The sequence below is a fragment of the Halomonas cerina genome (genome assembly GCF_014192215.1).
GTDB lineage: Bacteria > Pseudomonadota > Gammaproteobacteria > Pseudomonadales > Halomonadaceae > Halomonas > Halomonas cerina.
The window spans coordinates 1-44276 of sequence record NZ_JACHXP010000025.1; the positions used below are offsets into that span (position 1 = coordinate 1).

The window sequence follows — 44276 nt, forward strand, 5'->3', positions numbered from 1 at the left end:
TCTTCGCTTGGGCAGTGACTTCCGTTGATAGTCAGTGCGTTGCAGAAACGGCGACTGATCAACTGCGCATAATCCCGAGCTGGGCATAATTGCGGTTATGCGCAGCTGCGCATAACCGCAAGAACTGGCTGTTCAGCCACACACCGAGCGGTGCGCAGGCCAGCGCGGCAATCTACAGCCTGATCGAGACGGCCAAGGCCAATGGCCTCTCACCCTACGACTACCTGCAGTTCGTGTTCGAGACCCTGCCGATGCTCGGTGAGGATGACGATCTCGGCACGCTGATGCCCTGGCGCTGGAAAGACACCCTACCGGCCTGACCGAGGCCGGTATAGATGGGGTTGGTGGAGCGCTTACGTATCATGGATACTCAGGATCACGCTTAACCCACCCGCCACTCCATTCTGCCCAGCTTGCAAGGAATGCCGATACATGGCCGACACTCCCATCGTTCTCGTCGACGGTTCCTCCTACCTCTACCGGGCCTTTCATGCCCTGCCGCCGCTGTCCACCTCGGATGGCCAGCCCACCGGGGCCATCAAGGGCGTGCTCAACATGCTCAAGCGCCTGATCAAGGACTATCCGGAGAGCCCCATGGCGGTGGTTTTTGACGCGCCCGGCAAGACGTTCCGCGACGAGCTCTTCGAGGAGTACAAGGCCCACCGGCCACCGATGCCCGATGACCTGCGCACCCAGGTCGAGCCGCTCCACGCGTGCGTGAAGGCGCTGGGCCTGCCGCTGTTGTGCATCGAGGGGGTGGAGGCCGACGATGTCATCGGCACCCTGGCGCGCCGGGCCACCGAGGCCGGCCGCGATGCGGTGATCTCCACCGGCGACAAGGACATGGCCCAGCTGGTCAACGAGCACATCACGCTGGTCAACACCATGAAGGACGAGACCCTGGACGTCGCGGGGGTGAAGGAGAAGTTCGGCCTCCCGCCGGAGCGGATCGTCGACTTCCTGGCGTTGATGGGCGACAAGGTGGACAACATTCCCGGCGTGCCGGGGGTCGGTGAGAAGACCGCCCTGGGCCTGTTGCAGGGCATGGACGGCGGCCTGGAGGCCGTCTATGCGGACCTGGAGAAGGTCAAGACCCTGGGTTTTCGCGGCGCCAAGACCCTGCCCAAGAAGCTCGAGGCCCACCGGGACGAGGCCTTCCTGTCCCAGGCGCTGGCCACCATCAAGACCGACTGCGAGCTGCCGGTGGGCCTCGATGACCTGGACATCGCCCATCCCGACCGCGAGGCGCTGCTCGAGCTCTACCGCCGCCTGGAGTTCAAGGCCTGGTTGTCGGAGCTGCTAGAGGGCAGCGACGAGGGCGTCGATGATGTCGCCGGCGGCACACCGGCCAAGGCTGCCGAGGAAGGCGACGGCGGCGAACGCGGCAGTGCCGGGCGCCAGGATAGCGTGATCCTCGCGCAGGCCGAGCTGGACGCCTGGCTGGCCCGCCTCAAGGACGCCGAGGCCTTCTGCTTTGACTTGGAGACCACTAGCCTCAACTACATGGAGGCCGAGGTCGTCGGCGTGGGGCTAGCCTTGACGCCGGGCGAGGCCGCCTATATTCCGCTGGCTCACGATTACCTCGATGCCCCCGAGCAGCTCGACCGCGCGACGGTGCTCGAGACCCTCACCCCCCTATGGACCGATACGGGCAAGACCAAGATCGGCCAGAACCTCAAGTATGACCTCTCGGTACTGGCCGGCCAGGGCATCGAGGTACTCGGGCCGCTTCAGGACACCATGCTCGAGTCCTACGTGCTCGACTCCACCGCCACCCGCCACGACATGGACTCCCTGGCACTCAAGTACCTGGGGGAGAAGACCATCTCCTTCGAGGAGGTCGCCGGCAAGGGCGCCAGGCAGCTCACCTTCAACCAGGTTGCCTTGGAGCAGGCCGCGCCCTATGCCTGCGAGGACGTGGACATCACTTTGCGCCTGCACCACGAATTGCGGCCCCGGGTAGACGCCGAGGGGCGCCTCGCCGAGATCCTCGAGACGCTCGAGCTGCCGCTGGTCCCGGTGCTCTCGCGCATGGAGCGCCATGGCGTGGCGCTGGACGCCGAGCGCCTGCACGTCCAGAGCCAGGAGCTGGAGGCGCGCATCCACGACTTGGAGGCGAAGGCCCATGAGCTCGCCGGACGCGCGTTCAACCTCGGTTCGCCCAAGCAGCTCGGCCAGATCCTGTTCGAGGAGCAGAAGATCCCGGTGATCAAGAAGACCCCCAAGGGGGCGCCCTCCACGGCCGAGGCGGTGCTGGAGGAGCTGGCGCTGGACTACCCGCTGCCCAAGGTGATCATCGAACACCGCGGCCTGGCCAAGCTCAAGTCCACCTACACTGACAAGCTGCCGCGCCTGGTCAACCCGGCCACCGGCCGGCTGCATACCAGCTACCACCAGGCGGTTACCGCCACCGGGCGACTGTCGTCATCGGATCCCAACCTGCAGAATATCCCCATTCGCACCGAAGAGGGGCGCAAGATCCGCCAGGCGTTCGTGGCCCGGCGGGGCTACCGGCTCGTCGCCGCCGACTACTCGCAGATCGAACTGCGCATCATGGCGCACCTTTCCGGCGACAAGGGGCTGCTCGAGGCCTTCGCCGAGGGGCGCGATATTCACGCCGCTACCGCCGCCGAGGTGTTCGGCGTGGCGCCTGATCGGGTCACGCCTGACCAGCGGCGCAGCGCCAAGGCGATCAACTTCGGGCTGATCTACGGTATGAGCGCCTGGGGCCTCTCGCGCCAGCTGCACCTCGAGCGCGGTCAGGCGCAGACCTACATCGACCGCTACTTCGACCGCTACCCCGGTGTGGCCCGCTATATGGAGCGCATCCGTGCCCAGGCCGCCGAGGACGGCTATGTGGAGACCGTCTTCGGTCGGCGCTTATACCTGCCGGAAATCCGTTCTCAGAACCGTGCCCGGCGCCAGGGCGCCGAGCGTACCGCCATCAATGCGCCCATGCAGGGCACGGCGGCAGACATCATCAAGCGCGCGATGATCGACGTCGATGCCTGGCTGCGGGACGAAAACTTCGATGCCGTGATGGTGATGCAGGTCCACGACGAGCTGGTCTTCGAGGTCAAGAAGGCCCAGGTCGAGGCCTTCATCGAGGAGGTGAAAAGCCGCATGCAGGCCGCCGCCGCGCTGGACGTGGCGCTGATCGTCGAGGCCGAGAGCGGGACCAACTGGGACGAGGCCCACTGAGGCTTTCTTGCCCCATTGTACGGTCGAATGAAAAACGCCACCGCGGCTGCGGTGGCGTTGTCGGCTTGAGCTTATTGGCTGAAGGCTTACCGCCAGCCGACGCGATCGAAGATGCGTACCGCCTCGGGGTTGTTCTCGCCCAGTTCGCTGACGTTGAGCTCATCTTTCTTGAAGTCGCCCCAGGACTCCAGCACCTCGTCCTTGGCCACGCCTTCGACGACCGGGAACTCGTAGTTGCCGGCCGCGAAGAGTTCCTGCGCCTGGTCAGAGGCGAGGAACTCGAGGAAGCGGATGGCATTCTCCTCGTTGGGCGCCCCCTCGACCACGCCGGCACCGCCCACGTTGACGTGGGTGCCGCGGCCGTCCTGGTTGGGGAAGAGGATCTCGACGCTTTCCGCGACCTCGCGATCCGCCGCGTCGTCGGACTTCAGCAAGCGCACGTAGTAGTAGTGGTTGGCCACGGCAATGTCACACTCGCCGCTGGCCACGCCTCGGATCTGGTCGGTATCGCCGCCTTCGGGGTCGCGCGCCATGTTGTCGACCACGCCCTGGGCCCAGGCTTCGGCCTCTTCCTCGCCGTGGTGGGCGATCAGCGAGGCAAGCAGCGACTGGTTGTAGATGTTGTTCGAGGAGCGGATGCACACCTGACCCTCGAAGGCCGGGTCGGCCAGGTCCTCGTAGCTGGAGAGCTGGCTGGGGTCAATGGTCTCGGGGTTGTAGAAGATAGCGCGGGCGCGCTGGCTGAAACCGAACCACTTGCCTTCCGGATGGCGCATCGATTCGGGCAGGCGCTCGGCCAGCATCTCAGACTCGATGCCCTGGAAGATGCCTTCCTGCTCGGCGCGCCACAGTCGACCGGCATCCACGGTGATCATCACGTCCGCCGGGCTCGCCACGCCCTCGCGCTGGATGCGTTCAATCAGCTGGTCGGAGTCGCCCTCCAGGACGTTGACCTCGATGCCGGTCTCCTCGGTGAAGGCCTGGTAGAGGGCTTCATCGGAGTCGTAGTGGCGAGCGGAGTAAAGGTTGACCTCATCGGCGGCGACGCCGCTGGCCAGTGCCGAGCCGGCCATGGCGACAGCGAGCGGAAGGGCAAGACGCGCATGCTTGATCATTGTGTACCTCGTAGTCGACCCCGGATGAATGATAATACGTTGCATTATTGACAGTTCCATTGAAGCCTCGATTGTCTCGTTCGTCAAGCATTTGCCGATGTGCGCCCGCCTGGCCTTCCAGCGTCATGCAACGATTGCAACCCCGGCCGATCAAGAAAGTGACGGAATGCGAGTCGCTTGCAAACGCATTCAGCGAGCATTTCGGTTATGATGGACATGTCATTCACTCACCTCGACCCACCGGCGTGACCCTATGACTCGCAAACTGAAGCAACCGGAGGCATCACTGGCCCGACCCGCGGCGGTCCTGTCGATGCAGGGCGTACACCATGCGTTCGGCAAGCATGACGTGGTGCAGGGCGTCGATCTGGACGTGGCCCCCGGGGAGGTCGTCTGCTTGCTCGGGCCCTCCGGCTGCGGCAAGACGACCCTGCTGCGTATCGCTGCCGGGCTAGAGGTGCTCCAGCAGGGTCGCGTGGCCCTCAACGGCGGCGATATCGCCGTGCCGCACGGGCGCCATGTGCCGCCGGAGAAGCGCAACGTGGGGTTGGCGTTCCAGGATTCGGCACTCTTTCCTCACCTCACGGTGCTCGAGAACGTCACCTTCGGCCTCAAGGGTGAACCGCCCCGTGAGCGGCGCCGCCGGGCGGTGGCGCTGCTCGAGCAGTTGGGCATGGCGGGCTATGTCGACGTCTACCCGCACATGCTCTCCGGTGGCCAGCAACAGCGCGTGGCGCTGGCGCGTGCGCTGGCCCCCGCCCCGCAGTTGATGCTGCTCGACGAGCCCTTCTCGAGCCTCGATGCGCGGCTGCGCGACCGCATCCGCGACGATACCCTGCACGTGCTCAAGAAGGTGGGGGCGGCGACACTGCTGGTCACCCACGACCCGGAGGAGGCCATGTTCATGGCCGACCGCATCGCCCTGATGCGCGACGGGCGCATCGTGCAGACGGGGACCCCGCGCGAGCTCTATTGCACGCCCTGCGACCCCTTCGTGGTGTCCTTCTTCGGGGAGGTAAACGAGTTGACCGGCGAGGTGCGCAACGGCCGGGTGCAGACCCCGGTGGGGACGGTAGGCGCCGGCTGGCTGGCCGAGGGCAGCCAAGCCCTGGTGATGATCCGCCCCGAGGCGCTGCGCGTCGTCGAGCGCGAGGCGCCGGCTGCGGTGCACCGCTACAGCCATGTGATCATGGCCAAGCTGCTCGGCCGCAGCAGCCTGTTGCACATCTGCGCCCACGGCGAGGATGGCCGCGAAGCTCACCTGCACGCCCGCATGCCGGGCGTCTTTCTGCCCGCCGACGGGCAGCCGGTGGATATCCACCTCGACCTGTCACAGGTGTTCGTCTTTCCCTCCGGCGTCGCCGGTGCCGGGGCGGGAGCGGCGCATGGCGATGCTGAGCAGGATCACCGGGATTATGCCCACAGCCACGATGGCCAGTGAGGCCGTCGAGGCCTCGGCGAGACGCTCGTCCGAGGCTAGGTTGTGGGCACGCACCGCCAGGGTATCGAAGTCGAAGGGGCGAAGGATCACCGTGGCCGGCAGTTCCTTCATCACGTCCACGAACACCAGGATGCTGGCGGCGATCAGGCTGCCGCGCATGATGGGGGTGTGAACGCGTTTGAGCGTGCCGGCGGCGCTCTGCCCCAGGGTGCGCGCCGCGGCGTCCATGCTCGGCGTTACCTTGCCCAGACTCGCCTCCACGGCATTGAAGGACACCGCCAAAAAGCGCACCACGTACGCGTAGATGAGGATAAACGCCGAGCCGCTGAAGATCAGCCCGATCACTTCCCCCTGATGCGCCAGCAGCCAGCTGTTGATGGCGTTGTCCAGCCAGGCGAAGGGAATCAGGATGCCCACCGCCACCACCGAGCCAGGCACGGCATAGCCCATGGCAGCGATGCGCGTGGCCAGGCGAGTCAAGGGCGAATTGTTGAGCCGCACCCCGTAGCTGAGCACCACTGCCAGCACTACGGCGATCAGCGCGGCGATGGCGGCCAGCAGCAGGCTATTGCGTGCATAGCCGAGAAAGCGGGTGCCGAACAGGCTGTCGCCCTGCTCGATGGCCAGCTGAGTGAGGATGCCGCTGGGGATCAAAAAACCGATCAGCACCGGCAGCGCACAGGCCAGGACGGCGCCGGCGGCATGCCAGCCGCCTAGCCGGTACTCGGGAAGCTGCTGGTAGCGGTTAGTGGTGTGGTGGTAGCGGCGTTTGCCGCGCGAGGCGCGCTCGAGCAGCACCAAGGCGATGACGAAGGCCAGCAGGCAGGCGGCGAGCTGGGCGGCGGCCACCTGTTCACCCATGCCGAACCAGGTCCGGTAGATGCCGGTGGTGAAGGTGTCGACGCCGAAGAACTGTACGGCGCCGAACTCGTTCAAGGTTTCCATCAGCACCAGTGAGACGCCGCCGACAATGGCCGGGCGCGCCAGCGGGAGCGCGACGCTTCCAAACAGCCGCCAGGGTCCGCGGCCCAGGGTACGGCCCACGTCCAGCACGCATACCGATTGCTCGAGAAAGGCCGCCCGCGCCAGCAGGTAGACATAGGGGTAGAGCACTAGGGTGATCAGGGTGGCCGCCCCCCCCAAGGAGCGGATATTGGGGAAGTAGTAGTCGCCGTGGCTCCAGCCGAACAACTCGCGCAGCCAGCTCTGGAAGGGACCGGCGAACTGCAGGAAGTCGGTGTAAGCGTAGGCGATTACGTAGGTGGGCACCGCCAGCGGCAGCAGCAGGCCCCACTCGAACAGCCGCCGCCCCGGGAAGCGACACATCACCACCAGCCAGGCGGTGCCGGTGCCGATGACGAAGGTGCCGAACCCGACGCTCACCACCAGAAACAGGGTGTTGACAAGATAGCGCGGCAGCACGGTACTGCCCAGGTGCCCCCAGATCCCCTCGGTGGGCATGACGATATGGGCCAGCACGATGATGACCGGGAGTGCCACGATCAGGGCGATGCCGAGGGTCAGTGCACTCCAGACATTGAACGGCGGCGACAGTCGGCGCGACGAAACGGGGGCCCGTGAGCGGGCAGGACTGGCCAACGGGAACTCCTTGCAATGCAGGCGGGAGAAGGATAGATGCGAGACATTCGCGGCTGAGGCAGTGTATCAGCTGGTCCGGAGCGCTGCAGCCATTGTGCGTGCCCCGGGACGACGGCGCCCCCTGTCGCACGGCGGCGGCAGGGGGCGAAAAAAGCGGCAAGGGTGGCAAGCGCCGGGATCAGCGGCCCAGCAGTACCGCCGGCAGGCCGGTAACCAGCGCGGGGAAGACCGCCATCAGCACACAGGCCAGTACGATCAGGGCACAGAAGGGGATCACCGCGCGATAGAGGTCGACGATCTCGACCCCTTTGGGCGACACGCCCTTCAGGTAGAAGAGCGCATAGCCGAACGGCGGGGTGAGGAAGGAGGTCTGCAGCACCACGGCGACCATCACCACGAACCACAGTACATCCACGCCCATGCTCTCGACGATCGGCAGCATGATCGGGAAGCTCAACAGCACGATGCCGGTCCAGTCCAGGAACATGCCCAGGATGAACACCAGAAAGAGCATCAGGATCAGCGCCCCGGTGGTCCCGCCCGGCATGGCCATCACCACCTCATGGATCACCTGCATGCCCCCGCCCCGGGAGAAGACCCCGGTGAAGGCGGTGGCCCCCACCAGTACCAGCATCACCATGGTGGTGGTCTTGCTGGCCTCGATCAGGGTGCGGTAGCAGGTCGAGGCCTTGCGATCGCCGAAGATCAAAAACAGCACGAAGGCGATCGTCACGCCAATGGCCGAGGCCTCGGTGGCGGTGGCGATGCCCGTGAACAGGGCGCCCAGCACGCCGAGGATCAATGACATGGGCGGCAGCACGTACTTGGCCAGCATGATCAGCAACTCGCGGGTACTGGTCTCGGCCTGCTCCTCCGCCGGCACCAGGGGGCCATAGGAGGGCTTGACGTGGCAGATGATCAAGACATAGAGGGCGTACATCACGCCAAGCAGCAGGCCGGGGACCAGGGCGCCGGCGAACAGCGCGCCCACCGAGACCGGCGAGTAGCTGGCCATCAGGATCAGCATGATACTCGGCGGGATCAGGATGCCCAGGCAACCGCTGGCCATGATCACCCCGGTGCTGAGTTGCTTGTTGTAGCCGTACTTGAGCATCGGCACCAGGGCGATCATGCCCATCACCGCGATGGAGGCGCCGACGATGCCGGTGGTGGCGGCGAGCAGTACCGAGACGATGACCACGGTGAGTGCCAGGCCACCGCGCAGGTTGGCGAGCAGCAGGCGCATCGCCTCGAACATCTTCTCGGTGACCCCCGAGTCATTGAGGAAGCGCGCCATCAGGATGAACAGCGGGATGGCCACCAGGACATAGTTGTCCATGGCATTGCCGTAGATGTTGTTGATCAGGGTGCCGAGGATCTTGGCGCCCGGACCGAGCCAGGCCCCCAGCACGGCGATGCCGCCCAGCACGAAGGCCAGCGGATGGCCCATGAACAGGCCAACCAGCAGACCGCCGAACATGAACAGGGTGAGCATTTCGGGGCTCATGGGGTCTTCTCCTCGCGCAGTTGCTGGATGGCACGGATGACGATGGCGATGGCCTGCAGCAGGATCAGCATGGCGGCGATGACGATCACCGCCTTCACCGGATAGACGGGAATCGCCACCATGCCATAGGTGGTCTCGCTGCGGCTGAAGGAGCGCATGAAGAAGTCCCAGCCCAGGGTGAGCAGCATCCAGATGAAGGGCACGAAAAAGATCAGGTAGCCGATGATCTCGAGGGCGGCCTGCTTGCGGCGCGACAACAGCCGCTTGAGGACGTCGACCTCCACGTGGGCATGGTGGCGCAGCCCGTAGGCGGCCATCAGCATGAAGTGGACGCCGAACAGCATCTTGGTGACATCGAAGGCCCAGTCACTGGGGCGCCCGATGAAGAAGCGCATGGCGATGTCGTAGATCACGATCAGGGTGATCACGGCGATCAGCGGAGCGATCAGGCGACCGAATCCCTCGTTGAGGGTATCGATGGCCTTGGCAATGGCGTTCATGAGCGAGGATCTCGTGAATCAGTGGGAACACGACCGTCGGCCGGCCAGCGCGGGGCGCTGGCCGGCCAGTGGACCTTCCGATAGAGAAAAGGCCCTGGCGATTGCCTTACATGCAGGCCTCGATTTCCTCCAGGGGCGGGAGGTCATCGATGACGCGGCTCATGTTGTAAGGCACCGAGATATCACGCCAGTGGGCGTAGTGCTGAAGGTAGCTGATCATGGAGTGGTAGATCTTGGCGTGCATCGGGTCCTCGCAGGCCCCCTGCACGATCACCTCGTTGGTGATGTCCTGGATCTCGGCCAGGTCGTCCTCGGAGAGCTGGTGGATCTCGGTGCCATCCTCCTTGAACTTCACCGTCCCCTCGGTGGACTGGCGTTCGGACCAGGCCAGCGACCAGGCCATGGTAGCCTCGGCGGCGATCTTGAGCGTCTCCTGGGTCTCCTCAGAGAGGGCGTCCCAGGCGTCCTGGTTGATCATCACGCCGAACACGCTGGCGGACTGGTGCCAGCCCGGTACGGACCAGTAGTCGGCCACTTCGCTGAAGCCCGCCTTGTAATCCACGCCCGGCGTGGAGAACTCGGCCGCGTCGACCACGCCGCGCTCGATGGCCTGGTAGATCTCGCCGCCGGCCAGGGTGACCTGGGAGCCGCCGAGCTGTTCGAGCACGCGACCCTGGTCACGACCGGAGAGGCGCAGGCGCTTGCCTTCCAGGTCGGCGATGCTCTCGATAGGGGTGTTGCCGCGGAAACCGGACTCGTTGTTGGTGATACCGTAGGGCAGGTAGACCATGTTGTATTGGCCGTAGACCTCCTGGTAGAGCTCCCAGCCACCCCACTGCATGATCCAGTTCAGATAGTCGACCCCGTTGAACAGGCTGGTGGTGGTGGCCAACGGCGAGAAGGCCGGGCTGTAGCCGGCCCAGTAGCCGGGCCAGTCGCCGGCGGCCTCGATGCTGCCGGTCTGGGTGGCATCGAAGACCTCGGTGCCGGGCATCAGGGTGCCGCCGGCGCGGAACTCGATCGTAAGCTCGTCGCCGACCAGGTGGTTGACCAGTTCGACCCAGTGGCGGTCGATCTGGATCAGGTCCAGGTTGTCCGGCCAGGTGGTGGTCATGGTCCACTGCTCCTGGGCCTGGGCGGTGGAGCTCACGGCCGCAAAGGCGATGCCCGCCGCCAGACCGGTGAGGCTGAAGTGCGCGATCTTGTGCATGATGTGCTGCTCCCTGTGGGTTGTTCCGCTAGTCGAGACGCGCCGAGCCGGGACCCTGCCTGTCCGACGCCCTCCCGGCGACCGGTAGCCATGCCCAGGCAGAGGGCCCGGCGGGCAGGCTGCCAAATCAAGCTAGCATGAGCCGACACGAATGATCGACAATCGCGCCGAGGCCGCTGACCGACCGGTCGAGCCCGCTTTCCATGCCGGTTGTTATCCTGAAACTCCTTGGTTATCAGTCGTATAAAACGAGGGTATGACCATCATGTTGCACTGCCGAAGACCATGGGCGCGTTGAATACCCTGGCCAGTCCCTACCAAAGTTCAAGCCGAGACGGAGCCGGCCATGCCCGCTGATGCCCTCTCCTTGCTGCTGGCCCACCGCCGTGACCTCGCCGCCCGCCGCTGGCGGGGGCTGGTGTGGATCCATGCCGCGGCCGGGGTGGGCATCGAGCGGGCGCTGGGCCTGTGGCACGCCGTGGGCTGGTGGGCCCCGCTGTGGATCGGCCCCGAGGCGCCGGCGGGGCTCGACCCAGCCCGGCAGTTGCCCCCCTCCCGGGCCCGCACCCGGCTGGGGGGCGAGCACGACCTGGTGGTCATCGACGCCAGCACCGAGGCGGCCGGCTTCGACCCGGATGCCTTCGGGGCGCTCTCCGGCACCTTGTGCGCCGGTGGCCTGCTGGTGCTGATCACCCCCGACGACTGGGGCGTGCGGCCCGACGCCGACTATGCGCGACTGGCCGAGCATCCCTGGCGGCCAAATCAGTTGACCACCCGCTACCTGGCCCGCCTGGCCCGGCGGCTGGCGGCTGAACCGGCGGTGATCCGCTGGCAGGGCGAGACACCCGAGGTGCCCTCCCTGGCGCCAGGCGTCGAGGGCGAGCCGTCCGCCTCGAGCGGAGGCGAGGACCCGGACTATCTGACCGCCGACCAGGCCGAGGCGGTGGCACGGCTGACCCGGTTGCGCCGTCGACGGCCCCTGGTCCTCACCGCCGATCGCGGGCGGGGCAAGACGGCGGCCCTGGGCATCGCCTGCGCGCGCCTGCTTGCCCGGGGCGCAGCGGCAGGGGAGGCCTCGGTGATCCTGGTCACCGCACCGCGGCCCTCGGCGGTGACGGGACTGTTCGAGCGCCTGGCGGCCCTCTGCCCTGATGGTGAGCAACAGGGCCACCGCTTTCGGGTGGGGGCGGGCAGCGTGCAGTTCCTGGCTCCCGACGAGCTGGCGGCCCGTGTCGCCCGCGATGAGGTCGGTGGACCGGGCAGCTGGCTGTTGGTCGACGAGGCCGCGGCCATCCCGGCGGCCCTGCTGGGGCAGTGGCTCGCTGCCTTCCCGCGGATCGCCTTCGCCACCACGGTGCATGGCTACGAGGGCTCGGGGCGTGGCTTCGCCCTGCGCTTTCGCGAGCGCCTGGATCGGCTTACCCCGGCCTGGCGGGCCCTGCACCTGACCGAGCCGATCCGCTGGGCCGCGGGGGATCCCCTGGAGGCGATTACCACACGGCTGCTGATGCTGGATGCCGAGCCGCCACCGGCCTCGGGTGATGTCCCCGGCCGCCGGGTCGCCGACCGGGAGGCGCTGGCCCGCGACGAGCCGCGCCTGAGAGCGCTGTTCGGCCTGCTGGTCCAGGCCCATTATCGCACTACCCCCGCCGACCTGCGGCGGCTGCTCGATGGCCCCGGGACGCGCATCGTGAGCCTCGAGGCCTCGGCTGGCCCCCAAGCGGTGGTGGTCACCGGTGATGAGGGGGGCTTTGGCAGCGAGTTGGCCGAGCGGGTGGCCCGGGGCGAGCGTCGCCCGCGGGGGCACCTGCTGGCCCAGTCGCTGGCCGCCCATGCCGGCGAGCGAACGGCGCTGATGGCGCGCCTGCGTCGGGTGTCGCGTATCGCCGTGCACCCCGGTCGACGCCGCGAGGGGCTGGGGCGGCACCTGCTGGCCGCGGAGCGTGAGGCGGCCTGGGACGACGGCATCGACCTGCTGGGCGCAAGCTTTGGTGCCGAGCCCGTGCTGATCGCCTTCTGGCAGGCCAACGGCTTTCGTGCCGTGCGGCTGGGGCTGACCCGCGAGACCGCCACCGGCGAGCATGCACTGATGGTCGTGGCACCCGTGAGCCCAGCCGGCGAGGTGCTAGCCGAGCGTCTGGCTCGGCGCTTCCATCGCCAGCTGCCGGGCCTTCTGGCCTTCGAGCTGCGCGAACTGGCGCCGGACGTGGCCCTGGTCCTGCTGGCCGAGGCAGGGGCCGAGCCGAGTGCAGCCGACGACGCCCGGGACCTCGAGGACGTGGCCCATGGCCACCGTGACCCCGCCTTGGCCCGGCCCGCCCTGCAGGGCCTGCTCCGGCGGGCCGCGGTGGCCGGCCAGCGCGATGCCGACCTGGCGCTACTGGTCGCCTGGGCCTTCCAGGGGCGCGACACGGCCTGGCTGGCCCGCCAGCTCGGGGTGAGCGGGGGGCGGGAGGTGATGGCGTGGCTGCGGGAAGCGGTGGCGCACCATCTCGACGGGGTGAGCCTTTCCAAGACGGGAGACGGCCGGTAGAGTCAACGGGTCCACGGCAAGAAGACGCCCATGAACGCCCATCTCGAGCAGCTCTCGCCGGCGCCGCTGTGGCGCCACTTCCGCACCCTGTGCGATACGCCACGACCCTCCGGCCACGAGGCGGCCCTGGTGACCACCCTGCAGCGCTGGGCCGACGGCCTGGGCCTGGCCCATGACCGCGACGCCTTCGGCAACCTGCGCATCCGCAAGGCCGCCTCTCCGGGCCACGAGCAGGCCCCCGGGGTGATCCTGCAGGGTCACCTGGACATGGTGGCCCAGGCCAATGCCGATCATCCCCACGACTTCACCCGCGACCCCATCGAGACCTATGTGGAGGCCGGCTGGCTGCACGCCCGCCACACCACCCTGGGGGCCGACAACGGCCTGGGCGTGGCCGCGGCCCTGGCGATCCTTGAAGACGAGACCCTGGTGCATGGCCCCTTGGAGGCCCTGTTCACCCTGGAAGAAGAGTCCTCCATGGGGGGCGCCCTGAATCTGGCCGAGGATTGGCTCGAGGGGCGTCTGCTGCTCAACCTGGACTCCGAGGATCGCGGTCAGGTCTACATCGGCTGCGCCGGCGGTGCCGATGTCATCGTCGATGCCCGGCTGCACACCGAGCCGCTGGCCGAGGGTGAGCGGGCCGTGTGCCTTGCGCTTACCGGGCTGACCGGGGGGCATTCCGGCATCGACATTCACAAGGGGCGGGGCAACGCCAACCGCCTGCTGGTGCGGGTGCTGCGCCGGCTCGAGGCCTTCGGCGCCCGGCTGGCCGACTACCGAGGCGGCACGCTGCGCAATGCCCTGCCCCGGGAGGCCTTCGCCATCCTGGCGCTGCCGGCCGAGGAACTCGAGCCGGTCCGCACCCGGCTGGCAGCCCTGGAAGGGGAGCTGCGTGCCGAGCTGGCCGGCGTCGACGAGGGCGTGACCCTGAGCCTCGCGCCCTGCGAGACGCCGCCTGAGACGGTACTGACGCTGCATGCCAGCCAGCTGCTGGTGGCCGCCCTGCATGCGGCGCCCTGTGGCGTCGAGCGGATGAGCGTCGAGATCCCCGGCGTGGTGGAGACCTCCAATAACCTGGGCGTGGTCAGCCTGGCGGACGGACGCTTGCATCTCTGCGCCCTGGTGCGCTCACTGCGTGACAGCGCCACGGCCGGTCTCGCCGACCGCTTCCGGGCGCTGTTCGAGCTGATCGGCGCGCGTACCCGGGTCGAGAATGCCTACCCGGGCTGGACGCCGGATCCGGAGAGTCCGCTACTGGCCCGCTTCTGCCGGCTGCATCGCCAGCGTCTGGGGGCCGATCCCGAGGTCAAGGTGATCCACGCCGGCCTGGAGTGCGGCATCCTCGGTGGCAAGTACCCACACCTGGAGATGATCTCCTTCGGCCCGCAGATCCGCGGGGCCCACTCGCCTGACGAGCGGGTGGAGCTCGCCTCGGTGGAGGAGTTCTGGGGCCTGCTGCGGGCGCTGGTCGAGGACCTGGCGGTCTCGCCGGATCACTGATCCATTCAGGAGAGCCCACCAGGCCCCGGGCTGAGCCTAGTCGATGCGTATCCGGAAGCTCGGCCCGTGCCGCGACGGGGCCCGGTAGCGCCGCTGGTCGAAGCGGTGGTTCGGCAAGTGCAGCGGTCGGCGAGGCGCGATGCCCTTCGGCGTCAGATGCCGGCCGGAGCGAAAGCCTCCCCGGTGGTGGCGGTTGTCGCGCAGGAAGGGCCTGCTGTAATGGCGCGGATGGCCTCGATTGTCGTCGCGCAGGAAGGGCCTGCTGTAATGGCGCGGATGGCCTCGATTGTCGCGCAGGAAGGGCCTGCTGTAATGGCGCGGATGGCCTCGATTGTCGCGCAGGAGGGGCCTGCTGTAATGGCGCAGGCGGCGGTTATCCCGCAGGAAGGGCCGGTAGTGACGCTGGCGTGGGTCGGCGCTATAGCGCAGGTGGTCGGCGCCGGAGAGCTGGGCGTGGTAGCCGCCATGGCGCGAGTGATCGGCCAGGGCCGGGGTGGCGATGATCAGGGCGATGGCCAGGCCCAGCAGCGGTGCCATCAAGAGACGCAGGCGCATAAGGTGTCCTCCTGGAATGGTGACCGGATTCCCCCTTGGCGTTCCCTGTGTTTCAGTATACGTCGCCGTCGATCACTCGATAGCGGTGTTTGCTAATATGTGCCGGCTTCCACGCTGTCTCCCCATTTGCCCGCCCAACGGAGCGCTTCGGGTCGCGGGACCATGACAAGGCGCCGCCCCTGGTTGCCAGGGGCAGTGCTCGACGCTCGGTCGTCATGGATCACCCCAGGTAGGCGTCCAGCATCCAGACGGTCTTCTCCTGCTCGCGAATGTAGTCTCCGGCCTGGGCCGCGGTACCCTCGTCATCGGCATCGGAGGCCAACGAGAGCAGCTCCCGCTGCAGCTCGATCAGCGTCTGGTAGCCCTGGAGCACGCCGCGCACGCAGGCCTGGCCCTCGTGCACATGCTTGTCTTCCTGGATGCGCGCGAGCTTCACGTAGTCGCTGTAGGCGTGCACCGGCGTGTGACCCAGGGTAAGGATCCGCTCGGCGACCTCGTCGACCTTCACCAGCAGGTCGGTATAGAACTCCTCGAACTTCTCGTGGAGCTGGAAGAACTGCGGTCCCTTCACGTTCCAGTGGTAGCCGCGCACGTTCATGTAGAAGATCTGGTAGTTGGCGAGCAACTCGTTGAGCTTCTCCGCCAGCTGGCTGGCGCTGGACTCGTAGAGTCCGATCGCGTTGGTGTCGCTCATGCAGTGCCTCCTTTCTCGTTTGCTCACGGTTACGCTAAGTGCTTGGATTCACAGTGTAGGTCGGTGGGGAGCACCGGGTAAGCAGATTCTTTCCATGGCCGTCATAGCCACTGGCCATGATATGCAGGCGGGAGCGGCCGACTGCAAGGGGAGAGAGCCGGTTACCGGCAGACGTTTCCCCCACGCTGGCTTCGCGCCTAGACTGAAAGCAACGCTTCTGGAGATCGCCATGCGTGCCTGGATCCTGGTCATCGTCCTGATGTGGCTCGCCGGCTGCCAGGCTACCCCTTCGACCCTGCCGCAGGCCGAGCCGCTTCCCGCCGAGGCATGTCACTGGCCAGCCCCCGAGGCGGCGCGCAACGTGACACTCGACGCCGTGGCCTCGGCACTGGAGGAGGAAGGTTTCCTGATCCGCCATACCGACACCGGCCTGGGACTGGTCAGTGCCGAGCGTAGCCAACGCACCTTCTATCACTATCACGGGATCGATCCCTGGCCACGCCTAGGCGGTTTCGTGTTGGGGGGGCGCGGCCATGTGGCCTCCGGCGTGATGCTGGGCATCGGAACCGGCATCGGTCCGGTGACCGACGAGGCCACCCGGGTCGAGCGGGTGTCGGTGATGGTGGGCGAGCAAACGCTGCAGGTGACCCGCGACCTGCGTCTGTTCGGCTGGCGCGGTGACCTGGTGGAGTCGCGTACCGCCAGCGACGCCGATTTCTGCCAGCGTCTGCACACCGCCATCCGCCTGCAGCTGGCCGGGGAGGTGGCCCGATGAGACACGTGATGGTGGTGGCGGTCCTGCTGGCGGGGTTGGCCGGCTGTGCCACGTCGCCGCCGCCCCCGGTGCCTCGCACCCTCGACCTGCCGACCCCGCCGGCGCTCACCCTGCGCGAGGCCGCCGGCCTGTTGATGGATCGCGGCTACGTGATCCGTCATGGGGATCTCGAGCTGGGCCGTCTGGAGGCGGTGCTGGCCCGCTCGCCGGGCTACCGGGTCCGGCTGGAGGTCATGCCGGACACCGGCCAGACGCGGCTTTCCGCAACCGCCAGCCGAGGCGGCCGGCCGTTGCCGCCGCGAATCCTCGACCCGCTGCTGACGGACCTGCAGTCACGCCTGGGACTTCTCCCCTGAGCGAAGGTCCAGCGCCTCAACCTGCGCCAGCAGGCGGGCGCGCCTGTCGGCCAGGGTATCCAGGTCATAGGCCTCGGGCGTGCCATGGCCCCAGACCGGCCCCGGCCAGGCGGCATCGCCGCGGCGCCTCACGACCACATGGACATGCAGCTGGGCCACCATGTTGCCCAGGCAGGCGATGTTGAGCTTGTCGCCCCCCAGGAAGGCCTTGCAAGCCTGGCCGACCCGGCTGGCCTCGCGCCACAGCTGCTGCTGCTCGGTCTCGTCGAGCTCGAACACCTCGCTGACGCCAGGCCGACGCGGGATCAGCAGCAGCCAGGGAAAGCGGGCGTCGTTCATGAGGCGCAGCTGGCAGAGTGGCAGTTCGGTGACGGGGTAGCTGTCTTCCACCAGGCGGGCATCCGGTTCGAAGTCGGACATGGGGGCTCCTTGGGGTCTGGCCAGGCCATCAGGCTGCCATCATGGCACAAAAGCCGCGTAACAGCTGGTTCCTTCCTCCCACCCCTGCCGCTATGCTGGGCGCCTGCCTTGCTTACCACGGCTACCATGACGAAGGGATTCGCCCATGACACTGCTCGAGGCGCTGGCGCTGTTGCTGGTCGGCAGCCTGGCGGGGTTCATCAACGTGCTCTCGGCAGGGGGGTCGATGTTGACCCTGCCGCTGCTGATGTTTCTGGGCCTGCCGCCTCAGGTCGCCAATGGTACCAACCGCGTTTCCATCGCCCTGCAGAGCGTCTCGGCGGTGGCCAGTTTCCTGCGGGCCGGCGCACGGCACGTGGGACTGAGTCTGCGCCTCTCGGTACCGGCGGTGTTCGGCTCCTTGCTCGGGGTCTGGCTGGCACTGCGCACCGGCGACGCCCTGTTCGAGGCGATCCTGATCGTGGTGATGGCGGGAGCGGCCCTGCTGATGCTGCTGCCGCAGCCACGGCTGGAGACCCGCCCGCTGACACCGGAGCGCCTCACCCCGGCGGTCTATCTGGCGATGTTCGCCATCGGCATCTACGGTGGCTTCCTGCAGGTGGGGGTGGGCATCCTCTTCATGGTAGTGCTTTACCGCATGCTGAGGATCGACCTGGCCCAGGTGAACGCCTTCAAGGTGCTGATCGTACTGGTGTATACCCTGCCGGCGCTGACGATGTTCCTCTATCACGACCAAGTGCGCTGGGCCTACGGCCTGGTGCTGGCCACGGGCAGCATGTCCGGCGCCTGGCTGGCGGTACAGGTCAACATGAGCCCGCGCGGAGCCTTCGTGGTGAAGTGGCTGACCGTCGGGGTGATCGTCGTCATCATCCTGCGGCTGCTGCTGGCGTGAGGCCGGGGGGTGTCGGTACCGTCTGCAAGACGGCTGCAGCCCGGGCAGCGTGCTAGATTGAGAGGGGCATAGCCCGCCCACTGCACAAGGAGAATCTCATGAAGCGCATGCTCTCGCTGATCCTGGTCGCCCTCTTTGCTGCGTCGCTGCTGGGCGGCTGCAACACCATCCGCGGTGCCGGACAGGACATCGAGGAAGGCGGTGAGGCCATCCAGGAAAGCAGCTACTGATCAAAAGCTGCGACTGAGCCCCGGGGCGGACCGCGGCTGAACCGCTCTCACGGCTCCTCGCCGGCTGACAAGGCGGCGCCGTGCTCGTCCTGGGTACGGCGCTCCTCCTCCTCGGCCTGCTTGCGCAGCTTCTTGCGCAGGGCCGCCTTCTCGTGACGCAGCTTCTGGGCTCGTGTCGCGAGCGGCAGGGGCGGGACGCGGGCCGGCTTGCCATCGCCGTCCACCGCGACCATGGACAGGTAGCAGCTGTTGGTATGTCGGATCACCTTGTCCCGGATGTTCTCGGCCACCACCTTGATGCCGATCTCCATGGAGGAACGGCCCACATGGTTGACGCTGGCCAGGAAGGTGACCAGCTCGCCAACATGGATCGGCTGCTTGAACAGCACCTGGTCCACCGACAGGGTGACCACGTAGTGGCCTGAGTAACGGCTGGCACAGGCATAGGCCACCTCATCGAGCTTCTTGAGAATGGCCCCACCGTGCACCTTGCCGCTGAAGTTGGCCATGTCCGGGGTCATCAGCACGGTCATCGTCAGTTCGTGCTGGCCGGGCAGTGAGTGTTCGTCCATCGCGGTGTCCTCCTGAGGTGTCCTGACAGCATAACGCCTGGCTCCCGCAAGGGAAGCCAGGCATATGCCGGAGTGCGGGGCTCGCTCGGGGGTCAGAACCAGGTCAGGCCGACCGCGATGATCGCCCCGGTGATGAACAGCTGGATCAGGCAGAAGCCCATGATGTCCTTGGCCTTGAGCCCGGCGATGCCGAGTACCGGCAGGGCCCAGAAGGGCTGCAGCAGGTTGGTCCAGGCGTCCCCCCAGGCCACGGCCATGGCCACCCGAGGGATGTCCACGCCCAGGGCCTGGGCCGCCGGCAGCATCACCGGGGCCTGCACCGCCCACTGGCCGCCGCCGGAGGGCACGAACATGTTGACGATCCCGGCACTGAGGAAAGACCAGAAGGGCAGGGTGGTCGCAGTGGCGAAGGAGATCAGCGCCTCGGACAGGCTCTCGGCCAGTCCCGACTGCACCATGATCGCCATGATACCGGCGTAGAAGGGGAACTGGATGACGATGCCGGCCCCGCCCTTGATGGCCTCCTGCAGGCTGTTGAGCAGGCTCTGGGGCGTGCGGTGCAGCACGATGGCCAGGAACAGGAACAGGAAGTTGACCACGTTAAGATTGAGGCCGCCGCCGCGCAGCACGAAGTGGTCGAGCAGGAACAGCAAGCCGGGGATGCCGACCAGCCAGGCCAGGGTCATGCTGTTCTCGAGGCGCTCCGCCGGACGGGTGATGCGCGGCCGTCGTGTCTCCACCTCACCCAGCAGCTTGGGGTCGACGTAGACGCTGTCCTTCTCGTCCGGCAGCATCATCCGGTTGACCAGCGGCACGGCGATGAACAGGCAGAGCACGATGGCCAGGTTGAACAGCGAGAAGATGGTCTCGCCGGTGCCGATCACGCCGATCTGCTCGACGGCGAAGTGGCCTTCGGTAGCGATGACCAGCGGCACCGAGCCGGCTAGCCCACCGTGCCAGACGATGAAGCCCGAGTAGGCACTGGCGACCAGCAGGCGATAGTCCACCCGGATCTGGCGGGCCAGTTCCTTGGCGAACAGCGCGCCCACCACCAGGCCGAAGCCCCAGTTGATCCAGCTGGCGACCAGTGACACCAGGGTGACCAGCACAATGGCCGCGCCGGCATTCTTCGCCAGGCCCGCCAGCCGCTGCAGCAGGCGGCTGACGGGAGGGGAACTGGCCAGCATGAAACCGGTGACCAGCACCAGCAGCATCTGCATCGAGAAGGTCAGCAGGTTCCAGAAGCCATCGCCCCAGAAGCGCAGCACCGCCAGCGGCGTCTGGCGCTCCACGGCGATGGCGGCGGCCGCGGCGATGAGGGTCAGCAGCAGCACGAAGATGTAGGGATCGGGCAGGTACTTCTCGACCAGCTTGACCGCGGGTCTGGACAGGGCCTTGAGCATGAGGGGATCGCTTCCTTTCGATGATAAAGGATCGTTGGAAAAAATAGCGCATCCTCAGAACGTTGCGCTTACGGGCAGGTCAACGCTGCCGAGCCGAAAGAATGTTGTCAAAGTCGACCTTGGTCGAGGTCGGCAGGGCGGGGACTATCGCACCAGCGGGTGCATCGGTAGTGACGGTAATAGGCGACCAGCACGCCCGAGCGCACCGCGGTGAAGACGAGGAAGGCCAGCCACAGGCCATGGTTGGCGAAGCCGGGCGGGCCCAACGTCTGGGTGAGCCACCAGGCCGGCAGGTAGGCGGCGAGGCCAAGATAGATGCTGTTACGCATCTCGCGGGTCGCCGTGGCGCCGATGAAAATGCCATCGAGGAGGTAGCTCCAGACGGCGACCAGCGGCATCGCGACCATCCAGGGCAGGTAGGCCCCGGCCGTCTCCCGTACCGCCGGCAGCCCGGTCAGTAGGGCGATCAGCAAGTCGCCGCCAATGGCGAAGGCCAGGGCGGCCAGGAGCGCCGTGATCAGCGAGAAATGTGCCGTCGCACGCACGGTGGCGGCGAACTCGTCCCAGCGCCGGCGGCCCACCGAGCGTCCAACGAGGGCCTCGGCGGCGTGGGCGAAGCCGTCCAGCAGGTAGCTGACCAGCATGATGAACTGCAGCAGCACCGCATTGGCCGCGAGCACGGTATCGCCTTGGGCGGCGCCCCGCGAGGTGAAGAAGGCCATGGCGAAGAGCAGGCCCAGGGTGCGCACGAAGAGATGGGCGTTGACCCGCAGGAGCTCGCCATAGGCGGCCAGGCGCAGCAGCCGTTCGCGCAGGAAGCGTCCCTCCAGCAGCTTGAGTTGGCGCGACACCAGCCAGAGGCCGAAGGTTAGCGCCGTATAGTCGGCGAGCACCGTGGCCCAGGCCACGCCGTCGCTGGTCATGCCCAGGCCTACCACGAACAGCAGGTCCAGGGCGATGTTGACGCCATTGGTCAGTACCAGGATGGCCAGCGTCACCCGTGAGTTCTGCTGGCCCAGGAACCAGCCAAGGATGGCATAGTTGGCCAGCACCGCCGGGGCCGAGAGCAGGCGGATGCGGGCGTACTCCGCGGCCAGCGCCGTGGCCGCCTCGCTGCCGTCGAGCAGCCACAGCCCCAGCGTCACCAGTGGTCCACCGGCGAGGATCAGCCCCAGGCCGATCGCCAGGGCGAGCAACAACGATTGGCCGAACAGGTTGCGCACCTCACCGTCCGCCTCGCGGCCCACGGCCTGTGAGGTCAGGCCGGTGGTACCCATGCGCAGAAAGCCGAAGCCCCAGTAGAGGAAGCTGAACAGCGTTGCCCCCAGGGTGACGCCGGCGAGATAGCGCGAGTCGGGCAGATGGCCAACTACGGCGGTATCCACCAGCCCCAGCAGTGGCACGGTGATGTTGGAGAGGATGATCGGCCAGGCCAGGGAGAAGACACGCTGGCGAGTAGCGGTCGGGGAGGATGGTGTCACGGGAAATCCGTCGGCGGTCAAACCGCGCAGGGTGGCGTGTCCCGGTTCGTAACGCAACCGCCCCACCGGGGAGCGCAGGGCTATCGCAGATAGCGTCCATCGCTCGGGTCTGGTCTGGCGATAAGCCTATGAGGAGGCGCTGTAAACCCATCCCTGGGCGCTACCGACGCCATCCCTGGCGTGGACCTCCTCTTCGGCTTGCCCCCAGCGCCCCTCGCTTTGCGTAACGGCGATAGCCCCACTGGGTGGCGGGGCGGCGGCAGGCGCGGTCGGCGGCCTTCTAAAAATGGTAGCCCAGGCTGGCGGAGACGAGATGGGTCTCGAGCGCCTCACCGCTCTCGCCGATGTCGTAGCGCTCATACGCGGCACGCATCATGAGGCGGTTGATCCGGTATGTCGCGCCGATGCCATAGAAAGGGGCGGTATCGCCGCCCAGGGCTTCGCCCTGGACGATGGTGTTGCCATTGACGCGGTCGGTGCCGGCCATCTTCACCTGTCCGGCAAGCATGCCCAGCCTGGCGTGCAGGCTGATACCGTAATGGAAAGGCATGACTCCCACCAGAGCAAGGCCGAGGCCGTCCGCGTCGACAGCGAGCTCGGCTGTCGTCAGATGGCCAGCGCGTGGTGCGGTCGAGCCATTGGCCGCAAGGTCACCGAAGTCGAGGTAGTTGGCCTCCATGGCCACGAAGGGTGTGAACTGATAGCCGGCAAAAAGCCGATAGCCGGTATCGCCGTCACCGATGTTGGCACCCAGGGCATCCCGCCGTTCCAGCGGATCGTTCTCCAGCACGGCCTGACCGGCGCCGATCTCCAGGTAAGGCCCGGCATGGGGGACATGCTCGTCACTCTGGACCAAGGCAGAGGCCGCGGCCAGGCTGGGGACGAGGATGGCGGTGGCGATCAGGCGGTGCATCTGGCGCTCCTTGTCACGGCGAGCCCGGGGGACATCAGGAACCGGCCGGCGTCCAAAGCAAAAAACGGTGAATATTTGTAATGTAGGTGATCCTGGCCGCTTGTCGAGTGCCAGCCATGGCAGGGAGCAGGCGTGACCCGTCGGGTGGTGTTCGGTACGCAACGCAACAGCCCCGCCGTATGGCGGGGCTGTGATGCCGGCGGGCAGGGCAGGCCGCCGAGGTCAAGGGCGAGCCTGGCTAGAAGCGGTAGCCTAGGCTGGCGGAGGCGACGTCGATCTCGAAGTCCTCGCCGCTGTCGCTGAGTTCGTAGCGCTCGTACTCGGCCCGCAGAATGACCTGGTTGATCTGGTACTCGGCACCAAGGCCATAGTAGGGATCGGTGCCGTCTCCTCCCGATTCTCCATCGTAGATGACGTCACCGTTATAGCGTGCAGTTCCGGAGACCTCCCCATCCCAAGCGAACATGCCCACCTTGGCATGCAGGCTGAAGCCATTCTGTATCGGCAGCTTGCCGACCAAAGCAATGCCAAACCCTTCAAAGCTTAAATCTATGTCGGCTGTTGCGGTGTTTACTCCGTCTGTCACTGTTGCATTAGCTTTGAACTCTCCAAAATCCAGATAGCTAGCCTCTAGGGCAAAGTTCGGATTGAACTGGTAGCCGGCAAACAGCTTGTAGGCTGTATCACTGTCGTCGGTATCGAGGCCCCAGCTATCCAGTTGGTCAAAGGTGTCGCTATCTAAGGTGGCTTCCCCAATCCCGGCACCCAGATAGAGTCCCTCATCGGGGTTGTACGGCTGGTACTGATAGTTCTGGGCGACGGCGGGGGTGGCGACAAGGCCGGCGAGGACGGCGGTGGCGATCAGACGTTGCATCATGCGCTCCTTTGCATGGTATAGGACTTGCCGACAGGGCGGCGTCGCAAGGCAGCGACCCTGTCGTAACATCCTGTTAACGGATGCCGTGCTGGATAGTACTTGCTAATTCCAGTTAACGCCATGGCTCATACAGCAGGTATGAGCCGAGTCAAGAAGCAGGAAGGTCAGGACCTCGGCCGAGCGGCCTTACGGCGCTGCCGGGGAGGCAGCGTCAGCCGGTACGCCGGCGAGATGGGAAAGTGTGGGGAAAGCCAACCATCGACGCCCCGCTCGATGAGCGGGGCGTCAGGCATGATGCTGGATGATAGGCGCTCAGGCGGCGGTAATGGTCTGGTACTTCGCCATCAGCTCGTCATGGTCTTCCTTGCGGTCCGGGTCTAGCGGGATGCAGTCGACCGGACAGACCTGCTGGCACTGGGGCTCGTCGTAGTGGCCGACGCACTCGGTGCACAGGTTGGGGTCGATGACGTAGATCTCCTCCCCCGGTGAGATGGCGCCGTTGGGGCATTCGGGTTCGCAGACGTCGCAGTTGATGCACTCGTCGGTGATCATCAGGGCCATGGGGTACCTCACGGAAGTCGCGGCCGGTCACGCCGGCCCTTGCCCTTGGTGCAGTCGACCTCGGGCGCGAGATGCCCGAGTGCCGTGGTCAGGTATTGTAATGGCTCTTCAGCGTCTCGGCGACCTTCGGGTGCACATGCTTCGAAACATCGCCGCCGAGCTTGGCGATCTCGCGCACCAAGGTGGAGGAGATGTAGGAGTTCTCGACCTCGGGGGTCAAGAAGACGGTCTCCAGCTCCGGCATCTGGGCGCGATTCATGTTGGCCAGTTGCAACTCGTACTCGAAGTCCGACACCGCGCGCAGGCCGCGCAGCAGTACGCGTGCCTTCTGCTGCTTCATGAACTCGGTCATCAGTCCCGAAAAGCCGACCACCTCGACGTTGCCCAGGTCGGCCACGACCTCTCGGGCCAGGGCGATGCGGGTGTCGAGATCAAGCGCCGGTCCCTTGCCCGGGCTCCCGGCGATGGCCACCACCACCGTGTCGAAGAGGCGTGCCGCGCGCTCGATTAGATCGTAGTGGCCATTGGTGATGGGGTCGAAGGTCCCGGCGTAGACGGCGATGGTCATGAGTCGTCTCCTTCCTCGATGCGTCCGAAGGGGTTGTCCACGGCCAGCGACACCGGGCGGGCATAGCCCGGGATGCGGATAGTCGCCTCGCTGACCTCCAACTCCGGTCCTTCCAGCACGCCCTCGCCGAAGCGATAGCGGGCCTGGAAGTGGCCCCGGTCGGCGGCCTGGCGGTATTCGGCGGCCACCTCACGGGTCACCTCGCGACGCACCTGCCAGGCCGCCACGGCGGCCGGGCCGTGGCGGGCCACCAATAGCCGTTCGGTGACGGCGGGGGAGAGCACCACGCCGGTGGCGTTGTTGCCGCCGAAGCCTTTGGCATTGATGAAGGCCGCATCGGCTGTGAAGGCGCGTGGCGTGCGGGAGAACACCAGCCGTTCGGCATGCACGTCATCGGCCACGGCGTCGAGGGTCGGGATGCCCGGCAGCAGGTCGTGGGCGAAGCTGCCCAGCGCGCTGGTCAACTGGTCGCCGGCGGCGCTGCCCTGAGAGTGGCCGACGAAGGTCTTGACCGCCACCACCGGCCAGGCCTCGATGCCATGAGCCCGGGCCACCAGGTCGAAGACGTGGGATTCGGTGACGCGGTTCTTCGGCGTACTGGTGCCGTGAGCATGCAGGAAGGTGCGTTTTCTGAGCGCCGTCTCGCCGAGCAGGTCGCGTACCAGGGCGGCGGCCTTGCCCAGGGTGATGTAGTTGCCGATGCCCGGGGCCGAGATCGAGCGCTTCCAGCCGTCGGCGTTGACGAAGACATCCGGGACGCTGCCCAGCACCTCGGCTCCGGTCTCCAGCACCAGGCGGTCGTCCATCAGCATCACAAACTGGCTGGCCTCGCCCATGGTGAAGCCGCAGTTCTTGGCGAAGGGGCGACAGGCGCGCTGGTAGTCGCTGTCGGTGAGCAGCTCCAGGGCGTCCAGGGCCTTGAGGCTGTCGTCGTCGGCCAGGGCCCCCATGGTGCGAAAGCCCTCGATGATCTCCGGGGTGATGGGGGCGTCGGCGGTGCCGACCATGGCGACCCGACAGCGCCCGGCGCGGATGTCGTCCACCCCCAGGCGCAGGTTGTAGAGGAAGCTGGCGCAGGCGCCCAGCGCCGCCCCGGTGCTGCCCACGCTGCCCAGTACATAGGCATTGAGGAAGTCGGCGGGCATCTGGCCATAGCCCAGCGGCATCTGCTTGGAAGTGGCGCGCTTGCCGGAAACGAAGCTCTTGAGCAGCCCGCCCCAGCCCTCGTCATCGAGCTGGCCGATGGAGTTGCCGGCGTAGACCGCCACCTCGCCAGGGTCCAGGCGGTCGCGCAGCTCGTCCCAGAGCAGGCCGCTGTCTCCCAGGCAGTCGCTGGCGGCGAAGATCGTCATGGAAAGTCCGCGGGGGTGGTGCACGCTACGATACAGCCGGCTGGGCTCGAAGCCACTCGGCAGCTGAGCGGCGGCGCGTACCTGGGCCGGGCGGGTCTCGGGCAGCATCACGTCCATCTCGCCGGCCGGCACCGTCACCTCCAGGGTATGGCGGTCGCGCTCGCGGACCTGCCAGGTCGGCGGCAGGCTGTCGGGCAACTGGCGTCGCCGAATATGGAAGGTCAGCGGGGCGTCCAGCGCCAGGCTCGCCCGGCGGTTGGCGGGCAGGCCCTCGGCATTGAAGCGCGGATCCTCGATGCGCCGGATCAGGGTATGGTCGAGCACCTGCTGGCGGGTCTGCGCCACGAGGGTGGGGGCATCGAGGCGGTTACCATCACCGTCATGCCAGGCATCGTCTGCCTGACCATGGGCCAGGCGCATCATCGCCGCCAGGCCGAGCAGGGTCCGGGCCTGGTCGTCATCGGACAGGGCGTCGAGCACGGTGCGTCGGAACGCCTGATGGCCCGAGGTTCGGCCGGCAGCGTTCACGCCTCCCATACCCACGATCACCGGTAAATGTGACAAGCCGGGTTCCTCGTTGTGCGGTTGATGTCTGGGCTCAAGGTCTGTCGGTATCAGGCCATGGATCATAGCACCCGCCCTGTGGCGTCGTCATGCGGGCGGCGGCAGGCAACAGGGCTATCGCAGTTAGCATTGTCGCCGGGGCTGCTCTGTCGGCAAGCCTGCGAGGAGGCGCTATGAATACCTCCTTGTACGCTACCGACGCCATCCCTGGCGTAGGACCTCCTCTTCGGCTTGCCCCCCAGCGCCCTCGCTTTACGTAACGGCGATAGCCCTGCGGCAGGCAATGTCCTGCGCCGGCCCCGTGGCGACTGCTAGAATGGGGCGGTTGCCTTGCCACCGAGTCACCCCATGACCCCGCGTTCGCGCGCCATCACCTCCCGCCAGACCGGCCCCCATGAGGATCTCTCGCGTCGCGTGACGCGGGCCTTGGCGCACCCGCTGCGCAAGCCGATAGCAGTGCATACCCGGGAGGCCTTCGACCAGGCTCGGCTCTGGCGGGCGGAGCAGGGCGAGCGGCCGTTGGTCCTGGATGCCGGCTGCGGGGTGGGGCTTTCGACCCGGCGGCTGGCCGTGCGCTTCCCCGAGGCCGTCGTGATCGGCATCGACCGCAGCGCCGACCGGTTGTCCCGGGATCATGGGCCATTGCCCGACAACGCCCTGCTGGTACGCGCCGACCTGGTGGACTTCTGGCGGCTGGCGCTGGCCGAGGGTTGGCGGCCGGCCCGCCACTTCCTGCTCTATCCCAATCCCTACCCCAAACCCGCCCACCTGAAGATGCGCTGGCAGGGCCATCCGGTACTGCCGACGATCCTGGCCCTGGGCGGGTGCCTGGAGCTGCGCTCCAACTGGCGCCTCTACGTCGAGGAGTTTGCCCTGGCGGTGGCACAGGCCACCGGCGTCGCGGCGACGGTGGAGGCCTTTGAGCCCGGCGCCGCCTTCCTTACCCCCTTCGAGCGCAAGTACCACGAGAGCGGCCAGCCGCTGTGGCGGCTGGTGGTCGAGCTACCGTATCGTCCCGCGCTGGTGCCCGGCACCTGAGCCGGTTCAGCCCCGCCGGTCGCGAAAGCGCTCGCCCAGGCTGCGGCGCAGCCAGCGGGCGATCGGCCCCTGGGCGCCATCCCGCCGGGATACCGTCTCTACCTCGATGACCGGCAGGATGCCCAGGGCCGCGCCGGACAGGGCCACCAGATGGTCGCGGAACGGGGGATAGTCGGCGATATGCTGAGGCACCAGCGCCCAGCCCAGGCCGCGGGTGGCCAACTCGGCCATGGAGTAGAAGCTGTTGAGCCGCCAGAACCGGGCGCCGAGTGGCGTCGCCGGGTCATCCTTGGTCCGTGAGGCGATCAGCAGCTGGCGATGCGCGGCCAGGTCGCCGGGAGACGGGGCCTGCTGCCTGGCCAGGGGGTGATGGCGACTCACCACCAGAACCTGGCGCAGCTGCGCGACCGTCACGCCCTCGAGCGGGGCGTCGTCGAGATGGTGGCCAAGCAGCACGCCGAGGTCCGCGGTGCGCTCCGCCACCCAGCGGGCCACTTCTCCTTGGGCGCCATACAACAGGGTGAGCTGCAGAGCCGGGTAGTGGTGGGCCAGGGCTTCCAGGGTCGCATCCACCTGGGGCATTTCTACCAGCGCCTCGTGAATGGCCAGCACCAGCCGTGCCTCTTCGCCCTCGGCGATGGCCCGGGCGCGAGCATCCAGCCGCTGGCATTGCCGAAGTACCGCCTGTGCCTCGTGAAGCAGGGCCTCGCCGGCCTCGGTGAGGCGCGGCAGCCGACCGCGGCGGTCGAAGAGCGTACAGCCGATGTCGACCTCCAGGTGGGCGATGGCGGTGCTGACCGCCGACTGGGCACGTCCCAGATGGCGCGCCGCCGCCGAGAAGGAACCCTGCTCGGCGGTCGCGACCAGAATCTCCAGCTGCTCCAGGGTCCAGCGCATGGGGGGCTCTCCGATCTATCGGGTTTTTAGATGGATTCTAACTCGCTTCCATCGGCACCATGGCTAGAATGAGCCCCATCGTCGAGGCCCTGGCCTGACGGTTCGAGGCTGAGGAGGTGCACGATGCGATCCTGGAAGGAGCGGCTGGCCCATACCCTGTTGTTCGAGGCGGGTGGGGTGATGATGGTGACGCCGCTGGCCAGTGGGCTCAGCGGTCACGACAGTGGTCGGATCGGCCCGCTGGCGGTCTTCATGGCCAGCTTCGCCATGCTCTGGAACCTGGTCTGGAATCGACTGTTCGACCACTGGGTGCCGACCCGGCGGCGGCGCCTCGACCAGCGAATGGCCCAGGCGCTGGGCTTCGAGCTGGGCATCCTGGTCGCGACCTTGCCGGTGGTGGCCTGGTGGCTCGGCATCGGCCTAGGGGAGGCGTTCTGGCTGGATCTCGGCTTCATGGCCTTCTTCCTGGTGTACGCCCTGGTCTTCAATACCGCCTTCGATCACTTCATGCAGCGGCGGCTGCAGCGCCGCAAGGAGCCGGCATGACCTATGTGTACCTGGCGCTGGCGATCGTCGCCGAGGTGATCGCCACCAGCGCCCTCAAGGCCTCCGACAGCTTCACCCGGCTATGGCCCAGCGTCACCGTGGTGGTGGGCTATGGTCTGGCCTTTTACCTGCTCGCCCTGGTGCTGCGCAGCCTGCCGGTGGGCATCGCCTACGCCTTCTGGGCGGGGCTGGGGATCGTGCTGGTGACCCTGGTCGGGTTGCTGGTCTATGGCGAACGCCCGGACCTGCCGGCCCTGCTGGGGCTGGCGATGATCATCGGCGGCGTCGTGGTGATCCAGGTTTTCTCCTCGGTATCGGCCCATTAAGCTGTTGCCCTTTCTGACCGGAGGAAGCGCCCCCATGTCGCGACGCCTGATGCCCCTGCTGCTGATTGCCCTGCTGCCCCTGGGGGCCCACGCCGAAGGCTTCGCCCGGCTCGCCGAGCTGGCCGAACGGGGATTCTTGGTCGGTGCCGAGGCGCGGCTGCTCGACGAGGGCGGCGAGGTGCTGGGCGTCATCGAGCCGCACCGCCCGCTCTCGCCGGCCTCGGTGACCAAACTGTATACCGCGGCGGCGGCGCTGGAGCGCTGGGGGCCGCAGCATCGCTTCACCACGCGGTTGGTAACGGCGGGCCGGCTCGATGGCCAGGGCGTGCTGCACGGTGACCTGGTGCTCGAGGGCGGCGGCGACCCAGGGCTGGTCGACGAGGACCTGTGGCGCCTGGTCCAGCAGCTGCGTCAGCACGGGGTGCGCCGGGTCGAGGGGCGGCTGATCATCAGCCAATGGCGCTTCGGGCCGGTGACCTGTACCACCACTGACCGTTGCCAGGCTCGCGCGCGCGCCGGCAACGCCTACAGCGCGCTGCTGTCGTCGGCTGGGGTCAACCATGGCAGCTGGTGCGTGAAGGTGCTGCCCGGGCCGCGGGCGAGCAGCTCGGCCCGGGCGGTGAGCTGCCATGGCGAGACACCGCTGATTCCCCTCGAGAACGGTATCAATACCCTGCTGGCGGGCGAGCCCACACGGATCAGCGCCCAGCGGGTCACCGAAGGGGGCGGGGACCGGCTGGTACTGGACGGTGACATCGCGCTCAACAGTGCCCCGCGGGAGTTCTATCGCGCCAGCTCCGACCCGGCTCGCCAGACGGCAACCCTGCTGCAATCGTTGCTCGAGCAGGCGAACATCGCCATCGTCGGGGACCAGGCCAGCAGCGGCGAGGCACCGCCGGCACGGGCCAGGACGCTGGCGGCGGTGGAGAGCCAGCCGCTGCAGGAACTGTTGCTGCGCATGCTCAACTACTCGAACAACTTCATGGCCGACGTGCTGGCCCTGAACCTGGTCGAGGCGCCCCAGGCCACCCTGCCCCAGGCCGGTGAGGCCCTCGAGCGCTATACCCTGACGGTGCCCGGGCATGGCCCGGTGACGCTGCACAGCGGCAGCGGCCTGACCACCGGCAATCGCACCTCGGCCACCGGCATCACCGCGCTGCTCGAGGCCATGTATCGCCGTCCGGCGCTGTTCCCGAGTTTCGTGGCCGGCCTGCAGGCACCGGCCAACGGCCCGATGCGTTTCATTCGCCGGGGCGGGTCCACCTTCCATCAGCAGGTGATGCTCAAGACCGGCACCCTCAACGAGCCGGTGGCGGTGCGTGCGGTGGGGGGCTACTTCCGGACCCGCTCCGGTCGCTGGGGCGTATTCGGCGTACTGGTCAACGGTACCGACCGCACGCCCTGGCTGGGCTGGCCCCAAGTGCTCGATCCCCTGGCCGATGACCTCGAGCGCATGATCGACGCGCACTGACCCGGGAGACCTACCCCAATGAAGCCTGGATACACCGGCTGGCGCCACCTGCTGCACTCCACACGTTACTCGCTCAAGGGCCTGCGCGCCGCTTTCCGCCACGAGACGGCCTTCCGCCAGGAGCTGGGCCTGTGCCTGTTCCTTGTGCCGCTGGCCGTGTGGCTCGGCGAGGAGCCGGTGGAGTGGATCCTGCTGGTCGGCAGCTGCCTGCTGGTGCTGGTGGTCGAACTGCTCAACAGCGCCATCGAGACCACGGTGGATCGCATCGGTCCCGACCATAACGAGCTCTCCGGGCGGGCCAAGGACATCGGCTCGGCGGCGGTGATGCTCTCGCTGGTCACCGCCGGCCTGACCTGGGGGCTGCTGGCCGGGGCGCGGCTTCTCGGATGAATCCCTCGCATTGCCGGCTGACGGGTGCCGGGGTCGCGTTCGCTTGGGTATGCTGAGGGTATTCGTCAACCGGATGCGAGATGCCCATGGCCCTGCCCGATGACTTCCTGCCGCTGGACACGATCCCCGAACCGCTGGTGGCCCCGCTCGAACACGCCTGGGGTCGCCTCACCGATGCGCTCGACCAGGCCCATCACCTGGCCGACATGACCGGCAACGAGTCTCCCCTGGAGGACTGGTGGGCCCTGTCGGCCTCGCGTCGTGCCCAGCTGGCCCGGGTGCTGGCCATCTCCGGCTTCGCCGCCGAGACCCTGGTGCGCCATCCCGACTGGCTGCTCCATCTGGATGCCAGCGGCGAGCTGGACGAGGCCCTCGCGCCGGAGGCGCTGCGCGACGGGCTCGACGAGCGCCTGGAGGCCGCCGAGGATGAGACCGACCTGCAGGCCGCGATCCGGCGCTTCCGTCAGGCGCGTATGCTGGGCATCGTGTGGCGTGATCTCACCCGACCCGCCGGGACCGACATGTGGGCCACCGCCGCCGCGGTGTCACGCCTGGCCGAGACCTGCCTGGAGGGGGCCCTGACCTGGCTCGAGACCCACCTCGCGCCCCGCTGGGGGCACCCCGCCCCCTGCCGCGACGGCCGCGAGCAGCGCCTGGTGGTGCTGGGCATGGGCAAGCTCGGTGCCGGCGAGCTCAACCTTTCCTCCGACATCGACCTGATCTTCGCCTTCCCTGAGAAGGGCGAGACCCAGGGGGGACGCAAGTCCCTCGATCACCAGGAGTACTTTACCAAGCTGGGGCAGCGGTTGATCACCGCCTTGGACGCGGTGACCGCCGACGGTTTCGCCTTCCGGGTCGACATGCGCCTGCGCCCGCTGGGTGACGGTGGTCCCCTGGTGGGCAACTTCGCCTCGCTGTCGAGCTACTACCAAGACCAGGGCCGCGAGTGGGAGCGCTACGCCATGCTCAAGGCGCGGCCCGTCGCCGGCGATCTGGAAGCCGGCGCCGAGCTGCTGGCCAGCCTGCGCCCCTTCGTCTACCGTAAGTACCTCGACTTCGGGGCCATCGAGTCGCTGCGCGAACTCAAGGCGATGATCAACCGCGAGGTGCGCCGCCGCGGCATGCAGGGCAACATCAAGCTCGGGCCCGGCGGCATCCGCGAGGTGGAGTTCGTGGTCCAGGCCTTCCAGCTGATTCGCGGCGGCCGCGATACCGAACTGCAAGTCACCTCTCTGAAGGTGGCTCTCGAGCGGCTGCCCGAGCTCGGCCTGCTACCCGCCGAGGTGGTCGACGAGCTCTTGCCCGACTACGTATTCCTACGCGACCTCGAGCACGTGCTGCAGGCCCTGGAAGATCACCAGACCCAGACGCTGCCCGTGGATGCCACCGACCGCGAACGGGTGGCCCTGGCCCTGGACATGGAAGACTGGCCGGCGGTCATCGCGCGGCTCGATGAGGTGCGTGCCCGGGTGCAGCGCCACTTCGACGCGGTGATCGCCGAACCCGAGGAAGACGTCGAGGAAGCCTCGACCGGGGACGGGGATGGCCCAGGACTGGAGGACTGGCGCGAACTCTGGCGGGGGGAACCGGACGACACGGAAATACGTGAGCGACTCGAGGCCGCCGGCTTCGAGGAGCCCGGCACGGCGGCACGTCGCCTCAAGGCGCTGCGCCACTCCCGCCAGGTCCAGGCCATGCAGCGCATCGGCTTCGAGCGCCTCGAGACCCTGATGCCGCTGCTGCTGGACGCCGTGGTGGAGAGCGCGGCGCCGGACACCGCCCTGGAGCGGGTGCTGCCGTTGATCGAGGCGGTGCTGCGGCGCACGGCCTACCTGGCGCTGCTGCGCGAGAACCCGGAGGCCCTGGAGCACCTAATGCGGCTGTGCAGCGCCAGTCCCTGGATCGCCGAGCAGCTGGCGCGTCATCCCATTCTGCTCGATGAGCTGCTCACCCCCGAGACCCTCTATACCCCGGCGGACAAGACGCGGCTGGCCGATGAGCTGCGCCAGACCCTGGGGCGGCTTCCCGAGGACGACGAGGAGGCGCAGCTCGAGGCGCTGCGGGTGTTCAAGCACGCCCAGGTGCTGCACGTGGCGGCCTCGGACATCGTCGGCACCCGCCACCTGATGAAGGTCAGCGACTACCTTACCTATATCGCCGAGGTGATCCTCGAGGCGGTGCTGGGCATGGCCTGGAAGCACCTGACCCGCAAGCATGGCTTTCCCGAGCGCCGTGAAGGCGGGCGTGCCGGGGCGGAGCCGGCGTTCCTGGTGGTCGGCTACGGCAAGCTCGGCGGCATCGAGCTGGGTTACGGCTCCGACCTGGACCTGGTGTTTTTGCATGACGGGGCGACCCAGGGCAGTACCGACGGCGACCGGCCCATCGACAACCCGGTGTTCTTCACCCGCCTGGGCCAGCGCATCATTCATCTGCTCACCGCCGTCACCCCGGCGGGCCACCTCTACGAGGTGGACATGCGCCTGCGTCCCTCCGGCAACGCCGGCCTGTTGGTCTCGACCCTGGAAGCCTTCGCCGACTACCAGCGCCACCAAGCCTGGACCTGGGAGCACCAGGCGCTGGTACGGGCCCGAGTGGTCGCCGGCCACCCGCGGCTGGCCGAGCGCTTCGACGCCCTGCGCGGCGAGATCCTGGGCCGCGAGCGGGACCCGGTGGCGCTGCGCGAGGAGGTGGTGGCGATGCGCCGCAAGATGCGTGACCACCTGGGGGGCAAGAGCGGGGAGGACGAGTTCGACCTCAAGCACGACCCCGGCGGCATGGTGGACATCGAGTTTTTGTGCCAGTACGCGGTGCTCGCCATGAGTCACGAGACCCCAGAGTTACTCGCCTACAGCGACAACATGCGTCTGCTCGAGACCCTGGAAGCCACCGGGCGCCTGCCCGCCGAGCAGTGTCAGCGCCTGCGCGAGGCCTACCTGGCGCTACGCAGCGCGGCCCATCGCTCGGCACTGACCGGCGACCCTGCCCGTGGTCGCCATGACGACTTCGAAGAGCATCGCCAGACGGTCATCGACGCCTGGCAGCGCCTGCTCGAGCCGCAGAACGAGTGAGCCCGGGCGGGTCTGATACCCGCCCCTTGCCCCCGACAGCCCGCGCCCCGCCGGTCATCGACCGGTGGGGCGCGGTGCGTTGTGGCGTGCCATTGGGCGACAAAATAACCAGATTGGCCATTTCTCCCTCGTGGTCGCGTTGCGCCAAATCAAGCCACGGCCATAAGCTCCCCAGACCCTGACAGCCCCCCATGGCGAGTCAGTGAAAGCAACGACAACAAAGCAGGTGACACCATGTTCTACAGAACAGCGCTAGCGACCAGTGTGATGATGCTCTCGGCGGGCCTTGCCCAGGCACAAGAGACCTACCGGATCGGCATCACCCAGAACAATGTCGGCGTCGACAGCTACCAGACCACCTATGAAAGTGCCTTCGAGAATGCCGCCGAGGAGCTCGATAACGTCGATGTCGTCGTACTCGATGCCGGCGGCGATGTGGCCCGCCAGATCGGTCAGATTCGCAACCTGATCCAGCAGAATGTCGATGCCATCATCATCTGGCCGACCAATGGCCAGGCGGTGATCCCGGCCATCCGTCAGGCCCACCGGGCGGATATCCCCGTCGTGGTCACCAACTCCAAGATCGCCGAGGCCGGTCTCGAGTATATCGCCGCCTTCTCGGGCCCCGACAATGTCCAGCAGGGAGCCTCCTCTGCCGAAATGATGTGTGAGGCCCTGGATGGAGAGGGCCAGATCGTCCAGATCGCCGGGCAACCCGGCTACACCACCGCCATGGAGCGCTCTAAGGGATTCGAGGACCAACTGGCCGAAGCCTGCCCGGGTGTCGAGATCCTCGAGACCCAGCCGGGTGACTGGAACCGCGAAAAGGCCCAGCGAGTCATGGAGAACTTCCTCACCAAATATGATGACATCGACGGCGTCTATGCCGGTGACGACAACATGGGCGTCGGCGCCTTGAACGCGGCCAAGAGTGCCGGTCGGGCAGACGATATCGTCTTCATCGGGGCCACCAACTTCGCCGTGGGCTACGAGGCTATCGAGCGCGGCGAGTACTACGGCTCCATCTACCAGTCTCCGGTCGATGACGCCGAGGCGGCCCTCCAGACCGCCCTCGATGTCCTGGCGGGCGAAGAGGTGCCGAAGATGAACTTCTTCGAGACCCCCAAGATCACGGCCGACAATATCTCCGAGTTCGACAAGCCGGTGTTCTGAAGAGGCGCGCCGAGGACGCATGACGTCTCGGTACGCCATGCGTTTCCTCGACCCACTACAGACGATCCGTTGGCCATGATGGATGGCCGAGCAGTGACCTGTCCTTTCTCCGAGCTCGAGACAGTGCCGGAAAGGTTGGCTCACTGTGACGGACAACCGGTGACCTTCGGAACAAGGTTGTGCCCTAGAGGTAAGTGACATGGCTTCTGCAGAACAGACCAAGCACGGCTTCATGCTCAGCAAGCAACACAGGGCCAGTCTTCTGAGCTTCCTTTCGGCTCAGGGGATCCTGGTGTTCTTCCTGATCTGCATGTTTGCATTTTCGCTGTTTTCCGAACAGTTCCTTTCCCAATCGAACATCATGACGGTAGTCCGGCAGGCATCGATCATCGGTATCATCGCGGTCGGTGTCACGGTGGTGATCATCGGCGGCAACCTCGATCTCTCGGTGGGGTCGATGCTGTCGTTCGCTACCGTCCTGGTAGTGGACCTGCATGACAAGATCGGCCCGACTGGTGCCATCCTGGCGATGTTCGCCCTGACCCTGTTGCTCGGGGCCGTGAACGGCTTCCTGGTGGGGTTCATGCGACTTAATTCGCTCATCGTCACCCTGGCGATGCTCTCGGCGATCCAGGGCCTGGTACTGATCTACAGCGGCGGCCAGAACGTCGACATCGCCAATCAGAGTGAGACATGGTTCGGCGTGTTCGGTCGGGGCTACGTGCTGGGCATCGCGGTGCCGGTGCTGCTCTTCGCCCTGCTGGCCATCGTCGTCCAGGTGGTCATGTCCTTCACCAGTTACGGCCGGCGTATCTTCGCCATCGGTGGCAATCCCGCGGCGGCCGTCTATTCCGGCATTCGGAAGAACTGGTGTGTGTTCAGCACCTACCTGATTTCGGCCTTCTGTGTGGGCTGTGCCGCCCTGGTGCTCGGGTCTCGCGTCATGGGCTCCCAGAACAACGTGGGACAGGGCTACGAGCTGCTCGTGCTGGCCGGGATCATCCTCGGTGGCACCAGCCTGCTGGGCGGCGCCGGCAGTATCTGGAAGACGGTCATCGGGGTGCTGATCCTCGGCTTCATCCAGAACGGCCTGCTGCTGCTGGGCTACCCCTACTACACCCAGTGGCTCGTGACCTGGGTCATCATCATCATCGCGGTATGGCTGGACCTTGCCAACAAGCGCAAGCGTCTGCTGACCAGCCACTCCTGACAGGGTGAACACCATGATCGATATGAAGCGTTTCATGAGCGGTGGCATGGGCATCCAGCCGATATGGCTCTTTGTCATTGCCATCACCATCTTCTTCAGCGTCATGTCCGACTACTTCCTGTCGGTGGGCAACCTGACCAACATCCTCCTCCAGGCCTCCACCATCGGGCTGCTTGCACTCGGCATGACCTACGTGATGATCAACGGCAACATCGACCTCTCCGTGGGGGCGGTCCTGGGGCTGGCGGCGTCCCTCTCGGTGGGCCTGCAGGACTACGGCCTGGCCGTGGCGGTGCTGGCCGCCATCGCCACGGGCGTGGCGCTGGGGGCCCTCAATGGCCTGCTCGTCTGGAAGACAGGCGTCAACGCCTTCATCGTCACCTTGGGGGCGATGATCGGGGTGCGAGGCTTGATCTTCATCTACACCGAGGAGCAGTCCTTCTATGCCACCAACTTTGCCTTCTCGGACTTCGGTGCCAGCACCATCGGCCCCTTTCCAGTGCTGGCCATCATCTTCCTGCTTTGCACCCTGGTAATGCACCTGGTGCTCAAGAAGACCGGCCATGGCCGCAACACCTTCGCCGTGGGGGGCAATCCTGAGGCGGCCCTGGATGCCGGCATCCGCATCGGCCGCAACATGATGATCAACTTCATGATCGTCGGCTTCTTCGCGGCCCTGGCCGGTGTCCTGCTGGCCACCCAGATGGGCGCGGCGACACCCAACCTCGGCCGGGACTACGAGCTCTGGACCATCACCGCCGTCGTGCTCGGCGGCACCAAGCTCACCGGGGGTTACGGCAGCATCACCGGCACCCTGGGGGGTGTACTGGCCATCGGGATCCTGCGCAACGGCATGAACATGATGCAGGTGCCGGCCTTCTACGTGCTGGTCATCCTCGGGGTGATCCTGGTCACCGTGCTGATCATCGACCAGCAGATCAGCCTCAAGTCTTCCAAGGGGGTGCAGGTATGAACACGGCAGCAAGGACACAGACCCCAGGGGCACCCGGTCAGGGGGAGACTCCCCTCCTGTCCCTGGTCGACATCACCAAGACATTCCCGGGTGTGGTCGCGCTCAACAAGGTCAGCCTCGATGTCCGGGCAGGCGAGGTCCATGCCCTGCTCGGCGAAAACGGGGCAGGCAAGTCCACGTTGATGAAGGTGCTGGCCGGCAAGCACAAGCCCAACGGCGGCCAGATCCTGCTCGAGGGGGAAGAGAAGGTCTTCGAGACTCCCAAGCAGGCCAAGGAGAGCGGCATCGTGCTGATCCACCAGGAGCAGTCGCTGGTACCGGAGATGTCGGTGGCCGAGAACATCTACCTGGGCAGCCTGCCCAAGAAGTGGGGCAACCGCGTCGACTGGAAGACCCTCCATCGGGACAGTACCGAGATCCTCGACCGTCTGAAGTGCTCCTTCAGTTCGAAGGACATGGTGAGCGATCTGTCGATCGCCAAGAAGCAGATGGTCGAGATCGCCCGGGCGCTCGTCTTCACCCCCAAGATCGTGGTCTTCGATGAGCCCACGGCGTCGCTCACCGACCACGAAAAGCCGGTGCTCTACGATATCATCAATACCCTGCGCGAGCAGGGCGTGGGTATCGTCTATATCTCCCACCGGATGGACGAGATCTTCCACCTCTCCCAGCGGATCTCGGTGCTTCGGGACGGCGAGTATAACGGCACGGTGAATACCGCCGACACCAACGAGGACGAGGTCACAAAACTGATGATCGGCCGCAGCCTCGAGCTCGACCATGCCAGCAAGCCGAAGGATTTCGGCGAGAACATGCTCGAGCTGCGCAACCTCACGGTCAATGGGGTCTTCGAGGATGTCAGCTTCAATGTCCGCAAGGGCGAGATCGTCGGCATGTACGGCCTGGTCGGGGCCGGGCGCTCGGAGGTCGCCGAGACCATCTTCGGCCTGCGCAAGATTTCGAGCGGAGAGATGCTGCTCGACGGCAAGGTCGAGCATATCCATTCGAGTCATGATGCCGTGGTCGAGGGGATCGCCCTGGTCCCGGAGGATCGCAAGGACCAGGGTCTGATCCTGGGGATGAACTGTCGCGACAACATGACCCTGGCGGGCCTGGACACCGTCTCCTCGTATGGGTTCATGAAGACCGGGGCCGAGAAGCGCGTCTACGACAAGTATCAGCAGGCGATGAAGATCAAGACGCCCAGCTGGCGACAGAAGGTCGGCAACCTCAGCGGCGGCAACCAGCAGAAGATCGTCATCGGCAAGTGGCTACACACCCACCCCAAGCTGCTGATCCTCGATGAGCCGACCCGCGGCATCGATGTGGGCTCCAAGGCGGAGATCCATGCCCTGATCAAGGAGCTGGCCAGGACCGGGTATGCGGTACTCGTGATCTCCTCGGAGATGCCCGAAGTGCTGGGCGTCAGCAATCGCATCGTTGCTATGTACGACGGCAAGGTGACCGCCGAGTTCGACGGCGATGAAGTCTCCGAGGATGTGCTGGTGCAGGCCATCACCGGGCAATACGTGACAGGTGCCGGTGCATCGGCCGAACAGCCAGTCGCGTGATGCCCACCATGGGGCCCACCCAACCAACGAGGACAACATCATGATGCCATTCACCTACAATGGTCTGCCATCGCGGGTCATCTTCGGCCAGGGTACCCTGGCCCAAGTGGCCGAGGAGGTCCAGGCGCTGGGCTGTTCGCGGGTCCTGGTACTCTCCACCCCTCAGCAGGAGGAGCAGGCCCGCCAGGTGCTCGACCAGCTCGGCGAGCTGGGGGCCGACGTCTTTGCCGGGGCCAGGATGCATACCCCGGTGGAGACCACCGAGGAAGCGATGCGCGTACTGGCGTCGCTGGGCGCCGATGGCGTCGTGGCCATCGGCGGCGGCTCCACCATCGGGCTCGGCAAGGCCATCGCGCTGCGCGCCGACCTCCCCCAACTGGTCATCCCCACCACCTATGCCGGTTCCGAGATGACACCGATCCTCGGCGAGACCCGGGAGGGCCTCAAGACCACCCAGCGCACCCTCAAGGTACTGCCCGAGACGGTCATCTATGACGTGGACCTGACGCTCGGGCTGCCCGTCGGCATGTCGGGCACCAGTGGCCTCAATGCCATCGCCCATGCCGTCGAAGCCCTCTATGCCCAGGATCGCAACCCCATCGTTTCGCTGATGGCGGAGGAGGGCATCGCGGCCCTCGCCCGTAGCCTGCCGACGATCGCCGCTACGCCCACCGATGCCACCGCCCGCTCCGATGCCCTCTATGGTGCCTGGCTGTGCGGCGCCTGCCTCGGCTCCGTGGGGATGTCGCTGCATCACAAGCTCTGCCACACCCTGGGCGGCTCCTTCGACCTGCCCCATGCCGAGACCCACACCATCGTGCTGCCCCATGCCGTGGCCTACAACGCCGAGGCCGCGCCGGAGGCGATGGCGCGCATCGTCCGGGCGCTGGGCACGGCCGATGCCGCCGGGGGGCTTTATGACCTGGCGCGCGCCGTGGGGGCGCCCCTCGCCCTGCGGGATATCGGCCTGAATGAGGACGACATCGATCGGGCCACCGAGATCGCCACCGCCAATCCCTACTGGAACCCCCGCGAAATCGAGGCCGATGGCATCCATCGCCTGCTGAGCGATGCCTATGCCGGCCGTCGTCCGACGTCTCTGGAGGCTACCGACGCATGAAGACCTTGCTGACCAATGCCACCGTCCTGACCCTGGACCCGGCCATCGGCGACCTGACCTCAGGCCAGGTGCTGGTGGAAGACGACCGCATCCTGACCGTGGGTCATGATCTCTCCGCCGAGGGCGCCGAGGTCATCGACTGTGGTGGCGGCATCCTGATCCCGGGGCTGATCAATGCTCACATGCATACCTGGCAGACGGCCCTGCGCGGGGTCGCCGCCAACTGGACGCTGCTGGAGTACTTCGGCCATGTGCATCGCGGCCTGGCCGCCCTGTTCACCCCCGACGACATCCATATCGCGACCCGCCTGGGCGCGCTGAATCAGCTCAACTGCGGCACCACCACCCTGGGAGACTGGTGCCATAACAACCCCACCCCGGCGCATACCGATGCCGCCGTAAAGGGGCTGCAGGAAGCGGGCATCCGGGCGCTGTTCTTCCATGGCTCCCCCAAGCCGGACCCCAAGCCCGGCCAGCCCCACTTCAGCGAGATCCCGCATCCCCGCGGCGAGGTCGAGCGCCTGCTCGCCGGACCGCTGGGGGACCCCAACGGGCGCGTGACCCTGGGCCTCGCCATCCTGGGCCCGCACTACTCGACCCTCGAGGTCTCCCTGCACGACTTCGAACTCGCCAAGGAGTTCGGCCTGGTGGCTTCCATGCACCAGGGCGGTGGCGAGGCCGTGAGCCCCGGTGGTTGGGACGTCATCGAGGAGCGGGGACTGCTGGGGCCGGACATCAATATCGTGCATGGCCAGAGCCTGGATGATGGCCAACTGGCCCGCTTCTGTGCCCAAGGCGTGACCTTCTCCATCGCCCCCGAGAACGAGATGACCCAAGGGCACGGTTTCCCGATCACCGGTCATGTCCGCCGCCATGGCGGCGTTGTGTCGCTGGGGGTAGACCTCGAATCGGTGATCTCGGGTGACATGTTCTCGGTGGCGCGCATGGCCCTGGGCATGCAGCGCTCACTCGACAACGACGCCTCGCGTCGCGAGCAGGGCAGCATCCCCGCTACCTCCACCATCCGCACCCGCGAGGCGCTGGAGTGGATCACCCTCGACGGCGCCCGCGCCCTCGGGCTCGAGGACCGCATCGGCAGCCTTTCGCCCGGCAAGCAGGCCGACATCGTGCTGCTGGACAGTAGCCTGCTGAACATGCAGCCGGTCAGTGACCCGGTGTCGAGCGTCGTCATGCAGGCGAGTCTCGCCAATGTCGACAGCGTCATGGTGGCGGGAGAGTTTCACAAGCGACACGGCCGGTTGCTGGCCGATGTGGAGGATGGCCTGCGTGAGCTCGAGGCCTCCGGGCATCGCATCTACGCCGAACTACAGAAGCGCGAACACCACGAGGAGACAACCCAATGACAACCACACACAAAGTGGCCTGGGTGGGCCTGGGCAAGCTTGGCCTGCCCATGGCGGCCCGCATCGCCCAGGCGGGGCATGCGGTGCAGGGGTTCGACCTCAGCGCCGAACGCATGGCCCTGGCCGAGCAGGCCGGGATCGTCACCCATCGCGAACTGGCCGCCGCCGTCGACGGCTGCTCCCTAGTGCTGGTCTCGATCCCTGATGACCGGGCCCTGCTGGCGCTGTGCCTGGGGGCGGGGGAGCTGGTCGCGCACATGGCGCCTGGTACCACGCTGATCGAGACCAGCACTGTGAGCATCGAGGCCTCCGAGCAGGTGGCCCGGGCCGCCGAGGCGCGAGGCATCGCCTACCTGCGCTGCCCGGTGTCGGGCAACCCGGTCGCCGCCGAGGCCGGCACCCTGTCGGCCATGGTCTCCGGTCCGCAGGAGGCCCTGGACGCGGCCGTTCCGGTTATGCAGAGCTTCACCAAGGCCCAGTACTGGCTGGGCGGCGAGGAGCAGGCGCGCTACGCCAAGCTCGCCATCAACCTGATGATCGCGGTCAGCGCCGGGATGCTGGGCGAGGCCCTGGCCATGGCCCGCAAGGGCAACATCGGCTGGGACGCGATGCTCGAGCTGGTCGCCGACAGCGCGGTGGGCTCGCCGATGGTCCAGTACAAGGTGCCGCCGCTGCGCGAGCGGGACTTCACCTCGACCTTCTCCGCCGCCCAGATGGCCAAGGACCTCGACCTGATCCTCGGCTGCGCCCATGGTGCTGGCGTGCCGGTGCCGCTGGCCGCCCAGATGCGCGAGGCCTACGCCTCCCTGATCGGCACCGGATACGGCGAGGACGACTACATCGCCACGGTCCATCACACCGAGCGCCTCGCGGGGCTGCCGGCCATCGACCGCACCGCCGACGCAAGGGGATAATGCCATGCGTAACCTGAATGCCGACAACATCACCGACGCCGTGATCAATGAGTTCTCCGGCTGTCAGGACGAGCGATTGAAAACGATCCTGAACAGCCTGGTGACCCACCTGCATGCCTTCCTGCGCGAGGTGAAGCCCTCCGAGGAGGAGTGGACCCAGGCCATCGACTTCCTGACGCGTACCGGGCAGATGTGCGACGACAAGCGCCAGGAGTTCATCCTGCTCTCCGATACCCTGGGCGTGACCATGCTGGTCGACGCTCTCAATCACCAGACCTCGGACCCGATGGTCTCGGAAAGCACCGTGCTGGGGCCTTTCTATGTCGCCGACCCGCCCCAGGTCGCCCAGGGTGAGGCGATCGACTGGGGCGTCGAGGGCGAGCCGCTCTACGTGGAGGGTCGGGTCCACAACGAACTCGGTGAACCGCTGGCCAATGTGGTCATCGACGTCTGGCAGTCGGACAGCGAAGGCTTTTACGACGTCCAGAAGGAACTCGACAGCGCCTCGCTGCGAGCCCGGTTCACCACCGACGACCAGGGACGCTATGCCTTCTGGTCAGTGACGCCCTCCCCGTACCCGATTCCCACCGACGGCCCGGTCGGCAAGATGCTCGAGATCACCGGACGCCACCCCTATCGACCGGCCCATGTGCACTTCATGCTGATGGCCAAGGGGTATGAAACCCTGGTGACCCAGGTGTTTGCCGAGGATGATCCCTACCTGGATTCGGATGCCGTCTTCGGCGTCAAGGATTCCCTGGTCAGGGACTACCGGCTGATGCCACCGGGACCGGCACCGGATGGGCGGACCCTGGAGTCCTCCTATCGTCATTTGAAATATGACTTCGGCTTGAAGAAGGCAAGCTGAACGTCGAGACCCACGAAACCATTGTTCCACAAGAGGTATTAACATGACCGCCATCGATCAGAACGCCGTCGAGACCCTGTTCACCGAGGCACGCACCCACAATGTGTGGAAGGATCAGGAGGTGAGCGAGGACACGCTTCGCAAGATCTACCAACTGATGCATTTCGGCCCGACCTCAATGAACTGCCAGCCCCTTCGGGTGCTCTTCCTGAAAAGCCAGGAAGCCAAGGAGCGACTCAAGCCAGCCCTGATGCCTGGCAACCAGGAGAAGACCATGAAGTCACCGGTGGTGGCCGTGCTGAGCTATGACACCAAGTTCTACGAGCACCTGCCGCGCATGTTCTCCCACAACAAGGACGCCAAGTCGCTGTTCGAGGGCAAGACGGACTTCATCAACACCACGGCCTTCCGCAACAGCTCCATCCAGGGAGGCTACTTCATCCTGGCCGCCCGTGCGGTGGGGCTGAGTGCTGGGCCGATGTCCGGCTTCAACAATGCCGCCGTGGACGAGGAATTCTTCCCCGATGG

40 protein-coding genes and 1 pseudogene are annotated in these 44276 nt (G+C 66.6%); 24 read left to right on the forward strand and 17 right to left on the reverse strand.

Annotated elements, in window-relative coordinates:
- Positions 1-116: 116 nt before the first annotated feature.
- Positions 117-320, forward strand: a pseudogene (locus FHR94_RS17650) (transposase domain-containing protein); the annotation flags it as partial.
- 112 nt (positions 321-432) lie between these two features.
- The gene (gene polA, locus FHR94_RS17655) at positions 433-3201 is read left to right on the forward strand and encodes a DNA polymerase I (protein WP_183327770.1); all 2769 of its coding nucleotides are present in this window, start codon (positions 433-435) and stop codon (positions 3199-3201) included.
- 86 nt (positions 3202-3287) lie between these two features.
- Here the strand turns inward: polA and FHR94_RS17660 are convergent, their stop codons facing one another.
- Positions 3288-4316, reverse strand: a complete 1029-nt coding sequence (locus FHR94_RS17660) for a Fe(3+) ABC transporter substrate-binding protein (protein WP_183327772.1) — start codon at positions 4314-4316, stop codon at positions 3288-3290.
- 253 nt (positions 4317-4569) lie between these two features.
- Here FHR94_RS17660 and FHR94_RS17665 point away from each other — a divergent pair, with 253 nt between their 5' ends.
- Complete coding sequence (locus tag FHR94_RS17665) at positions 4570-5757, forward strand: ABC transporter ATP-binding protein (RefSeq protein WP_183327774.1); 1188 nt, start codon at positions 4570-4572, stop codon at positions 5755-5757.
- Here FHR94_RS17665 and FHR94_RS17670 read toward each other — a convergent pair.
- The 4 genes from FHR94_RS17670 to dctP all read right to left on the reverse strand — a co-directional run bounded on the left by FHR94_RS17670 (position 5647) and on the right by dctP (position 10573).
- Positions 5647-7311: an ABC transporter permease gene (locus FHR94_RS17670; RefSeq protein WP_425485401.1), complete on the reverse strand. Its 1665-nt coding sequence runs from the start codon at positions 7309-7311 to the stop codon at positions 5647-5649. The two genes, FHR94_RS17665 and FHR94_RS17670, sit on opposite strands and share 111 nt — an antisense overlap.
- A gap of 223 nt (positions 7312-7534) precedes the next feature.
- Positions 7535-8863 carry a TRAP transporter large permease gene (locus tag FHR94_RS17675; protein ID WP_183327778.1) on the reverse strand — a complete coding sequence of 443 codons (1329 nt, stop codon included), beginning with the start codon at positions 8861-8863 and terminating at the stop codon, positions 7535-7537.
- Positions 8860-9363, reverse strand: a complete 504-nt coding sequence (locus FHR94_RS17680; RefSeq protein ID WP_183327780.1) for a TRAP transporter small permease subunit — start codon at positions 9361-9363, stop codon at positions 8860-8862. Before FHR94_RS17680 ends, FHR94_RS17675 begins: the two co-directional genes overlap by 4 nt.
- Before the next feature lie 106 nt (positions 9364-9469).
- Positions 9470-10573: a TRAP transporter substrate-binding protein DctP gene (gene dctP, locus FHR94_RS17685; RefSeq protein WP_183327782.1), complete on the reverse strand. Its 1104-nt coding sequence runs from the start codon at positions 10571-10573 to the stop codon at positions 9470-9472.
- A gap of 346 nt (positions 10574-10919) precedes the next feature.
- Between dctP and FHR94_RS17690 the strand changes: the two genes are divergently transcribed.
- Together FHR94_RS17690 and FHR94_RS17695 are read left to right on the forward strand one after the other, a co-directional pair.
- Positions 10920-13106 carry a tRNA(Met) cytidine acetyltransferase TmcA gene (locus FHR94_RS17690; RefSeq protein ID WP_183327784.1) on the forward strand — a complete coding sequence of 729 codons (2187 nt, stop codon included), beginning with the start codon at positions 10920-10922 and terminating at the stop codon, positions 13104-13106.
- Between the two features lie 30 nt (positions 13107-13136).
- A complete protein-coding gene (locus FHR94_RS17695; RefSeq protein WP_183327786.1) occupies positions 13137-14606 on the forward strand; it encodes an aminoacyl-histidine dipeptidase in 1470 nt (489 codons plus the stop codon).
- Between the two features lie 36 nt (positions 14607-14642).
- Here the strand turns inward: FHR94_RS17695 and FHR94_RS17700 are convergent, their stop codons facing one another.
- Both FHR94_RS17700 and FHR94_RS17705 read right to left on the reverse strand, forming a co-directional pair.
- Positions 14643-15161 (reverse strand): hypothetical protein, encoded by a 519-nt coding sequence (locus FHR94_RS17700; protein ID WP_183327788.1) that lies wholly within the window; start codon positions 15159-15161, stop codon positions 14643-14645.
- Between the two features lie 220 nt (positions 15162-15381).
- A complete protein-coding gene (locus FHR94_RS17705) occupies positions 15382-15855 on the reverse strand; it encodes a Dps family protein (RefSeq protein WP_183327790.1) in 474 nt (157 codons plus the stop codon).
- A 229-nt stretch (positions 15856-16084) separates the two neighbouring features.
- On the opposite strand from FHR94_RS17705, the gene FHR94_RS17710 reads away from it, so the two are divergent.
- Positions 16085-16630, forward strand: coding sequence for a hypothetical protein (locus tag FHR94_RS17710; protein WP_183327791.1), 546 nt, complete (start codon positions 16085-16087; stop codon positions 16628-16630).
- A complete protein-coding gene (locus FHR94_RS17715; protein ID WP_183327793.1) occupies positions 16627-16986 on the forward strand; it encodes a hypothetical protein in 360 nt (119 codons plus the stop codon). Before FHR94_RS17710 ends, FHR94_RS17715 begins: the two co-directional genes overlap by 4 nt.
- On the opposite strand, the gene FHR94_RS17720 is transcribed toward FHR94_RS17715, so the two are convergent.
- Positions 16963-17406: an HIT domain-containing protein gene (locus FHR94_RS17720; protein ID WP_183327795.1), complete on the reverse strand. Its 444-nt coding sequence runs from the start codon at positions 17404-17406 to the stop codon at positions 16963-16965. The two genes, FHR94_RS17715 and FHR94_RS17720, sit on opposite strands and share 24 nt — an antisense overlap.
- A 145-nt stretch (positions 17407-17551) precedes the next feature.
- Here FHR94_RS17720 and FHR94_RS17725 point away from each other — a divergent pair, with 145 nt between their 5' ends.
- Together FHR94_RS17725 and FHR94_RS17730 are read left to right on the forward strand one after the other, a co-directional pair.
- Complete coding sequence (locus tag FHR94_RS17725; RefSeq protein ID WP_183327797.1) at positions 17552-18298, forward strand: sulfite exporter TauE/SafE family protein; 747 nt, start codon at positions 17552-17554, stop codon at positions 18296-18298.
- Positions 18299-18396: 98 nt separating this feature from the next.
- Positions 18397-18528, forward strand: a complete 132-nt coding sequence (locus tag FHR94_RS17730) for an entericidin A/B family lipoprotein (RefSeq protein ID WP_183327799.1) — start codon at positions 18397-18399, stop codon at positions 18526-18528.
- A gap of 47 nt (positions 18529-18575) precedes the next feature.
- Here FHR94_RS17730 and FHR94_RS17735 read toward each other — a convergent pair whose 3' ends face one another.
- The 8 genes from FHR94_RS17735 to FHR94_RS17770 form a co-directional block, all read right to left on the reverse strand.
- The gene (locus FHR94_RS17735; RefSeq protein WP_183327801.1) at positions 18576-19100 is read right to left on the reverse strand and encodes an acyl-CoA thioesterase; all 525 of its coding nucleotides are present in this window, start codon (positions 19098-19100) and stop codon (positions 18576-18578) included.
- A gap of 92 nt (positions 19101-19192) precedes the next feature.
- A complete protein-coding gene (locus tag FHR94_RS17740; protein ID WP_183327803.1) occupies positions 19193-20503 on the reverse strand; it encodes a short-chain fatty acid transporter in 1311 nt (436 codons plus the stop codon).
- 107 nt (positions 20504-20610) lie between these two features.
- Positions 20611-21984 carry an MATE family efflux transporter gene (locus FHR94_RS17745; protein WP_183327804.1) on the reverse strand — a complete coding sequence of 458 codons (1374 nt, stop codon included), beginning with the start codon at positions 21982-21984 and terminating at the stop codon, positions 20611-20613.
- Between the two features lie 280 nt (positions 21985-22264).
- Positions 22265-22897 (reverse strand): porin family protein, encoded by a 633-nt coding sequence (locus FHR94_RS17750; RefSeq protein ID WP_183327807.1) that lies wholly within the window; start codon positions 22895-22897, stop codon positions 22265-22267.
- Between the two features lie 238 nt (positions 22898-23135).
- Positions 23136-23771, reverse strand: coding sequence for an outer membrane beta-barrel protein (locus FHR94_RS17755; RefSeq protein WP_183327809.1), 636 nt, complete (start codon positions 23769-23771; stop codon positions 23136-23138).
- 315 nt (positions 23772-24086) lie between these two features.
- Positions 24087-24335, reverse strand: coding sequence for a YfhL family 4Fe-4S dicluster ferredoxin (locus tag FHR94_RS17760; RefSeq protein ID WP_183327812.1), 249 nt, complete (start codon positions 24333-24335; stop codon positions 24087-24089).
- Between the two features lie 88 nt (positions 24336-24423).
- Complete coding sequence (gene coaD, locus FHR94_RS17765) at positions 24424-24903, reverse strand: pantetheine-phosphate adenylyltransferase (RefSeq protein WP_183327814.1); 480 nt, start codon at positions 24901-24903, stop codon at positions 24424-24426.
- Complete coding sequence (locus FHR94_RS17770; protein ID WP_183327845.1) at positions 24900-26792, reverse strand: beta-ketoacyl synthase; 1893 nt, start codon at positions 26790-26792, stop codon at positions 24900-24902. The genes coaD and FHR94_RS17770 overlap by 4 nt, the downstream gene beginning before the upstream one ends.
- A 375-nt stretch (positions 26793-27167) precedes the next feature.
- On the opposite strand from FHR94_RS17770, the gene trmB reads away from it, so the two are divergent.
- Positions 27168-27857 (forward strand): tRNA (guanine(46)-N(7))-methyltransferase TrmB, encoded by a 690-nt coding sequence (gene trmB, locus FHR94_RS17775; RefSeq protein WP_183327816.1) that lies wholly within the window; start codon positions 27168-27170, stop codon positions 27855-27857.
- 6 nt (positions 27858-27863) lie between these two features.
- Here the strand turns inward: trmB and FHR94_RS17780 are convergent, their stop codons facing one another.
- Complete coding sequence (locus FHR94_RS17780; RefSeq protein WP_183327818.1) at positions 27864-28754, reverse strand: LysR family transcriptional regulator; 891 nt, start codon at positions 28752-28754, stop codon at positions 27864-27866.
- Positions 28755-28877: 123 nt separating this feature from the next.
- On the opposite strand from FHR94_RS17780, the gene FHR94_RS17785 reads away from it, so the two are divergent.
- The 14 genes from FHR94_RS17785 to FHR94_RS17850 form a co-directional block, all read left to right on the forward strand.
- Complete coding sequence (locus FHR94_RS17785) at positions 28878-29300, forward strand: PACE efflux transporter (RefSeq protein ID WP_183327820.1); 423 nt, start codon at positions 28878-28880, stop codon at positions 29298-29300.
- Positions 29297-29626, forward strand: a complete 330-nt coding sequence (locus FHR94_RS17790; RefSeq protein ID WP_183327822.1) for a DMT family transporter — start codon at positions 29297-29299, stop codon at positions 29624-29626. The genes FHR94_RS17785 and FHR94_RS17790 overlap by 4 nt, the downstream gene beginning before the upstream one ends.
- A 34-nt stretch (positions 29627-29660) precedes the next feature.
- Positions 29661-31097: a D-alanyl-D-alanine carboxypeptidase/D-alanyl-D-alanine endopeptidase gene (gene dacB, locus FHR94_RS17795; protein ID WP_183327824.1), complete on the forward strand. Its 1437-nt coding sequence runs from the start codon at positions 29661-29663 to the stop codon at positions 31095-31097.
- Positions 31098-31115: 18 nt separating this feature from the next.
- Positions 31116-31487 (forward strand): diacylglycerol kinase, encoded by a 372-nt coding sequence (locus FHR94_RS17800; protein ID WP_183327826.1) that lies wholly within the window; start codon positions 31116-31118, stop codon positions 31485-31487.
- Positions 31488-31573: 86 nt separating this feature from the next.
- Positions 31574-34555, forward strand: coding sequence for a bifunctional [glutamate--ammonia ligase]-adenylyl-L-tyrosine phosphorylase/[glutamate--ammonia-ligase] adenylyltransferase (gene glnE, locus FHR94_RS17805; RefSeq protein WP_183327828.1), 2982 nt, complete (start codon positions 31574-31576; stop codon positions 34553-34555).
- Between the two features lie 234 nt (positions 34556-34789).
- Positions 34790-35728, forward strand: a complete 939-nt coding sequence (locus FHR94_RS17810; RefSeq protein ID WP_183327830.1) for a sugar ABC transporter substrate-binding protein — start codon at positions 34790-34792, stop codon at positions 35726-35728.
- Positions 35729-35927: 199 nt separating this feature from the next.
- A complete protein-coding gene (locus FHR94_RS17815; protein ID WP_183327832.1) occupies positions 35928-36938 on the forward strand; it encodes an ABC transporter permease in 1011 nt (336 codons plus the stop codon).
- A gap of 13 nt (positions 36939-36951) precedes the next feature.
- The gene (locus tag FHR94_RS17820; protein ID WP_183327834.1) at positions 36952-37911 is read left to right on the forward strand and encodes an ABC transporter permease; all 960 of its coding nucleotides are present in this window, start codon (positions 36952-36954) and stop codon (positions 37909-37911) included.
- Positions 37908-39482: a sugar ABC transporter ATP-binding protein gene (locus FHR94_RS17825; protein ID WP_183327836.1), complete on the forward strand. Its 1575-nt coding sequence runs from the start codon at positions 37908-37910 to the stop codon at positions 39480-39482. The genes FHR94_RS17820 and FHR94_RS17825 overlap by 4 nt, the downstream gene beginning before the upstream one ends.
- Positions 39483-39522: 40 nt before the next feature.
- Positions 39523-40602 carry a maleylacetate reductase gene (locus FHR94_RS17830; RefSeq protein ID WP_183327838.1) on the forward strand — a complete coding sequence of 360 codons (1080 nt, stop codon included), beginning with the start codon at positions 39523-39525 and terminating at the stop codon, positions 40600-40602.
- A complete protein-coding gene (locus FHR94_RS17835) occupies positions 40599-41966 on the forward strand; it encodes an amidohydrolase family protein (RefSeq protein ID WP_183327841.1) in 1368 nt (455 codons plus the stop codon). Before FHR94_RS17830 ends, FHR94_RS17835 begins: the two co-directional genes overlap by 4 nt.
- Complete coding sequence (locus tag FHR94_RS17840) at positions 41963-42880, forward strand: NAD(P)-dependent oxidoreductase (RefSeq protein WP_183327842.1); 918 nt, start codon at positions 41963-41965, stop codon at positions 42878-42880. The genes FHR94_RS17835 and FHR94_RS17840 overlap by 4 nt, the downstream gene beginning before the upstream one ends.
- A gap of 4 nt (positions 42881-42884) precedes the next feature.
- Entirely contained in the window at positions 42885-43748 is an 864-nt protein-coding gene (locus FHR94_RS17845) for an intradiol ring-cleavage dioxygenase (protein ID WP_183327843.1), read from the forward strand.
- 43 nt (positions 43749-43791) lie between these two features.
- A partial coding sequence (locus FHR94_RS17850; RefSeq protein WP_183327844.1) for a malonic semialdehyde reductase occupies positions 43792-44276 on the forward strand: 485 nt, incomplete at its 3' end.

Excerpts from the sequence above, each read along its gene's own strand:
- FHR94_RS17820 (WP_183327834.1), top strand. The coding sequence starts at position 36,952 with ATGATCGATATGAAGCGTTTCATGAGCGGTGGCATGGGCATCCAGCCG.
- FHR94_RS17725 (WP_183327797.1), top strand. The coding sequence starts at position 17,552 with ATGACACTGCTCGAGGCGCTGGCGCTGTTGCTGGTCGGCAGCCTGGCG.
- trmB (WP_183327816.1), top strand. The coding sequence starts at position 27,168 with ATGACCCCGCGTTCGCGCGCCATCACCTCCCGCCAGACCGGCCCCCAT.
- FHR94_RS17705 (WP_183327790.1), bottom strand. The coding sequence starts at position 15,855 with ATGAGCGACACCAACGCGATCGGACTCTACGAGTCCAGCGCCAGCCAG.
- FHR94_RS17790 (WP_183327822.1), top strand. The coding sequence starts at position 29,297 with ATGACCTATGTGTACCTGGCGCTGGCGATCGTCGCCGAGGTGATCGCC.
- FHR94_RS17710 (WP_183327791.1), top strand. The coding sequence starts at position 16,085 with ATGCGTGCCTGGATCCTGGTCATCGTCCTGATGTGGCTCGCCGGCTGC.
- FHR94_RS17800 (WP_183327826.1), top strand. The coding sequence starts at position 31,116 with ATGAAGCCTGGATACACCGGCTGGCGCCACCTGCTGCACTCCACACGT.
- FHR94_RS17730 (WP_183327799.1), top strand. The coding sequence starts at position 18,397 with ATGAAGCGCATGCTCTCGCTGATCCTGGTCGCCCTCTTTGCTGCGTCG.
- FHR94_RS17760 (WP_183327812.1), bottom strand. The coding sequence starts at position 24,335 with ATGGCCCTGATGATCACCGACGAGTGCATCAACTGCGACGTCTGCGAA.
- FHR94_RS17715 (WP_183327793.1), top strand. The coding sequence starts at position 16,627 with ATGAGACACGTGATGGTGGTGGCGGTCCTGCTGGCGGGGTTGGCCGGC.
- FHR94_RS17755 (WP_183327809.1), bottom strand. The coding sequence starts at position 23,771 with ATGCAACGTCTGATCGCCACCGCCGTCCTCGCCGGCCTTGTCGCCACC.
- FHR94_RS17680 (WP_183327780.1), bottom strand. The coding sequence starts at position 9,363 with ATGAACGCCATTGCCAAGGCCATCGATACCCTCAACGAGGGATTCGGT.
- FHR94_RS17845 (WP_183327843.1), top strand. The coding sequence starts at position 42,885 with ATGCGTAACCTGAATGCCGACAACATCACCGACGCCGTGATCAATGAG.
- dacB (WP_183327824.1), top strand. The coding sequence starts at position 29,661 with ATGTCGCGACGCCTGATGCCCCTGCTGCTGATTGCCCTGCTGCCCCTG.
- FHR94_RS17770 (WP_183327845.1), bottom strand. The coding sequence starts at position 26,792 with ATGGGAGGCGTGAACGCTGCCGGCCGAACCTCGGGCCATCAGGCGTTC.
- FHR94_RS17785 (WP_183327820.1), top strand. The coding sequence starts at position 28,878 with ATGCGATCCTGGAAGGAGCGGCTGGCCCATACCCTGTTGTTCGAGGCG.
- FHR94_RS17700 (WP_183327788.1), bottom strand. The coding sequence starts at position 15,161 with ATGCGCCTGCGTCTCTTGATGGCACCGCTGCTGGGCCTGGCCATCGCC.
- FHR94_RS17810 (WP_183327830.1), top strand. The coding sequence starts at position 34,790 with ATGTTCTACAGAACAGCGCTAGCGACCAGTGTGATGATGCTCTCGGCG.
- FHR94_RS17690 (WP_183327784.1), top strand. The coding sequence starts at position 10,920 with ATGCCCGCTGATGCCCTCTCCTTGCTGCTGGCCCACCGCCGTGACCTC.
- FHR94_RS17665 (WP_183327774.1), top strand. The coding sequence starts at position 4,570 with ATGACTCGCAAACTGAAGCAACCGGAGGCATCACTGGCCCGACCCGCG.
- dctP (WP_183327782.1), bottom strand. The coding sequence starts at position 10,573 with ATGCACAAGATCGCGCACTTCAGCCTCACCGGTCTGGCGGCGGGCATC.
- FHR94_RS17780 (WP_183327818.1), bottom strand. The coding sequence starts at position 28,754 with ATGCGCTGGACCCTGGAGCAGCTGGAGATTCTGGTCGCGACCGCCGAG.
- FHR94_RS17830 (WP_183327838.1), top strand. The coding sequence starts at position 39,523 with ATGATGCCATTCACCTACAATGGTCTGCCATCGCGGGTCATCTTCGGC.
- FHR94_RS17735 (WP_183327801.1), bottom strand. The coding sequence starts at position 19,100 with ATGGACGAACACTCACTGCCCGGCCAGCACGAACTGACGATGACCGTG.
- FHR94_RS17750 (WP_183327807.1), bottom strand. The coding sequence starts at position 22,897 with ATGCACCGCCTGATCGCCACCGCCATCCTCGTCCCCAGCCTGGCCGCG.
- FHR94_RS17840 (WP_183327842.1), top strand. The coding sequence starts at position 41,963 with ATGACAACCACACACAAAGTGGCCTGGGTGGGCCTGGGCAAGCTTGGC.
- FHR94_RS17740 (WP_183327803.1), bottom strand. The coding sequence starts at position 20,503 with ATGCTCAAGGCCCTGTCCAGACCCGCGGTCAAGCTGGTCGAGAAGTAC.
- FHR94_RS17720 (WP_183327795.1), bottom strand. The coding sequence starts at position 17,406 with ATGTCCGACTTCGAACCGGATGCCCGCCTGGTGGAAGACAGCTACCCC.
- FHR94_RS17695 (WP_183327786.1), top strand. The coding sequence starts at position 13,137 with ATGAACGCCCATCTCGAGCAGCTCTCGCCGGCGCCGCTGTGGCGCCAC.
- polA (WP_183327770.1), top strand. The coding sequence starts at position 433 with ATGGCCGACACTCCCATCGTTCTCGTCGACGGTTCCTCCTACCTCTAC.
- FHR94_RS17825 (WP_183327836.1), top strand. The coding sequence starts at position 37,908 with ATGAACACGGCAGCAAGGACACAGACCCCAGGGGCACCCGGTCAGGGG.
- coaD (WP_183327814.1), bottom strand. The coding sequence starts at position 24,903 with ATGACCATCGCCGTCTACGCCGGGACCTTCGACCCCATCACCAATGGC.
- glnE (WP_183327828.1), top strand. The coding sequence starts at position 31,574 with ATGGCCCTGCCCGATGACTTCCTGCCGCTGGACACGATCCCCGAACCG.
- FHR94_RS17835 (WP_183327841.1), top strand. The coding sequence starts at position 40,599 with ATGAAGACCTTGCTGACCAATGCCACCGTCCTGACCCTGGACCCGGCC.
- FHR94_RS17815 (WP_183327832.1), top strand. The coding sequence starts at position 35,928 with ATGGCTTCTGCAGAACAGACCAAGCACGGCTTCATGCTCAGCAAGCAA.
- FHR94_RS17675 (WP_183327778.1), bottom strand. The coding sequence starts at position 8,863 with ATGAGCCCCGAAATGCTCACCCTGTTCATGTTCGGCGGTCTGCTGGTT.
- FHR94_RS17660 (WP_183327772.1), bottom strand. The coding sequence starts at position 4,316 with ATGATCAAGCATGCGCGTCTTGCCCTTCCGCTCGCTGTCGCCATGGCC.